Source organism: Mesorhizobium sp. M0830 (assembly GCF_040319965.1).
GTDB lineage: Bacteria > Pseudomonadota > Alphaproteobacteria > Rhizobiales > Rhizobiaceae > Mesorhizobium.
Genome location: NZ_JAMYOR010000060.1, coordinates 1 through 43,386, shown reverse-complemented (window position 1 = coordinate 43,386; position 43,386 = coordinate 1). Strand labels below are relative to the sequence as shown.

Genomic DNA, 43,386 nt, shown 5'->3' with positions numbered 1-43,386 from the left:
GCGAGTGACCCGCGGGGCGACATGGTCCGGAAAAAAGACAGGAAACGCTTGACCTCACCGACCCCAATCAGAGAAGCCTGCTAGTTCTTTTGACTTGTGAGCTTAACCAAGTAGTGGAATGGACCGAACGTCATATGACGTCGTAGCGTTTTATTTCGGCGCGGGGAGGTCATATGACGATACAATTAGAAATCAAAGACTTGTTAGAAATTGCGGCGTACCGGCGAACCATCAGGAAGCTCGACCACGCCTATGACATCGACCTGGCAAATGCTTGCACACCTGCGCAACGGGAAAAGTTCGAGTACCGACACTATTGGGAAACATTGATATACTATGAACAGATTGCGGAGATAAAGACCAGGCGACTAATCCGGAAGGCGGATTATCTCAATATGTCGATTGGTTACGCGGACGACAACAGCCCAATGTGGAGAAGATCGTCTCAGCTCAACAGCTGGGTATTGACGCCACTTGGTTGCTCTGAAGTCCAAAACATGATCGGTCAAGAACGCAAAGACCGCCGAGAGCGCGCCAGTACTACCTGGGCTAGCGCGATCACCGGTCCACTCACCCGGCTGGTAGCTGTTTGGCTGCTTGCGCGCGGGCACTAGCCGCAGAGGCGGTCCCGCATGCGTCCCGTTCACGATGAGCAATACCTGAGGCTTGTCGCCCAGTTCAAAAGACCCCGAGGCTCTTCGAACGGTGGACGGGCCGGGTTGTTTTATAACGGCCAAGCAATCGCGGCCAACCTTCACAGCCATCAGGACATTTTTGGTGGAACCGTTAATCCTTGCGCAATCTATGCAGTCTATTCTGGCTGGCAGATTGGCGAGGGAACATGAAACGCAAGCCGCTTCTGCTTTTTGCCTTCCCGTTTCTCATTCTTGCGATCCTGGCAGGGGAGCGCATGGCAACGTTCTTGCTGGGAGCCTATCCGGCCAGCCCCACCGCATGGTGGATATGGCTTGAACTGCGTCCGTTGGCGACGATGCTTTGGCAGCAGGTCGATCTTTATCTGGGTGGTTCGATGGCCGTTGACGCCGCCATCCTGGTCGCTGCATCGATCATCTTGTGGATGGCGTACCGCACGAGAAAGTCGACTGCATTCTTCTTCCTTGCCAATCATCTAGCGCTCATTTTCGTCGGGCTGATGATCGCCGCCAACAGCCATTCGGAAACGGCGAGCACGATTGCCTCGTTCACAGCACCCAGAGGCCTCCAATTCTCGCTGATGGTTGATTTCTCATGGCGGAACATCCTGGTGTTAGCTCTGGGCTTTGCAGCCTGCGCCAACTGTCATGTCGCGTTCCTTCGCGAAGCCCGACAGCGTGGAGAGGTACTGGCCGTGCGTCTCATGGCCTTGAAGCGGGATCTCTAATCAACGCGGCAGGCGCTTCCGGAAGGCGCCGATATCGCCTGCCTCCACGCCCGCGCTCGCTAATTGATCTTGCGATAATAGACCTTGCCGTCCGGCGTTTCCGTTCGCTGGTAGGCGGGGTTCGGGGCAGGCGGCGCGGTGGCAATCCTCCTCTTGGGCGGCCGTGGCGTATCGACATCAGTGGGTTCGGCCGCGACTTCGGTGTCGGAAGACGCTTCCGCCACGGTACTGGTGGTGACGCCGGGTTCCGCGCTTGAGATGCCGGCGTCGCCGGCTGATGGACGGCTTTGTTCCAACCGGGCAATGTTGCCGTTGATCTCGTTGAAGCTGCCTTGCAGCTGGCTGTCCAGCTTCTCGAACCGGCTCTGGAAGCCGTTGTTGACCGTGTCGAGCCGTGCCGCGATCCGCTGCTCGAACGCCCCAAGCTGCGCCAGCCGCGCCTCGACGAAACGCAGATCGCTGATGCCCCGATAGAGATAGATCGCGGCCGCCATGTTGACCGCGGTGATCAGCAAGGCCCCGCTGGCGATGAGAATGCCGATCGCCTTGGTTTTGCTGGGTCTCTCGATGGCGTCCTGTTCGCGCTGTTCATGGTTTCCGACGTCGATCGCCGGCATGTCCGGTTCGCTGATCGTCGTCATTGGACCACCACCTTTGCGCCGACCGCGACGCGCTTGAAAAGATCGATCACATCCGTGTTTGTAAGCCGAAAACAGCCCGATGTCCCGTCGAAGCCGACCCCTGAAGGATCGTTGGTGCCGTGGATGCGGTAGAGTGTGTCTCGCCCGTCCCGGGACAGATAGAGCGCCCTAGCGCCCAGCGGATTGTAGGGACCGGCGGGCACCATTTTGGGCAGCTCCGGCTGGCGGGCCCGCATGTCCTGTGGCGGGCGCCATTCCGGCCATTCGGTCTTGGCCCCCACCTTGACGACGCCCGTCCAGCCGAACCCGTCGCGCCCGACGCTGATCTGGTAGCGCAGCGCCTGGCCCTGGCGGGTCACCAGGTAAAGCGCCTTCTCGTCCTTGCGGATGATGATCGTTCCCGGCTGCTCGGTGGTTGCGAAGGCAACGGCCTTGCGCAGGCTGGGCCCCATCGCCGGCAGCGGCGGCCGCTCGACCGATCGCGCCTCGGCGAAGTCCTGGACGGACAGCGCCAGCGCCGCGCCGAGCACGCAGGCGCCGGCCAGCCGCCCAGCGATCCGGTATCTCGCGATCCGGTGTCTATCGGGCAGCGTCATCGAGCCGCTCTTTGAACATCCGCTTCAGGTCCTTGTTGAAGCGCGCCCGCCCATCCACTTCCAATGGCGGGATGGCCCTGTTCAGCGCGTCGGTCAGAAGCGCGTTGTCCAGCGCCACCGACTTGATGTGCGGCGCCTTGAATATCTTTTCGAGCTCGCTGCGCGAAAAATGGTTCCCGAACCATTTGCGCTTGTGCTTGTTGGCGACCAGCGTGATGTTGACTGCGTTGCCGCGCAGCTCGCGGATCTTCTTGTAGAGCCGCTTGCCTTGTCGCAGCGAGGCGACATTGAGTTCGAAGACGATAAAGATCTCGTCGCTCGTCGACAGCACGGAATCGTGCCAGGGCGTTTCGAGATTGGGCAGGTCGATGACGATGTCGTCGAAGCGGTAGGCGACGAGATCCAGCAGCCGGAAGACGAAATCGCTGCCGTGCGGCTCGAACGGCAGCTGCGGCCGCTCGAACGCATAGAGGGTGAGGCCGGACGGGCGCGAAAGCTTGATGACATCCATCAGCTCGACGTCGAGCCGCTCCGGCTGGCCGATGATGCCGGCAAGGTCGAACTGGTTGAACAGATTGAGATAGGCGCCGCAATTGGCGCTCTGGAAATCGAGATCGACCAGGCAGGTCGAAGCCGCGCGCTCGGCCGATTTGGAGGCCAGGAATTCGGCCGCCGACAGCGCCATCGTCGTGGCGCCCGCGCCGCCGCTGGCGCCGATGAAGGTGATGATGCGGCTTTTGGCTCCCTGGTTGCCGGTATCGTGGAAGGTCACCGCGTTGAGCAGCTCCTTGCCGTCGAGCGGCTTGTGCAGCCAGTCCGAGGCGTTCATGCGCACCAGCACGCGCGTCCGTTCCGACGTCAGCTCGTCGGAAACCGCGATCAGCGGCACAGTGGCCCACAGCGCGCGCGCCTCGACGATGCCGGGCCTGCCGAGCAGCTCGCCATTGCCGAGATCGAGGATGACGATGCCCGGGCGCGTATCCGCCGGCGGCCCCTTGAGAAAGTCGCCCATCTCGGAAACCTTGACATCATAGATCGCCAGCGCATCCAGCCGCGTCGCCACATCGCGCTTGAAATCAGCATCCGAAGAGAACAGCGCAACCTGCTTGCGCTTGGTCGGCGTAACCTTGGTGTTGATGGCATTCATGGCGCGGTACTCTTCAAATCTTCGCCCGTGACCGTGCTCAGCATGGTGGGCATGGTGAGATCTCCGAACCCGAGCAGTCCGCCCAGGAAGAAGAACTGGAACTTGATGTTCTTGAGGCTGACGGTGATTGTCGGCACGGGCCCGCCCAGCCTGGTCTGGTAGCCGAGGCCGGTGGCCGTATAGGTGACGACGACGTTGTCGCGCCGCAGACCCGGAAAGAAGTGACACATGCCGGGCCGCTGGCCGGTCGCTGGGTTCGGACAGGCATCGTCACCGGTGTTTGCGGTGTCGCCGCGAAAGATGCGGCTAAAATTCGCGGGGCTGAGTGCGCCGCTGTTGGTGCAGGAGCCGGCGGTTCCGGTGTAGCTGCAGACGAATGGACCGTAGGCCCCCGCGGCCACCGGGGCGCCAGGAGAAGAGATCGGTGCGGCGGTTGTAAGCGCCGTGGCAACCGGGTCGGAAATGGACGCCAGCCGCGCCCCGGCCTGAACGGCCTTGGTGGCCGCATTCCATTGATAGAAGGCATAGCCGAAATCGACGAAGCCGAGGGTAAGAGTAAGCAGCAGCGTCGCCGCGATGGCCATTTCGACCATCGTCGCTCCATCCTCCGATCTTAGGAAACGCCTCAGCATCATCAAAATCGGATTAACCGCTCCTGGTGGCTACTCCCGAGCGTGATTGGCCCGATGTTCAGCAACGACAGCATGCCGATGCTGTCGCGGTCACTGTAGGCGTAGGTGCCGGACGCAGTCACGATGCAGACCTGCGCGGTGGTCGAGAGGTAAAGAACGACGCCGTTGCTATCCACCGTGTTGTGACAGGTGGCGGGGTCGGCGATGGTGACATTCACGTTGGACTTCTGCCAGCCGGCGATACGCGCGGGTGCTGTCCCCGTCACGTTGCCGAACACAGCAATGTTGGTGGCGATGCCGGCGCAGTCGATCGCTGCCAGCCCGGCACTGGTATACAGCTGGCTGTTGCAACGTGCGGCGAAGCGAGCCGCATCGGAAAGTCCGGCTTCCATCAGCAGCTTGTCGTGGATGAGGTTGCCGAATTCGAAAACGCCCGCCGACAGGAACAGCATGAGCGGCGCTACCAGGCTCATCTCGATAAGCACCGTGCCGCGCTGGTCGGAGCGAAAGCGATTCAGGATGCGTGACAGCTCTCTCAACATCGCCGTCACCTGTAGAGCTGCGCTTCGTCGCGCAGGAAATTGTCCAGCGTTCCTTGTCCGCCACGCCCGTTTATGTCGACAAGTTCGACCCTGATGGTCTGGTCTGAGCCGCTTTCGACCGTTTCTGTGATTAAGAAGCTGCCGAAGGCCTCGACCGGCAGGGGTGGCGACGAGTTGCCTCCCGACATCAAGCCGGCCGCCGCCAATGCCTGGCAGTTCAAGATGGCGCCATAGAGGAGACGGCGGTCTGGATTACTCACTTTGTTAGCTGAGCAGCTTGGCGTGCCGATCTCGCCACCGTTCGAGGGATGGCCTACAATGCCCTGGGATATCTCGTAGCGATAGACGCTATAGCGGGTCGGCTGGTTGGTGTTACTGGCCGGGTTCACGCCGTCTGCTCCCATCGGCTTTGGCACTGTCACGGGGGCGGTAGTGGTATTGAAATTGGTATTCCAATATTGATCGAAGTCCCAGTTGCCATTTCCGATGCGTCCGTTGGTGTCTATTGTGCCGTTATCACGCGGGAAGGCTTCGAAATTGGTCGGCTCTGCCGGGCTTACGGCGTCGGCGTTGCATGCGTTGCCTTGGGTTTTGTAGCCCTTGCGCACGTTTTCGCCGGGTGCAAAGTTGGGGTCGTTCCTGTTGCTGTTCATCGGGCCGTTGTAGACGTCGAAGCGAACGTTCAGTGCATCTCGGGCCGTTGCGAGGAAGCCGGGACGCAGTAGCACCCCGCGTGAATTGTAGCATGCCTGCGATTTAACTTCGGCGATCATATCCCTGATGGCGTCTGCGCCGCTAGAGCTATCGGGCGGCTGCAGGAAGCCGTAGTTTCCAGGCGAATTCTGTGCCGAAGAACCGCCTTGCTGGCGCAATTCAATCAGGCGCCGGCGCTTCGCCGGATCGGCCGCGACGGTATAGAGGGTGTCTGTCGTATTCTCATATGGGTTGCAGATGTACACCGGCGTGAAATCGCAGGCGCTACGCGAGAAGCCTGCCACCGCCACCGCGCCGATGTTGTAGGAGTTGCTGGCGCTGGACGACAAAAAAGAGGCCGGGAAGATGGTGGAGAAGCCGACCGGCGTTACCCTGACCTCAACGAACTGCGCCAAATTGGCATCGGCCACCTCGTCCGGGACTACGTTCGCCGTGGCAATCGCGACGTCATCGGTAGCGGGGAGCGATCGGAGATAGCGCCTTGTGACGCCGGCCGCGGCAAGCGTCACAGGGCCATCGGCCGTTGAAAAATTGTAATTGTTGCTGACCAGTGTGGCCAGCGCACGGTCGGCCCTCGTGATGCTGTCTGATCGGCCGTCAAGCTCGGCGGCCGCGGCGAGCGCCAAGGCATCGGTGCCCTTCTGCAGGTCGTTGTGCAGGTTGTTCATCCTGCTCATGTCTATCGCCAGCAAGGAGAAGCCGATGATCGCCGGCAGCATGACGCTGACGAGGATCAGCGCTATTCCCCTCTGATCGTGCCAGAACGCGCGAATGGTCCGCAGCATGGCTCTACTCTCTACCCCTTAGCGTCAGGGCTCCTCGCTTGCCCGGCGCCCTCCGCATCCTTCCGTTCAGTTCACTGCGTCACACCCGACCCGCCGACATTGACCGTGATCGCCGGCGGCGGTGGTGGTGGCGGTGGAAATTTGTAGTTGTGCGCAACAAGTGCGGCGCGCGTGCCGTCGCCTTCGATGTGTGTGTTCCTGGAGGCCGGATTGAGCGGATCGACCGTCTGCAGCAGCGAATTGAATTTCTGTGTGTCGCCGGCAGCCAAGGTCACCGAATCATAGTGGTTCAGATAGTCCGCGGCACAGCCCGACAGGGCACCGGCGCACAGAATGAGGATCAAGGCGCTATTTCTTGACATAGAGCATCTTGTCCTTCGATTTGAAGTCGAGCATGTGGCCATAGGGGCCGGTGACGCCGTCGCCGGTTTCGTACTTCCGGATCATGTCCTTGTTCACTTCGAGCTGGCCGAGCAGGAACAGCTCGGGATCGTTGGCCGGCCGCGTCTTGTCGAAGGGTGTCGCCAACTGCTCGCCGGGCTTGACCGGCCGCACGAGATGCGGCGTCACGATGACGACCAGTTCGGTCTCTTCCTTCTGGTTACTCGAATTGCGAAAAAGCGCCCCGACAATCGGTACCTGGCCGAGCCACGGCACCTGGTTCTGCAGCTTAGTGGTCTTGCTGGACAGCAAGCCGCCGACCGCGAAGCTCTGGCCGTCGCGAAGCTCCACCACGGTCTCCAGCTTGCGGTTGGTGAAGATTGGGTCGCCGGCGCTGGTGAAGCCGGTTAGGTCGCTCACTTCCGGCGCCAGTCTCATATGGATCTTAGAGTCGTCGAGCACAACCGGCGTGAACAGCAAATTGACGCCGAATTGCTTGAACACGATGGTGACCTCGCCGTCCTTGGTGGTGGTGCGGATAGGCACTTCACCGCCGGCGTTGAAGCTGGCCGGCTCGCCGGAAAGCGTGGTGAGGTTGGGTTCGGCCAACGTGCGCACCACGCCTTTGGCCTCGAGTGCCTCGATGACCAGGTCGACCTTGATGTTGCTGTCGATGACGCGAGTGATGAGCGCCGCGAAAGGATTGGTGTTCGAGAGCAGGCCGCTGATAATGTTACCAGTTCCGGCGATCACACCGTCTTCGTCGATGGCGGCGTCGCCTGTCCCTGTCCGAGTTGTGGCGCTACTGTTCCGGCTTCTGATCGAAACACCAAGATCACGGCCGGCATTGCGCTTGGCCTCTAGGATACGCACTTCAAGATTGACCTGCTGGCTGTCGTCGACGATGACCGAATTGATGATGGCGTCGGGGCCGTACTGCTGCGCCACCTCCATGATAGATGCCAGCATGGCGCCATCCTTGACATGGCCGGCCAGCCTGATCTTGCCATTGATCGAGCCGATCTCGATGCGCGCCCTGGGCGCCACCTGGCGGATCGCCTGCGCCATGTCGCTGACATCGAGGCCCACCTCGACCTGAATCGTGCCAAGTGTGCGCTTGTCCTCGGAAAACAGATTGACGGTGGTGGTGCCAACGCTCTTGCCGATGACATAGAGGGTGCGGTCGGTCATCGGTTGGGCATCGGCGATCTTTTCGTCGCCCACCGCGATGTCGCCAAGAGTGGAGTTAACCTGGATCGTCACCGACTGCGACACGGGCACGAAGATGCGATGGATGGTTGGGTTCGACACGTCGATGAAGCGGTCGGCGGCGCGAGCCGAGGGGCTTGATAGCGCCGCAAGGCAGGCAAGCACGACTGCCGCAAGTGGTCCCCAGAACGTACGCATCTACGCTAACCCCCTTACCGGCTGATTCGGACTCCGTCTAATCCTAGTACGCCGGTGCTATTTTTGTCGCGGCACATCGTATGTTTCGAGCTTTATACCTCGAAAGACACCGATTGTCGCCCGCGCCGGCGGCTCCGGCTGCACATATTTGACCACTTCCTTGACAATTTCCTTTACTTCCGGCGCAGATGCCACGGCCGGGGCCGGCTTGACCTTGCTCAAGTCGTCGAGCCGGCTTCCGACCCGCTCCACGGCCCGGGTCAACCCGGCGAGCTTGTCGTCGGCGCGCTTGCGCTCGGCCGCGGCCTCAGCTTCGGCTGCCGCCTTCTTGCTGAGTTCCGCCTGCCTGGCGGCGACGTCGGCCGGCGTGTCGCCGGTCAGGTCGGAAAGCGTGACGCGCTCTGTCGTTTCGCCGTTGCTGGCAGCTGACTGGCGAAGCGCCAGCGACAACTGACCTGCGCCGGCGGCGAGCGTGAGCTTCTGCGCGTCCTTGGTGCTGGCCTCGAGCGTTACCGCTTTCACCACGGTCGGACTGTCCTGGCTCTCATCCGCAACCTGGTCGACGGCGAGCACCTTCATGCTCTGCAACAGCACATCGACAAAACTCTTGTCCGCGCCGTCGTCGCGCACCGTGCGCGTCAAAAGCACGTCGACCCTATCGCCGGGGAAGACAAAGCCGGCGACACCAAGCACGTCGTTGACGCGGATGGAAACAGCTTTCATGCCTTCACCCAGCACCGCCGAAAGCGTGGCGCGCTGCCCTGGCCCGGTGATCTTGCTGGCAAGGACGGGCTCGTTGGCGCTGATCGCCTGCAGCGCTTGCCTCGTACCATTGCCGGCCAAGGCATCTTTCGTTGTCTTGAAAGCGCCGGTCGGAACCGCGCCTGCTGGCCATGCTATTTCTTGAAGCTTGTCGGCGGTCAGTATGTCGCCGAACTTTAGCGGCACGGCCGCCACCACGACCGTGTCACGCTTGATCCCGTTCGCCTCCGCCATGGCGCTTCGTTGGTTGGCAAGCCAGATATTGGCGAGCACGACCGCCAGAACGCCGAAGATGCCGGCAAGAATGATCATGATGACAGTATTTGCACGCATGAGCCCAACCCCAAAAAAGGCCTGCAAAGATCGGCCGCGTCAGCCTACCGCGACTGGTATCAGGCCCGGTCCCGAAGACCCGGGCCTGATGGCGTAAGCTTCAGGTGCCGACGCCCGTTCCCTTGATACAGGTACCGAAAGTGCCAGCGACTCCAGTGGAGCCCTTGCCGTCAAGAATGTCGCACAACCCGCCAAAGCGTCCGCTGACCCAGAGCCCGATCGCAACAATTGCAAGAATTGCCGCGCCGGCGATGATGCCGACCAGGATGGAATATTCGACCATGGCGGCACCGTTCTCGTCGTCATAGAACTGCTTGGCGATACCAATGAGCTTCCCCATCAGAATTCTCCTCTTGCCAGAGTTGAAACCAACCAGTTCAGGCCCGGATTTTGTGACCCGGGCCTGACAAGGAATAGACGATCAGGTACCGACGCCCGTTCCCTTGACGCATGTGCCGAAAGTACCAGCGGTGCCAGTGGAGCCCTTGCCGTTGAGAATGTCGCAAAGGCCGCCAAAGCGTCCGCTGACCCAGAGGCCGATGGCGACGATCGCAAGGATCGCCGCTCCGGCGATGATGCCGACTAGGATGGAATATTCGACCATGGCAGCGCCGTTTTCGTCATCGCGGAACTGCCGGGTCATCGTCATGAGCTTCTTCATGATAATTTCTCCCTTTGGAGTTTGAACCCGACGAGACGAGCCAAGGATGAAATCCATACCTGAGCATCCCCCGTCATCTCGATCCTTGTCCCACGAAGAAGCAGAGTCAAATGGGATTAACGGTCCCTTAACCTTTCAATACCTGACAGCGCGAGCTCAGAGACCAACTCAATATCGACAAGAGCTTGATTCGACTAATTTTTCAAGCGTCCTTAACCATTCGTTCACAATTTTGCCACACCCGCGACGGTGGAATAGGTATATTAGCGATACTGCATAATCCTTTATATCTAATGGCTTACGACCGCTTATAGGCAGCCCGGCATTTGTTACGGTGCGAGAAGTTCCGTGAGGCTGGAAGCTCGCGTCGGCGTCCGACGAGGGGGGAGCGCAGCGTTGAAGCAAAAACGATATTTTTTGAGTCAGCTCTTTAACTATGTTGTAAGTATTACCTTGTCGCACTCACGTTCGCCGCTTGTGCCCCTCGTGGTTAACGCTTAGTTTGCGGTCCGGGGAATCGTCAAGGTTTGAATGCGATGTTGGGCCGCTTCATCAAGGGACCGAGTGAAACGCAGGCACTGCAGCCGGCACCCTCCGTGGCGGCGACCAATGGAGCGGCAATCGTCCCGGGCGCGGATGTCGAAGCGTATGGCGACGATTTCCTGACGCTGAAGGTGGAGCTTCACCGTCATCTAATAGACCGGTTCAACCTGTCCGCGCTCGAAACGGCCTCCAAGGACGAGATTCTGAACGAGATCAGGCCGATCGTGCGCGAGTTCGTGCGAAGCCGCAATGTGCCGTTGAATGCGCGCGAGCTCGATCAACTGACCAGCGATACGGCCGACGAGATGTTGGGGCTAGGGCCGATCGAGCCGCTGCTCAAGGATGATTCGATCGCCGACATCCTGATCAACACCCACAATCACGTCTTCATCGAGCGCCGCGGCGTACTCGAGGAAACCTCGATCCGCTTCCGCGATGAGGCGCATCTGCTGCGCGTCGTCAACAAAATCGTCTCGGCGATTGGCAGGCGCGTCGATGAATCGTCGCCGATGGTCGATGCGCGGCTGGCGGACGGCTCGCGCGTCAACATCGCGGTGCGGCCGATCTCCGTCGACGGGCCATTGGTGTCGATCCGCAAATTCTCCAAGAATCCCTATTCGCTCGAGCGGTTGGTGGCATTCAATTCGATCCGCCCGCCAATGGTCGACATGTTGCGGATCGCCGTGCAGGCGCGCAAATCGATCCTGGTTTCCGGCGGCACCGGCAGCGGCAAGACGACCTTGCTGAACGCGCTGTCGAGCTACATTCCGTCCACCGATCGTCTGATCACCATCGAGGACGCGGCGGAGTTGCAACTGCAGCAGCCGCATGTCGGCCGGCTGGAGACACGCCCGCCCAATGTCGAGGGCAAGGGCGAGGTCCGCCAGCGCGAGCTGGTCAAGAACGCGCTGCGCATGCGGCCGGACCGCATCATCGTCGGCGAAGTCCGCGGCGAGGAAGCCTTCGATATGCTGCAGGCGATGAACACCGGCCATGAAGGGTCGATGACCACCATCCATGCCAACACGCCACGCGACGCACTGTCGCGCCTCGAACAGATGGTCGGCATGGCAGGGATGCCGATGACACACGAATCCATCCGGGCCCAGATTGCCTCGGCCATCGACATCATTGTGCAGACGCAGCGGCTGTCGGACGGCAACAGGCGGGTGGTCTCGATATCGGAGTTGACCGGCATGGAGGGCAATGTCGTCCAGTTGCAGGAACTTTACCACTTTGTGCGCCGCGGCATCGCCGCTGATGGCCAGATCGTCGGAGAATTCCGCGCCACCGGCATCCGCCCGCGCTTTGCCCAGGAAGCGGCGACGCAGGGACATCATTTCGCCAAGGACGCCTTCAATCCGCAGGTTCCGCTCTGATGCTCACCGGTCAGACTTTGCTCTATTTCATCTATGTACTGGCGGCTGCATCCGTCATTCTGGCGGCCGAGGCGCTCTACGTCTCCTATGCCAAGGGCCGCTCGCGAGCCGGCACAATCAACCGGCGGCTCAAACGACTGGCGGACGAGGCTCCTGCCGAGCAGACGTTGCAAGGCCTGCTGCGCGAACGCGGGCTGACAGACTCCGGTGACTATATCTTTGGCGCCGTTGGGCTGAACAGGCTCTACACCCAATCCGGCATCACCGGAAATCCGCTGACATTTGCCGCCATCTTCATCTTGGCAGGACTGGTTGTGGCGCTGCTCCTGAAACTGCTGGTGGGATTTTCGGCAATCCCGGCCCTGATCGCCTTCATTATTGTGGGCTTCGTCCTGCCTATCCTCTACCTTCGCCGGTCCCGCGACAAGCGGATCATGAAATTCGCCAAGCAATTGCCCAACGCGCTCGACATGATCGTGCGTTCGCTGCGCGCAGGCCACCCCGTCTCGGTGGCGGTCGGGCTGGTCGCGCGCGAAATGCCTGACCCGCTCGGCACCGAATTCGGCATCGTTTCCGACGAAATCACCTTCGGGCTGAGCATCGAGCAGGCAGCTCGGAAACTGTCCGAACGGGTCGGCTTCGAAGGCCTTCATTTGCTTTCGGTGTCGCTTTCCATTCAGTCCAAGACCGGCGGCAACCTTACTGAGATTCTTGCCAATCTTTCGTCCGTGTTGCGCGAGCGGCAGAAACTGAGGATGAAGATCAGGGCGCTCTCGGCCGAGGGCCGCTTCTCGGCATGGTTCATCTCGCTCTTCCCGCTCGTCATGTTCGCGATCCTTTGGCTCTCTGCCCCGAGCTACTATGGAGCGGTCTGGGGGAACCCGCTCATCTTTCCGGTGTTCACCATCTTCGCCGCGTGGGCCCTGCTTGGTGACTTCATCATGTATCGTATGATCAACTTCGATTTCTGATTGGAGCGGGCTATCAACGTCCTTTTGAACATCCTGGGTTCCGAATTTCTCGTCTCGCTTTCGGTTTTCCTGGCAGCGACGACGATGTTCCTGTTCGGCGCGCTCGTCTTCCTGCCTGCCCTTCAGACCCGCAAGCTGGTCAGTGAAAGCCTGCTGTCCGAAGTAGGACTCAATCGGCGTTCGCTGGACGCGCAGCAGCAACTCGTCAAGCTTTCGGCGCAGCGACCGATCGACGCCTATTTCCGCACAGTAGAGAAGGAACGCGGCGAGCCAAATGCGCTCGAAGCGCGACTTTTTCGGGCGGGATTTTATCACTCCAGCGCACCAGTCCTCTACACCTTGTCGCGAATCGCTGCCGTCGCCATCGGTTTTCTCGGATGCTATGCCGGGCTGGCTGCTGCTGTCCCGCCGCAAATCCCAGGCTTCATAACGTTCGGCGGCGCCGCCCTGTTCGGGCTCGCTTGCCTGGTCATTCCGAGCATCGCGCTCGATCGTTTCGAGAACGCGCAGAAACAGACCTACCGCCGCGGCTTCCCCGATTTCATGGACATGATGATCACCTGCGCCGATGCCGGCATGAGCCTGGAGGCGGCGGTCGAGCGGGTGAGCCAGGAAATGGCAGGCACCCACAAATGGCTGGGCATCCAGCTTGCGATCATGAATCTGCAATTGCGCGCCGGCAAGCCGCTACGCGAAGCGCTGCGCGAACTGGCTGATCGTATCGGTCTCGAGGAAGCGCGCGCGCTCGCCGTGCTGTTTCGGCAGTCGGAAGAACTCGGTACCAGCCTGACCGAAGCGCTGCGCGTTTATAGCGACGAAATGCGGACCCAGAGAATCCTCTATGCCGAGGAGCGCGCCAACGCGCTACCGGTCAAAATGATGATCCCATTGGGCATCTGCATTTTTCCGGTAGTGCTCATGATCGTCCTGTTACCGGTAATCATTCGCATGAGAGGCATTTTCTTCTAGGTAACCATATGCTTTGGTTCTAAAAATAGAGTAGGGGATTCGTGGGAGACACAATGACTAGGCCAAAGCGCCTTGCAGCCGCGACCAGCCTGCTGCTTATCCTGCTTGCGGGCTGCCAGACAAATGGAGCGGACTTAACCGACGGTGTCGTTCGCACCAATGAGCCGTCGAAGGGCGACGTAACGTCCTTTGGCGATGCTTTCGACGGGCTGAAGACGGTCAGCGACGTCGAATATTACGCCTCGGACCAGGCTGTTGCCGAGGCGAAGAACCAGTTCCGTGCGGAAAACTACGGCAATGCGGGCGCTCTGTTCCTGAAGGCAACACGCCTGGCACCCAATGACGGTGGCGCCTGGATGGGGTTGGCCGCCTGCACCGACCGGATCCACCGCTTCGATCTGTCCGACCGAGCTTATGCCCGTGCGTCCAGGCTGGTCGGTGGGACGCCCGAATATTACAACAATGTCGGCTATTCCTACCTGCTGCGCGGCAAGCTGCAGGATGCACGCAGCAATTTCCTCAAGGCTTATGAACTGGCGCCCAACGATCCGACCGTTGCCAACAATCTGAAGCTGCTGTCGTCAAGCGTGCAGAATATCGAGCGCTAGCATGTTGCTCGTCGAAGCGCTGCTGCTGAAGGTCCTCGCCATCCCTCTGCTGGCAAGGATTGCCTGGCTCGACTTCACCACCCAGAGGATATCGAATCGCGACGTGCTGCTGCTGCTCTGCCTCGGAGCGGGGGGCCTGCTGCTGCTGTCGCTCCAATCCGGATCGTGGTGGGATATGGGGCTGAGCGCCACGGCCGGGCTTCTACTGTTCGTCGCGCTCTTCCCCTTCTGGGCCTTGCGCAAGATCGGCGCCGGAGACGTCAAGCTGATCGCTGTGGTGCCTTTTTTGATCGGCGGCAGCGATCTGGTTGTATTTTCGGTGCTGCTGTTGGTTTTCGCCCTCGCCACCGCTGCAATCGTGAAAAACCCGTTCATGCTGCCTGCCGGTGCTTTTCGGCTCATTGTCCAGCATTTGGATCGCAAGGGCGTGGTGCCGTTCGGCGTGCCGATCTCGATAGCCGCGATCTGTACGATAGCGTTCCTGATCTACAAAAGTCTGGTGCTGGCGAACAGTTCTGGAATCCTGAACCAGCTTAATTGAACCTCGCAGCCGCACAGCTGGATTCGCCGCGTAATGGGATCGGCCCGGCCGTGCGAGCCTTTCCCCCCACGCCGCCCGTTCTGGACCAGGGCTACGAACTCGGGTTGACGGGTTACTTCACTTCGCAGCCTTCGCCGCCGCGTCGGCTGACGGAAACGAAAAACCCGCCAGTACGGGCGGGTCACTGGCGCAAATCAGCACCATAGGCAAATATGTACCATAGCTGAGGTCATGAAGTCAAGGAAAAAATTCCTATCATGAACGGCGCCGCCGACACCGCCGGCTGTCGTCAGGTCTTTTGTCAGCCTGAGTTCGGAGCCCGGGGACCTTGCCGGGCAATCAGGGCGATGGCTAAATAAACGATCACAGGGAGAAGGCAGCATGGCACTTCACCTTTCGGCAGATGCCTCGGTTTCAGTCGCTCCGCAGAAATATCTCTTTGGTCCGTTCATCGACTTTTTCATGCTTGGCGGGAGCGCGCTCCTGATCCTGCCGGTGCTGTATTTCGTGCCGCTCAAATACGAAGGTCTGGTGGCGCTGACGGCGTTCCTGCTGTCGCATCTCATCAACCAGCCGCACTTTGCGCATTCCTACCAGATTTTCTATCGCAACTACGCGCGCAAGGTGCGCGGTGACGGATACGACAGGAGCCTCCAGCTTCGCTACATTTTCGCGGGCATTGTCGTCCCGCTGATCATGGCCGCCTTCTTCGCCTATGGCGCCGTAACCGGGAACGCTCGCCTGCTGGGATATGCGACCAATGCGATGGGCTTTTTCGTCGGCTGGCACTACGTCAAGCAAGGCTACGGCATGCTGATGGTGGACGCCGTCTTGAAGCGCAAATTCTTCAGCGATCAGGACAAGAAGGTGCTGCGGTTCAACGGCTATGCCGTGTGGCTGTTCGCCTGGCTTCAGACGAACGCGGTGATCACCGAACGGCAGTTCTGGGGCCTGGACTACTACACGTTCGCCGTCCCGCCATGGCTCCTCAACATCGCCGTCGCGGTCGCCGCCGCTTCCTCGGCGGCCACCGTCGTGATGTTCGCCAACCGCTGGCGCAAGCATGGTGGCGCGCTGCCCTATAACGGCGTCGTCGCTTATGTCGTCACGCTTTATGCCTGGATCCTGTTCGTGACGATAAATCCGCTCTGGCTGCTTGTGGTGCCGGCGCTCCATTCGCTGCAGTACCTGGCGGTGGTCTGGCGTTACCAGACCAATGTCGAGCGCGACCGCGCGGATGCCGCCAGGGATCCGGGATTCAAGGTCCTGTCCATTCTCGGGCCGCTGTACAGGCTGCGGGTGCTGATATTCATCGTCGCCGGCACAATTCTTGGCGCGCTTGGTTTCTGGCTCGTGCCGATGGCGCTGACCGCCTTGGTTCCCTACGACAAGCAGGTGCTCGGCTCGTCGCTTTTCCTGTTCATAGCGTGGATATTCATCAACGTGCACCACTACTTCCTGGACAACGTGATGTGGCGTCGCGGCAATCCGGAAGTGTCGAAATATCTGTTCCGCTAGCTGCTATTGGACGATGTCGCGCTCGAAAGACGGTCCGCACGACGCCTTGCGGGCAAAAACACCAGTTTTGAACATTATTTGCCGACAGGCCATAAGATGCAGCGCTGGCGTTCTTCCATTCGGACCAGATTGGCGTGCCCGTTGCTTTGATCGGCAGTCACCGCGTGCCACTTTTGGAGGCGCGATCCGTGCCCGGATCTCCTGCCTGTGGTCGCTTCTACTTCTCCCAGGCAAGGCAGAGAATGGAAGGAACCTGACCATGCCCAGAATTGTGCCGGTGCTTGATCTGAGCCGTCTCGAACAAGGTGCGTCCGAGCATCGCACCTTTCTCCTGGACCTGCGCACGGCGGCCCGGGACGTCGGCTTCTTCTATCTCAGCGGCCACGGAATGTCAGCCGCTGGGATCGACGACGTGCTCGATGCCTCGCGCCGCTTCTTCGCGTTGCCCGAAGCCGACAAGCTGGCCGTCGAAATGGTCAAGTCCCCGCAGTTTCGCGGCTACACCCGCGCCGGCGGCGAACTGACCAAGGGCACCGCCGACTGGCGCGAGCAGCTCGACATCGGTGTCGAGCGCCAGCCCATAGCGCAAGGGCCGGGAGTAGCACCCTGGACGCGGCTGCAAGGGCCGAATCAGTGGCCCCACGCGTTGCCGGAGCTCAAGCCGGCGCTGCTGGCATGGCAGACCGAGGCGACGGCGGTGGCGATCCGCCTGCTGAAGGCCTTCGCGCTGTCGCTCGATCAGCCCGAGGACGCCTTCGACGCGATCTACCGGGATTCGCCCAACCATCGCATGAAGATCGTGCGCTATCCCGGCCGTCAGGCGACCGGCACCGACCAGGGCGTCGGCGCGCACAAGGATGGCGGTTTCCTGACCTTGCTGCTGCAGGACGACAACAAGGGGCTGCAGGTCGAATATGACGGCAGCTGGGTGAATGTCGATCCGCTCCCCGGAACGCTGGTCGTCAACATCGGTGAACTGCTCGAACTGGCATCGAATGGCTATCTGCGCGCCACCGTGCACCGCGTCGTAACCCCGCCTGCCGGCGTCGAGCGGATTTCCGTGCCCTTCTTCTTCAGCGCGCGGCTGGATGCCACCATCCCGCTTCTCAGCCTTTCCGAGGAACTGGCGGCGCAGGCGCGCGGACCGGCAAGCGATCCCGACAACCCATTGTTCCGCGATGTCGGGACCAATGTGCTCAAAAGCCGGCTGCGTTCACATCCCGACGTGGCACGCCGCCACTATGCCGATCTGCTCGAGACCGGAGCCGCGGGCTCGTGAGGACTCTTGCCGAGCACGAATTTTTGCGAATTTGCACATTTTTTGGAATTTCATTCGTGGCCGAAGCCAAGAAATAAGCCCAGACTGGCAAAATCGTTCGGCGGTTTCCTCCCATTCCGCCGGACGGTGTTCCCCTCTGAAGGTTTGACCTTCTTTTGGCCGGGCCGCCTTCGCGCCCGGCCATTTTTCGTCCTGGTTTCGGACGGCCGAAACGGAATGCTGCAAAAGCCCGTCAAACACCCGTGTTGTGCTCATTTCCGCATCGAGGCAGTGTTGAGGCATCGGTTATTCAGCCAGCCGAGCCCCACACCGCATCCGGCACCACCACCAGCTTGCCGACGAAATCCTTGGCGACAAAATCCGCCTGCGCATGGTGGAAATCGGAGAGCTTGTAGACGCCGCCGACCAGCGGCCGGATTTTCTTCGCCTCGATGTACCCGACGATGCGGCGGAAATCCGCGCGCGTGCCCTGGCTCGAGCCGTGCAGCTGCAACTGCTTCAGGTACATGGTCCTAAGATCGAGCTGCACGACCGGACCGGCGATCGCGCCGGCGGTGGTATAGCGGCCTTCGGGCCGCAGGATACGCAACAGGTCATTGAAGATGGCGCCGCCAACGAGGTCGGCGACAACGTCGATCGGCTGGCCTCCGGTCGCCTCGTTCACGGCATGCGGCAGGTCGGCAACGCCACGCGTGATGACAGCCTCTGCGCCGATGTCGAGCACCGCCTGTTCCTTGCCCTTGCCGACGACGGCGTAGGGAATGGCGCCGCGCGCTCGCGCCAGCTGCACGATGCCGGAACCGACGCCGCCCGAGGCGCCGGTGACCAGCACGCGCTCGCCGGCCTTGAGCGCGGCGCGTTCCAGCATCTGTTCGCCGGTCAGATAGGCGCAGCAGAAGGTGGCGAGTTCGACATCTGTCATGTTCGTATCGACGACATGAGCATTCTCGGCCGGCACGGCCTGGTATTCGGCATAACCGCCGTCGCGGCCGTGGCCCATATAGTCGATGTCGGCGAGCGAATCGTCGTCGCGGTTGTAGATGGAGAAATCGACCATCACCCGTTCGCCGATACGGTCGGGCGAAACACCCTCGCCAACGGCGGCGATGGTGCCGACAGTGTCGGTGCCCTGAATGCGCGGGAAGCTCAGAGTGTTGCCCTGACGCCGCCAGGTCGACACCGCAGCCGCGTCCTCTTCCGTGCCATAGGCGCCCTGGCGCACCCAGACATCGGTATTGTTCATCCCGCAGGCGCTGACTTTCACCAGCACCTCACCAGGAGCAGGCAAGGGCACTTTGACATCGCCGCGGTAGACGAGTTTTTCCGGACCGCCGTGCCCGGTAAGCAGCACGGCAGCCATGGTGGCAGGGAGGGTCTTGGTCATGGCATTCATGGTCGATCTCAAAGATTGGCAAACACGCTCGTGACCGCATCGGCAGTCTTCGAAACGACGATATCGGCTTCCTCACGGGTCAGGCAGAGCGGCGGCGCGAAGCCCAGAATGTCGCCCTGCGGCATGGCGCGGCCGATGACGCCGCTTGCGGCAAGCGCTGTCGCCACTTGCGGTCCGATCTTGAGCGAAGCATCGAAGAACACCCTGTCGTCCTTGTCCGCGACGAACTCGACCGCCGCCAGCATGCCGTCGCCGCGCACCTCACCGACATGTTTGTGACCGCCGACCGCCTTCGCCAGCTCGGCGCGGAAATAGGCGCCGGTCTCGCGTGCATTGATCACAAGATCCATCTCGTCGATCAGTTCGAGATTGGCGACGCCGGCGGCAACACAGATCGGATGCGCCGAATAGGTCCAGCCATGGCCGAGCGAGCCGAGTTTGTCGGAGCCTTGCACCAGCACTTGCCACATCTTGTCGGCGACGATGACGCCTGACAGCGGCGCATAGGCCGAAGTCAGGCCCTTGGCGATGGTGATCAGGTCCGGCTTGATGCCGTAATGGTCGGAGCCGAACATGGTGCCCAGCCGGCCGAAGCCCGTGACCACCTCGTCGGCGACGAGCAGGACGTCGTACTTCTTCAGCACCGCCTGGATCTTTTCCCAGTAGCCCGCCGGCGGCGGCACGATGCCGCCGGTGCCGAGGATCGGCTCGCCGATGAAGGCGGCGACCGTTTCCGGCCCCTCAGCCAGGATCATCTCCTCGAGCTTGTCGGCGCAATGCTGCGAAAACTGCTCCTCGCTCATCGAACGGTCGGCGCGGCGGAAATAGTAGGGCGCCTCGGTGTGCAGGATCGGCGCGCGCGGCAGGTCGAAGGCGTTGTGGAACAGGTCGAGCCCGGTCAGCGATCCCGTCATCACGCCCGAGCCGTGATAGCCGCGCCAGCGCGAGATGATCTTCTTTTTCTCAGGCCGCCCGAGCACGTTGTTGTAGTACCAGATCAGCTTGATGTTGGTCTCGTTGGCATCCGAGCCCGAGAGGCCGAAATACACCCTCGACATGCCTTTCGGCGCGCGGTCGATGATCATCTTGGCGAGCGTGATCGAGGCCTCGGTGCCGTGCCCGACATAGGCATGGTAGTAGGCGAGGTTCTTAGCCTGGGCGGCGATGGCGTCGGCGATCTTCTGCCGGCCGTAGCCGACATTGACGCAATAGAGACCGGCGAAGGCATCGAGGCTCTTCTTGCCATTGTCGTCCCACACGGTGACGCCTTCACCGCCGGCCATGATGCGCGTCGGGCTCTCGCCGCGCGCATGCGTGCCCATATGGGTCGAGGGATGGAACAAGTGATCGCGATCCCAGGCGGCGAGTTCGTTGGACTGGTCGAGCATTTGTTGACTCCTTGAGGGATGGCCGGACGAATTACGAGATGTCCAGGCAGAGATACTTCAGATCGGTGAAGGCTTCGAGCCCGTGGCGCGAGCCTTCGCGGCCGATGCCGGATTGCTTGACGCCGCCGAAGGGTATCGGCGCGCCGGTGATCTTGACGCGGTTGATGGCGACCATGCCGTAGTCGAGCGCTCGGCCCATGCGCTGCTGGCGGGCGCCGTTCTCGGTCACGACATAAGCGACGAGGCCATATTCGGTGGCGTTGGCGCGGGCGATTACCTCGTCCTCGCTGTCGAACGGCGTCACGGCAGCAACCGGTCCAAACGTTTCCTCGCGCATGATCAGCGCCTCGTCCGCGACGTCTGCCAGCAGCGTCGGCTGGTAGAACAGTGGCCCGGTCTCATGGCGCTTGCCACCGGTGAGGCAGCGCGCGCCATGGGTCAGTGCGTCGGCGACCTGTTCCTCGACCTTCTTGACGGCGCGCTCATGCATCAGCGGCCCGATGTCGATTCCCTGAGCAAGGCCATTGCCGGTCCGCAACGTCTCGATGCGCCTGGCGAGGGCGGCGCAGAAGCGATCATAAATCGGACGCTGGACATAGATGCGGTTGGCGGCGAGGCAGTCCTGGCCCGATGTGGCGAATTTGGCGTCGATGGCGATGTTCACCGCCCTGTCGATATCAGCGTCGGCAAAGACGATCAGCGGCGCATGGCCGCCAAGCTCCATCACCAGCCGCTTCATGGTCGGCGCGCTCTGGGCGGCGATCAGCCTGCCGATTTCGGTCGACCCGGTGAAGCTCATGGCGCGAACGCGTGGGTCCTCGCACATCCGGCCAACGATGGTCGAAGCCTTGCCGGTGACGATGTTGAAGACACCTGCCGGCAAGCCGGCGCGCTCGCCAAGTTCGGCCAGCGCCAGCGCCGACAACGGTGTCTCCGAGGACGGATGCGCAACAATGGTGCAGCCGGCGGCAAGTGCTGCCGCTGCCTTGCGGGTCAGCATAGCCGCAGGAAAATTCCACGGCGTGACGACGCCGACGACACCGAGCGGTTCGCGCCGAACCATCATTTCGGCGTTCGGCAGATGGCTGGTGACGCTCTCGGCGTTCAGGCGTTTTGCTTCTTCCGCATACCATTCGACGAAGGACGCGGCATAGTCGATCTCGCCGAGCGACTCCTGCAGCGGCTTGCCCTGTTCCAGCGTCATCAGCAAAGCGAGGTCTTGCTTGGCGGCAATGATCAGCTCGAACCATTTTCGCAGGATTTTCGAGCGCTCCTGCGGCAACAGCGACCGCCAGGCCGGAAAGGCGTGCGCGGCGGCATCGATCGCCTTTGTCGTCTGCCGTGCATCTAGCGCGGCGACGAAAGCGACGGTCGTGCCGGTCGCCGGATCGGTGACCTCGAAGCTTTCAGCAGCCTCGCTTGCCGTCCAGTGGCCATCGACATAGGCGAGTTCACGCAGCAGCCGGCGGTCGGCGAGGCGATCGAGCGCTTCATGGCGATGCGAGCGGGCGAAATGCGCGGACATGGTCGAGGCCTCCCGGTTCGGACTGATGCGGGAAGACTATTCGTCCTGTGCAGACAGAGGGGCTGTTTGGATGCCCTGATGGAGAGAGTTTCTCTCTATTGTGCCGTCCCGGGAGACAATCTCTCCGAAACCGTCACTGCACCGGTAAGAGATCGGCCACCGGCAAAACGGTCTCGTCCTTCACCGTCTTGGTGACGATGTAGGTGAAGTAGCGGTCGATGCCGATCTCGCGGTCGAGCAAGCCATCCACCAGACGCTGATAGGCGTCGATGTCGCGCGCCATCACTTTCAGCACATAGTCTACGCCGCCGCCAACGGACCAGCAGGCGACGATCTCGGGAATGTCGCGGATGACGCGCTCGAAGCGGTCGAAATCGGCCTGGCGGTGGTTGGCCAGCGTCACCTCCATCAGCACGGTAGCGACGGGTGCGACGACGCGCATGGCGATCCTGGCGTGGTAGCCCGACACGATGCCGGCCTTTTCCAGCTTGCGCAGCCGCATCCAGCACGGAGTCGGCGACAGGCCGACCTGCTCGGCCAGTGCCAGCTTGGTGATGCGCCCGTCGCGCTGGATGGCGTCGAGGATTTTCAGGTCGATCGGGTCGAGTTTCGCGGCAGTCATCAGCATCCACTTTTCGTCGACTGCACCATGACGGCGCATTATTTCGATTGTCAATTGCACTGATTTCGATCTCTAATATGTCATGACATTGTGGCATCCCGATCCCAAGCTCATCCGGCGGCCAGCGTATCAGTCGCTTGCCGACCAGTTCGCGCGCGCCATTCATGACGGGCGCCTGGCCAATGGCGCGCGGCTGCCGACCCACCGCCGGCTGGCCGACGACCTCAAGCTTTCGGTGCAGACGGTCAGCCGCGCCTATGAGGAACTGATCCGGCGCGGTCTGATTTCGGGCGAGATCGGCCGCGGCAGCTTTGTCCAGACCCAGCGCCGCGAGCCGGAACCGCCCTATCTGCCGGAGCGGCTCGGCGAGGTCATCGATCTGTCGATCCTGAAGCCTGTCTGCGAGCCGATGCATCTGGAGCGGCTGAAGCAGGCCTTGGGTTGGCTGGCCGAGAATCTGCCGTCGAGTTCAGCACTTTCGTTCCGGCCCAACATGGTGTTTCCGCGCCACCGCGCGGTGGCGGTCGAATGGCTGAGATTGTGCGGGCTCGACACCTCCGCGCAGAACATCAGCCTGACCAACGGCGCCACCGCCGGCATGACCGTGGCGCTGATGAGCGTGGCGCCGCCCGGCTCGACGGTCGCCACCGAGGCGATCGGCCACCACACGCTGGTGCCCCTCGCCCGCTATCTCGGCTTCAACCTCGAAGGCCTGCCGATCGACGACAATGGCCTTATTCCGGAGGCGCTTGACGAGGCGTGCCGGCTTTCCGACATTCGGGCCGTCTTCGTGCAGCCCTCAGTGATCAATCCGACGGCGACGCTGATGGACGCGCGACGGCGCGAAGAAATCGCCGCCGTCGCGCGCAAGCACGACATCGCCATCATCGAGAACGATGTGCTCGGTCCCCTGGTAGAAGACCGGCCGCCGCCGGTTGCCGCCTTTGCGCCGGAGCGCACGCTTTACGTCACCTCCTTTACCAAGATCGTGGTGCCTGGCCTGCGCATCGGCTATCTCGCCGCGCCCGATCGCTATGTCGCCGCCGTCGCCAACCGGCATCTGGTCTCGAACTGGATGGCGACGCCGCTGGTGGCCGAGATCGCCACCAAATGGGTCACCGACGGCACCGCGATGGAGCTTGTCCACTGGCAGCGCGCGGCGCTGCGGCGGCGGCTGGATATAGCGGCGGAGGTGCTGGCCGGGGTCGACTATCGCGCCCGGCGCGATGGGCTGCATGTCTGGCTGCAACTGCCGGCCAACCGCGCCGAGGAGAGCTTTGTCGCCCAGGCCCGGCTGCAGGGCGTGGCGATTGCGCCGGGCACATCCTTCCGCATCTCGGATGCGCCCTGGCATCCGGCAGTGCGCATCTCGCTGGGCTCGACCACCGAAGGGGAACTGCGCGCCGGCCTGGGCGTTGTCATCAAGCTTTTGCTTGGCGATCCGGAACATCTGTTGCTCGCCATCTAGGCCGCAAGTGCTCGGAAATTGTGCGGAATTAGAATAATTGTCATGGTATTATTTTCCCAATTGACATGATTTGGCGCGTTCCGCATCGTTAAGAGCCTAGACCTCTCCAGGACGGGGAACCGCATTGCCCACGCCCATCATCAACATCGACGCCATTTCCAAAAGCTTCGGCACTTTCAAGGTGCTGGACGGCCTGTCGATGCAGGTCATGCCTGGCGAGAAGCTGGGGCTGATCGGCCCGTCGGGCTCGGGCAAGACAACGATCCTGCGCATCCTGATGACGTTGGAGCGCATCGATGGCGGTCATATCCAGATCGACGGCGAGCAGCTCTACCACGTGGAGCGCAACGGCCAGTTGCTGCCCGCCGATGAGCGGCACCTGACGAGGATGCGCCAGAAAATCGGCATGGTCTTTCAGCTGTTCAACCTGTTTCCGCACAAATGCGTCATGGACAATGTCACGTTGGCGCCGATGCTGACCAAGGGCACGCCGCGCGCCGCCGCCGAAAAGCGGGCGATGGAACTGCTCGAAATGGTCGGCATGGCCGACAAAGCCAAGAACATGCCGGCGCAGTTGTCCGGCGGACAGAAGCAACGCGTCGCGATCGCCCGGGCACTCGCGCTGTCGCCGAAGATCATGCTGTTCGACGAGGTGACGTCGGCTCTCGATCCGGAGCTGGTCGAGGAGGTGATGAACGTCATGCGCAAGCTCGCCGCCGAGACCGACATGACCATGCTGCTCGTCACCCACGAGATGGGTTTTGCCCATGATTTCGCCGACCGGGTGCTGTTCTTCGATCGCGGCAAGATTGTTGAGGAAGGCAAGCCCGACGAGATTTTCCGCAATCCCAAGCAGGAGCGTACGCAAGGCTTCCTGAAGAAGATCATCGCGGCCGGACATCGCGTCTGACCGCAATGCCAAGGGCGGCGTAGCCGTTCCTCAGGCGGCAACGCCGCCCGTACAAAAGCAGGACAAGGAACAAGGAGTTGGGAACAATGAAGAAATTTGGCATTCTGGCCGGCGTCGCCGGTCTTGCGCTAACCGCGGTGATGGCAGCCTCGACCACCGGTTCGGCCGACGACAGCAAGCTCGAGCAACTCAAGACGCAGGGTTTTGCCCGCGTCGCCATCGCCAACGAGCCGCCCTATACGGCCGTCGCTGCCGACGGCAAGGTCTCGGGCGCGGCGCCCGATGTGGCGCGCGAGATCTTCAAGCGCCTCGGCGTTGCCGACATCGTCGCCTCGATCTCGGAGTATGGCGCCATGATCCCCGGCTTGCAGGCCGGGCGCTTCGACGTCGTCACCGCTGGCCTGTTCATGAAACCGGAGCGCTGCGCCGCCGTTGCCTACTCTGAACCGGTGCTGTGCGACGCCGAAGCGATGCTGGTGAAGAAGGGCAATCCGAAGGGTTTCAAGAGCTACGAGGATGTTGCCAAGGACGCGACCGCCACCATCGGCGCGCCCGGCGGCGGCACAGAAGAGAAGCTGGCGCTCAATGCCGGCGTGCCACGCGAGCGTGTCATCGTCGTGCCTGACGGCCAGAGCGGCGTGAAGATGTTGCAGGATGGCCGTATCGACGTCTACTCGCTGCCTGTTCTGTCGATCAACGACCTGGTCAAAAAGGCCAATGATCCAAACCTCCAAGTCATCGCGCCAGTGCAGGGCGCGCCGGTCTATTGCGACGGTGCCGCCTTCAAGAAGGGCGACGAGGCGCTGCGCGATGCCTTCGACGTCGAACTGGCCAAGCTGAAGACATCGGGCGAGTTCGCCAAGATCATCGAGCCCTACGGATTCTCGGCGGCGGCCGCGATGTCGACGACACGCGACAAGCTCTGCGCGGCGAAATAGGCGCGCCTTTTTGCGCTTCTCCCCGTTTACGGGAGAAGGTGTCACGAAGTGACGGATGAGGCGCGGCGCCTACCTCTGAGAGTTCAGCGTCGCCCCTCATCTGCCTGCCGGCATCTTCTCCCCGTGAACGGGGAGAAGGAGCTAAACCTAACGTTGGAACCCTCGATGACCCAATGGTCCGGCTATTTCGGCCTGATATTGCAGGGAGCGCTTGTCACCATCGAGCTGACGCTGATGGGATCGGTGCTTGCCCTGTTCATGGCCTTTCTTGCCGGAATGGGACGGCTGTCGCGCTTCTTCATTCTGCGCGCGCTGGCCACCGCCTATATCGAATTCTTCCGCGGCACCTCGATTTTCGTGCAGTTGTTCTGGGCCTATTTCGTGCTGCCCTTCATCGGTATTTCGTTGACGCCGCTGCAGGCCGGCGTGCTGGCGCTTGGCCTCAATGTCGGTGCCTACGCCGCCGAAGTGGTGCGTGGCGCCATCCAGTCGATCGGCCGCGAACAGTACGAGGCCTGTACCGCGCTCAATCTTGGCCGCTGGCAAGGTATGCGTCACGTCATCCTGCCGCAGGCGCTGCTGGTGATGCTGCCGACCTTCGGCAACAACGCCATCGAATTGCTCAAGGCGACCGCCGTCGTGTCGCTGATCTCGCTTGCCGACCTGACCTTCCAGGCGCAGGTGGTGCGCTCGCAGACCGGTAACACCATGGTGCCGTTCACCACCATCCTGTTCATCTATTTCATTCTGGCGCTGCTCATCTCATGGGGCGTGCGCTCGCTGGAGCGCCGCATGGCGCGCGGCCTCGATGGGGTGCGCGTCTGATGGCCAATGCCCTTCTGATAAATTGGGCCTGCTGATGGAATGGGATTGGAATTTCGTCTGGCAAATCATGCCGACTCTGATCCAGGGGGTGAAGATCACCATCCTGGCGACGCTGCTCGGCTCGGTGCTGGCGGCGATCGTCGGGCTGGGCATCGCGCTGGCGCGCCGCTCGCCCAACAAGGCGTTGTCTCGCACGGTCGGCTTCCTGGCCGAGTTCATTCGCGGCACGCCGTTGCTGGTGCAGCTCTATTTCATCTTCTACGTGCTGCCCGATATCGGCATCCTGTTACCGCCGTTGGTGGCCGGTGTCATCGGGCTCGGGCTCCACTACGGCACCTACACGGCGGAAGTCTATCGCGCCGGCATCGACAATGTGCCGCGCGGCCAGTGGGAGGCCGCCAAGGCGTGCAATCTGAGCGCCGGGCAGACCTGGACCCACATCATCATTCCGCAGGCCATTCCGCCGATGATCCCGGCGCTGGCCAATTATTTCATCGCCATGTTCAAGGAAACGCCGCTGCTGTCGGCGATCACCGTGCTTGAGCTGATGAACCAGGCGAAAAGCGTCGCCAACACCTATTATCGCTATATCGAGCCAATCACGCTGGTCGGTGCCTTCTTCCTCGTCATCAGTCTGTTTTCGGTGGTGCTGTTGCGCTGGCTGGAACGCCGCTACGGCAAAATCGAGAGGTAGTTCGTGAAACTCCTGCCCGAGATCAAGGTCTATCAGAAGCGGCCAGCGCTGGATGCCCGCCCGCTTGAGCGGCGCGTCGGCCTGATTATCCTGGCCACCGATCACACCAGCGAGCCGGATTTTCGCCGCATGGTGGCGAGCGAACGGATCGGCGTCTATGTCGCGCGCATTCCCTACGCCAACCCGACGACACCGGAAAATCTGCGCAAGATGCAGCCGGCGCTGACGGCAGGCGCGGCCCTGATCCTGCCCGACGAACCGCTCGATGCGATCTGCTATTCCTGCACGTCGGCCTCGGTGGTGATCGGCGATGCCGAGATCGAGGCCGCGGTCCAGGCCGCCAAACCCGCCGTACCAGTCGTCACGCCGCCGATGGCCGGCGTACGAGGGCTGCGTGCGCTGGGTGCACGCAAGATCAGCATTCTCACGCCTTACACGGTCGAGACATCCAGGCCGATGGCCGCCTATTTCGCCGCGCAAGGGTTCGACATCGCCAGCTTCACCTGTCTCGGGTTCGAGGACGATCGCGAGATGGCGCGCATCGCCCCGGCAAAGCTTGTCGATCTCGCGCGTGAGGCGACGGAAGCCAGCGCCGATGCCCTGTTCGTGTCCTGCACGGCGCTGCGCGCTGCACTCGCCGTCACCGGCATGGAAAAGGCGATTGGCCGTCCCGTAGTGACCAGCAACCAGGCGACAGCCTGGAATTGTTTGCGGCTCTGCGGCGACGAGACAGCCCATCCCGAATTCGGCCGTCTGATGACGCTGCCACTCGGACAGTAAGACAATGACGCGCGCCATCGCCCTAGCGGACATCCGTATCGCCCGTGAGCGTATCGCCAACAAGATCGAGCGCACGCCAACAGTTTTGTCCCATAGCCTTTCGGAACGCTGCGGCGTGCCGGTTTACCTCAAGCTCGAACATCGCCAAACCACGGGCAGCTTCAAACTGCGTGGCGCATCCAATGCTGTCGCTTCGCTGAACGCTGACGAGAAGGCGCGGGGCGTGGTCGCGGCCTCGACCGGCAATCATGGTCGGGCGCTGGCGCACGCGGCAAAGCTCGAAGGCCTGCGTGCGGTGATCTGCATGTCGCGGCTGGTGCCGGGCAACAAGCTCGACGAAATCCGCCGGCTTGGCGCGGAGGTCCGCATTGTCGGCAACAGCCAGGACGATGCCCAGCAGGAGGTCGAGCGACTGGTCGCGCAGGAAGGGCTGGTCATGCTGCCCCCCTTCGACCATCCTTCCATCATTGCCGGGCAAGGCACGCTCGGGTTGGAGATGATCGAGCAGGTTCCGGATGCTGCTCTCGTTCTGGTCCAGCTCTCCGGCGGCGGGCTCGCCTCCGGCGTTGCCGCAGCCATCAAAGGCGTCAGCCCCGGGACAAAAATCATCGGTGTCTCGATGGCGCGTGGAGCGGCGATGAAGGCCAGCCTCGATGCCGGCCACCCGGTGCTGGTGGAAGAATTGCCAACGCTGGCGGATTCGCTCGGCGGCGGCATCGGCCTCGACAACCGGCTGACCTTCGCCATGTGCCGCGATCTGCTCGACGATGTCATCCTGCTAAGCGAGGACGAGATCGCCGCCGGCATCCGCCACGCCTATGCGCAGGAGCGCGAGATCGTCGAGGGCGCCGGCGCGGTCGGGATCGCCGCGCTGCTCGCGGGAAAGGTCGGAGCGAATGGACCGGTGGTCGTGCTTCTCTCCGGCCGCAATATCGACATGAATGCGCACCGCAGGATCGTCTGCGAGGCGCCATTGTTGAAGGAGGATGCCGTATGAGCCGGATGACGATCCTTACCGAAGCCGAATTGCGCTCGATCGTGACGCTGGATCACGATGCGGTCGCCTGCGTCGAAAATGCCTTCCGCGCGCTCGCCACTCTGCCGGTGGCGATGCCGCCGATCCTGCGGCTCGACATTCCCGAGCATCGTGGAGAGGTCGATGTGAAGACCGCCTATGTGCCAGGTATTGACGGCTTTGCCATCAAGATCAGCCCCGGCTTCTTCGACAACCCCAAGCTTGGCCTGCCCAGCGTCAACGGCATGATGGTGCTGCTGTCGTCGAAAACCGGTTTGGTCGAAGCGCTGCTGCTCGACAATGGCTATCTCACCGATGTCCGCACGGCTGCCGCCGGCGCGGTCGCGGCCAAACATCTGTCGCGGCCGGACTCCTCAGTGGCAGCGATCTTTGGCGCCGGTGTGCAGGCGGGCCTTCAACTCGAAGCACTCATGCTGGTGCGGCCGATCGCTGAGGCACGCATCTGGGCGCGGGATTCCGTCAAGGCTGAGACGACTGCTGGCGCGCTGCGCGAAAAGCTCGGCATCGCCGTGTACGTCGAACCCGATCCCGCAAACGCGGTTGCCGGCGCCGACATAATCGTCACCACCACGCCGTCGACCGAGCCGCTGATCAAGGCGGGGTTTGTTTCCGCGGGTCAGCACGTCACTGCGATGGGCTCTGACGCCGAGCACAAGAACGAGATTGCGCCGGCAATCCTGCGCATGGCCGATCTCTACGTCGCCGACAGCGCCAGCCAGACAAGGCGGCTGGGTGAACTGCATCATGCCATCGCGGCGGGTGTGTTGGCTGGAGACGCAGAGGTGACCGAACTCGGCCAGATCGTCGCCGGCGCAAAACACGGCCGGCGTTCGCCCGGCGACATCACCATTGCCGACCTGACCGGCACCGGCGTGCAGGATACGGCGATCGCCACGCTTGCGCGCGACCGCGCGAGGGCGGCCAAATCCGGAACCATTTTCGAAAGCTGATGCTGGCCGCAAGAGCATGATCCGAAGAGATCATGCTCAAACAAGAAAACTGACTGGAGCCAGATTCAACGAAGTTGAAGCGGGTTCCGAGGCCCAACAAACGAGGACCAAGAACAATGCAGCCGAACCTGAAATTCTCGCGAGGCGAATATGCGGATCGCCTCGCCAAGACGCGGAAAGCTATGGAGGCCAAGGGCGTCGATCTCCTGATCGTCAGCGATCCCTCCAACATGGCCTGGCTGACCGGCTATGATGGCTGGTCGTTCTATGTACACCAGGCCGTCATCGTGCCGCCCTCGGGCGAGCCCGTGTGGTACGGCCGCGGCCAGGACGCCAATGGCGCCAAGCGCACCGCCTATCTCGCGCATGACAACATCGTCGGCTATGCCGATCACTATGTGCAGTCGACAGAGCGCCACCCGATGGATTTTCTGTCCAGCGTGCTTGCCGATCGCGGCTGGGGCAAGCTCAACATCGGCGTCGAGATGGACAATTACTGGTTTTCGGCCGCCGCCTTCGCATCGCTGCAGAAGCATCTGCCTAACGCCCGCTTCGTCGATGCCACCGCGCTGGTCAACTGGCAGCGCGCGGTCAAGAGCCCGACCGAGATCGACTTGATGCGCAAGGCTGCCCGCATCGTCGAGGCGATGCATCAGCGCATCGTCGACAAGATCGAGGTCGGCATGCGCAAATGCGATCTCGTTGCCGAGATCTATGATGCCGGCACGCGCGGTGTCGACGGCCCAGAGGGGCGAATTGGCGGCGACTATCCGGCGATCGTGCCGTTGCTGCCGTCGGGCGCCGACGCTTCGGCGCCGCACCTGACCTGGGATGACAAGCCGATGCGGCGAGGCGAGGGCACCTTCTTCGAGATAGCGGGCTGCTACAACAGGTATCACTGCCCGCTGTCGCGCACCGTCTTCCTCGGCAAGCCGACACAGGAATTCCTCGATGCCGAGAAGGCGACGCTGGAAGGCATGGAAGCGGGTCTGGCGGCAGCCAAGCCCGGCAACACGTGTGAAGATATCGCCAATGGCTTCTTCAGCGTGCTGAAGAAATACGGCATCGTCAAGGATAACCGCACCGGCTACCCGATCGGTCTGTCCTATCCGCCGGACTGGGGCGAACGCACGATGAGCCTGCGTCCTGGCGACCGTACCGAGCTCAAGCCCGGCATGACCTTCCATTTCATGACCGGCCTGTGGTTGGAAACGATGGGACTGGAGATCACCGAGTCCATCCTGATCACCGAAACCGGTGTAGAGTGCCTGGCCAACGTGCCGCGCAAACTCGTGGTGAAGGATTGAACCCGATGTCGAGTCTACGCCCATCACCGATCGCGCCGACGGTGGATTTCGACCATGACGGCGTCCAGCATGGTTTCCTGCGCCTGCCCTACAGCCGAGACGACTCGGCCTGGGGCTCGGTGATGATCCCGATCTGCGTCATCCGCAACGGCAAGGGGCCGGCGGCACTGCTGACCGGCGGCAACCATGGCGATGAGTATGAGGGGCCGCTGGCGCTTTACGACCTCGCCCGCACGCTCGATCCCAAGCATGTCAGCGGCACCGTGATCATCGTGCCAGCGATGAATTATCCGGCCTTCCGCGCCGGCACGCGGACGTCGCCGATCGACAAGGGCAATATGAACCGCAGTTTCCCCGGCCGGCCGGACGGCACGGTGACCGAGAAGATCGCCGACTATTTTCAACGTGAGTTGCTGCCTCGCGCCGACATCGTGTTCGATTTCCATTCCGGCGGCAGGACGCTGGACTTCGTGCCGTTCTGCGCCGCGCATACTTTGCCGGACAAGGCACTGGAGCAGAAAGCCTTCGAGGCGGTTGCGGCATTTTCCGCGCCGTTTTCGATGCGCATGATCGAGATTGATTCAGTCGGCATGTACGACACGGCAGCCGAAGAGATGGGCAAGGTTTTTGTCAGCACCGAACTTGGTGGCGGCGGGACCTCGCGTGCGCAAACCGTACGGATCGCGCGGCGCGGTATTCTCAATGTGCTGCGTCATACCGGCATCGTGGCCGGAGCGGTCGAGAAGGGTCCGACGCAGTGGCTCGACATGCCGTCGGGCGATTGTTTTTCGTTCGCCGAGGAAGACGGCATGATCGAAACCATGGTCGATCTTGGCGAGCCGGTCGAAGAAGGCGCGGTGCTTGCCCGCATCCATTCCACCGGTCGCACCGGCATAGCCCCCCAGGAAATCCTGGCAAAAATGTCGGGCATGTTGGCGGCGCGGCATTTCCCCGGCCTGGTCAAGGCCGGCGACTGCGCGGCGGTCGTGGCTGTGCACGTCTGAAGCTTGAACCTGCGGCAAATGTTGTCCATCCTGGCTTGTTTCCGCCCTTCGGCGCGGCGGAAAGAAGCAGGATGGCGAGCGGAGTCGACATTGCCCGAGGATGCCACTATATAGCGGCGGCTTCGACCCGCGCGCCTGAGGGCAGCGACCTCGAAGCGACTGTAAATGTGTTGTGAGTTGCGCCATCTATTGTGACGAAAATCGGCTCGGAAACCGGAAAAAAGCAAATAGAAACAGTGGCGCAACGCTGGGCGTGACCCAGCCTCGGTACCGACCCCTCCAGAATCAGAAAATGTTCTTGACCCTTCGATTTCCTATGGCTCTGTGGACGTTGGACGGCATCGGCTTGCCGAGTGACCGCGACTCGGCTGGAATGGGGACATGCATCCTTTGCGGGGTGCCGACGTTTATGATTACCAACCGGCTTTGCCGCAAGGGAACAGCAGTATGAGTGAACATGCGATCGAGTTCTTGCAGGAATGGATCGGTGAGAAGGTCCACTGCCAGCCTTCCGAGGCCCGGATCGAGAAGCAGGCCGAGACACTGGCCAAGGAATGCGCCGCCAAGGCGGCCGAAGTCGGCATACCCCTGGAAGATATCCAGGAGGAAGTCGGCGACATCAAGGAACTCATCGCCTCCAGGCTCGAGGAAGCGGCCGAGGCCGACGAGCGCCAGCAGGCGTCCAGCAAAGCAGCGGAATGATCAAATAGGGGCGACCCCCCGCATGAAACACGCGGGCTTGCTTGGCCGCGTTTTCGTTTCAACGATCAATTTCAGCCAAATTTTTCTTTCAGCCACGCCTTCGGCAGCGCCGGCACGAAATTGCCGTCGCGTCCGCTCATGTCGTCATTGGCGACCAGCGCGTTGAGGATCGCTTCCTCCACGGCCTGGATCACCGCGTCGAAAAACGGATCGATGTCTGTGTCAGGGATGAAGTCGGCACTGGCGATGCTGCCTGACGGTGCCAGAGCCGCTGCGGGATTAGCGGTCGAGAAGGCGATAAAAATGTCGCCTGAACTGTGATAGCCGAAGCCGCCGGTCATGGCGACGCCGAGCGGCACGCGGCGTGCCAGTCGCTTCATCTGGTGCGGCAGGAACGGCGCATCGGTGGCGATGACGGCTATGATCGAGCCCTTTTCGGCGCGCGGCGCCCCTTCGCGGATCGCCGGTTCGACGAGTTCCAGCCCGGCACGCAGACCACGAATGGTAAAATTGTGTCGCTTGCCGAAATTCGACTGCACGAAGGCGCCGACGGCGTAGCCATGGCCTTGCCATTCGACGACGCGCGACGCGGTCCCTGAACCTGCCTTGAAGCCGAAGGTGATCATACCGGTGCCGCCGCCGACGCTGCCTTCCTCGATCGGTCCGCCGGTCGCACCGTCAAGAGCCTGGGCGACGTGCTCAAAAGTCAAATGGTGGCCGTTGATATCGTTGAGGAAGCCGTCATAGGTCTCCGCCGCTACCGGCAGGCCCCAGGCGCTGTCGAGCGCCGGCGGCAGCACGCTTTGCATCCAGCGCAGCGTGCCGTCGCGTGAGACACCGCAGGAATGCGTGTTGGTGATGGTGATCGGGAAGTTGAAAGCGCCGGTTTCCTCGACGATGTGCGAGCCGGTTAGTTCGCCATTGCCGTTCTGGCTGAAGATGCCGGCGAAGACCGGCGTGGCAAGATCGGCACGCGGCCTGGGCAGGATGGCGGTCACGCCGGTGCGCACCGGACCCTGGCCGACGACGAGCGCGCCGTCGCCGGAAATCAGCGTCGCGTAACCGACCGCTACGCCGGGCACATCGGTGATCGCGTTGAACGGGCCGGGCGTCCCGTCGAAGACGATGCCAAGACTTCGCGCGCGGGGTTTGCCTGAAGGCGTTGCCAGGTGGTTCGGATTGTCGGTCATGGCATCAGAACAGCGATCCCTGATTGCCTGATACTTTGGCCTTGGCTGCTGGTTTGGCCACCGCTTTCGGTTTTGCCGTGCCGCTGGTTGCAATCGCATCGGCGGTGCCGTCCGCGAACTCAAGCGAAAGCGCCATTCCCGACGCTACCTCAGATGCTTGCTTGATCACCGCTCCGTCGGCGTCCTTCACCAAGGCGAAGCCGCGCGCCAGAACCGCCTTGTGCGACAGCGTCGCCATCAGCCTTTCGGCTTGTACCACGCGGCCGCGCAGGCGCTCCAGCCTGAGCCCCACGGCTTGCGTACCGCGTCTTGTTAAAGCTGTCAGCAAATCCCTCTGCACGCGTTGCCGCCGCGCTGTGGGATCGATCGTGATGCGGCCTTGCAGCAAAGCCAGTTGCTGCCTGTGCCGCTGCAGCGATGCCCTGGCGCATTTCGGCAACTGGTCCGCCGCACGATTTAATTCCGCACGCCGGGCTCTTGCCAACGCACGTAGCGCCACTTGTGCCCGCAAAAGATTGCGCTCATTGGAGCGCCGCACCTCGGCAATGCGCTGGGACAGCATCGCCGGTGTCAGCTTTACAGCGAAGAACCGTGCCCGCTTTCGTTCGGTGGAGACCATCAGGCCGCGGCCGAGCCTAGATGTCGCATCATCGAGGCGCCGCCGCGGCAGCGCCAGCAATTGATCGGGCGAGGGGAGAGCACGGGCGGCCGCACGGGCGGCCTGCCGCTTGCGTTCGAAATTGCGCAGGACCGCAGCCTTGAGCCGCGCACCGAGGCTGGCAAGCGTGGCTTCAAGGTCCGCCTTAACCGGCACTGCAATCTCGGCCGCACCGGTCGGGGTCGGTGCCCGCACATCCGCGACGAGGTCGATCAGCGTCCAGTCGGTCTCGTGGCCGACAGCCGAAATAACCGGTATCGCGGAGGCGGCAACGGCACGGGCGAGCGCCTCGTCATTAAAGCCCCAGAGGTCTTCGAGGCTGCCGCCGCCGCGCGCCACGATCAGCAGATCGGGGCGCAGGATGGCGCCGTCCCATGCCAGCGCGTTGAAGCCGTTGACCGCCGCAGTCACTTCCGCGCCTGACGTTTCGCCCTGCACGCGCACCGGCCAGACCAGGATATGCAGCGGAAACCGGTCCTTGATACGGTGAATGATATCGCGGATGACGGACCCTGTCGGCGAGGTGACGACGCCGATGACGCGCGGCATGAACGGCAGCAACCGCTTGCGGCCGGTGTCGAACAGGCCCTCGGCCTGCAGCCGCCGTTTGCGCTCTTCCAGCAGCGCCATCAGCGCGCCCGCACCGGCCGGCTCCAGATTGTCGATGACGATCTGGTAATTGGACTTGCCGGGATAGGTGGTGAGCTTGCCGGTGGCGATCACCTCCATCCCCTCTTCGGGGCGGAACTTCAGCCGGCTCATCGTGCCCTTCCACACCACGGCGTCGAGCCGGGCGCGGTCGTCCTTCAGCGCGAAATAGGCATGACCGGAGGAATGCGGCCCGCGATAGCCCGAGATTTCGCCGCGCACACGCACATTGCCGAACACGTCCTCGACCGTGCGCTTCAGCGCGCCGGAAATCTCGCTCACCGTGTATTCGGTGGCGTTTGTGCGTGATTCGGATGATGCGTCGCTCATCGGCCGATTGGGGGACGGTTGGGCGCCCGCGTCAAGGTGGCCGCTCTCGGCCAGGCGTTCATAACCCGCATGCCTGACCCGCCTACCAGCCGGGCAGGATCTGGTTCGGCTTGCTTCGCCGCAGCTTCGTGAAGGCGAGCGCCGCGAAATCGAATGTCCCGGTGTCCTCGCTGAGCGGCACGGAAATATTGTCGAGGCTTTCCGAAATATGGCGGGCGAGCGCGTCGACGATCTCGGGTCGCGACGTCTGGCCGCGCATGATGCCGATGCGGCAATCGGGCAGGGCGCCGAAGCCGTCGGCCTCACCCAGTACTCGCATGCCGGGCCGCAGCGCGCATTCCGGCAGCACCGAGATTGCCAGGCCTGAAAGCACCGCGGCGGTGATGACGGTGGCCGAGAAGCTGGTGAACAGGATGCGATAATCGCGGTTCTGCTGGTCGAGCACATCGACTGCAGCGCGCCGCCAGATGCAGTTCGGCCGGCCAAAGGCCATCGGCAGCGTCTCCTGTTCATGCGTTGCATGGTTGGCCGAGGTGACCCACAGCAGCGGTTCGCGCCGCACCACCTCCGACTGGCCGCGAACGTCGTTGTGCGTCACCAGCGCCAGGTCGAGATTGCCGCGCTTGATATGCTCGACAAGCCCCGGTGTCGGCTCGCAGATGACAGTCAGTTCGACGCGCGGATTGGAGCGCGTGAACCGCGCCATGATTTCCGGAAGGAAACGGTCGGCATAATCGTCCGGCGTGCCGATGCGGATCGTGCCTTCGAGCCGCCGATCATCAAAAGCGGCGAGCGTCTCGCGGTTGAGATAGAGCAGCCGGCGCGCGTAGGACAGCAGCTTGTCGCCTTCCTCGGTCAGTCTGTTGGTGCGCCCGTCTTTCTCGAACAGCGGCTTGCCGATCCGCTCTTCCAGCCGGCGCATCTGCATCGACACCGCCGACTGCGTCCGATGCACCTCTTCGGCCGCTCTGGTGAAGCTGCCGGTGTCGGCAATCGAGATGAAGGTCTGCAACTGATCGAGATCGAGAGGCGATTTCATCGACATGATCCATCACTAGTGTTGATGCCTAAGATTAGAAACATTCGTTGGATTAATCAATCGCATCATGTCAAATTCGCATTGTCCACATGAAAGCATGTGAATTGGGACCGGAACCGCCGCTGTTGTCAGCGCCGATTGCTAGCCTTGCTCGTTCGAGTCTGAAGGAGACCGACATGACCACGTTTGATTTCGCCACCGAGACCTCGCGCACCACCTCGCGTCCGGCCGTTGCGACGCGCGTGGCAAACACCATTTCCAACGTCTACCGCGCCTGGAAAAACCGCCGCGCCTTCTATCGCCTGGGCGAGATGTCGGATGCCGAGCTCGCCGATATCGGCCTGACGCGCGCCGACCTGCATGTCGCCATCGACGTGCCGTTTGGCCGCGACCCGACGGCGATGTTGCGCGAAATCGCCAGCGATCGCATCGAGACGATCGAGGATTTCGCCCGCAAGGTCGCTTGATCGGCTGCTTGTTGTTCAGGTTGCTTTGAACCTTTTAGAGGTTCGGCGCGACTGAAAAGTATGCAGGCCCCACTCCCTGCCGGATCCCCGCCGGCCCGCCTGCACTCTGCCCGGTCCTCCCAGGACCGGGCTTTTCTTTTCTTGGTTTGGGATGGCGTTTGTTGTCGACCTACCGCCGGTCCATGTCGCGCTTGAACTGGTCGAAGATCGTTTCCACGCCCTTCTGGTAGTCGTCACGCTGCTGGGCGCCGGTCTCGAACATCTTGCCGAACAGGTCGTCGAACGGATTCCTTGGCCGGCCGCTCGGATTGGCCTGTGGTGGCGACGCCTGACGCTGCTGTGGGGGCGCTTGAGGCTGCTGCGGCGCCGGCTGGCCGCCCGGGATGCCGAAGCCGCCTCCGCCCTGCCGCAACATCTCCTCGAAGATTTTTCCCAGCGGGTTGTCGCCGTAGGGGCTTTGCGTCTGCTGCGGCTGCGCGCGGCTTTGCGGCTGAGGTGCGCCGCCGCCGAACATGTCCTGCAGCACCTTGCCAAGCGGATTGTCGCCATAGGGATTGGGTGCCGGCTGCGGCTGGCTCTGCGGCTGTGGCGCCCCGCCGCCGAACATGTCCTGCAAAACCTTGCCGAGCGGGTTATCCATCGGGTTCTGGGGCTGCGGCGCCGGGGCCTGCATGCCGCCACCTTGCCGCATCATCTGCTCGATTATCTCGCCGAGCGGATTGTTGCCGCCGCCGCCAAAACCGCCGGCGGCCCGCATCTGGTTTGTCGTCTGCTTGAACAACCCGCCCATGACCATCGAGGCGATCGCCGGCAGCATCTGCTGCAGGATCTGCTGACTGACGCCGCTCGCTTGCGCCGCCTGGCTGGCGACGGCGCGCGATAGATCCTTCGAGCCGAACAAATGTCCGAGAATGCCGTTGCCCTCATCGACGCCCTGCGGCGAGAAGGCTCTGGTTGCGTCCTCGAAATACTTGGCGTGCTGGCCGCTGGCCATCGCCGTCATGAAGGCGCCGAGCCCATAGGGGTCGGCGGTGTTGCGTTGCAGCCCCTGCGAAAAGGCCGGCAGCAATGCGGCAACCGCCGCTTGCGTCTGCTGCATCGAAAGCCCGTATTGCTGGGCAAGGGCCTGCATGCCGTTGCCGTTCTGGGCCTGCGTCAGCATGTCGAACAAGGTAGGCATCGGCGTCTCCTCCGGAAATCCTCGCCGAAGAAGCCTAGTTTGTTTCGACTTCCGATTGAAGCGGCTTTTGCCGATCGATCGGCTGCGTCATATCCGAGGCCTAATAGGCGTATTCCATGAAAACCGGCTCGATCGAGCCGCCCCAGCGCGTGTGATAGGCTGACAGCATCTCCTCGGCGCTGGTTGTGCCGCGGGCGACGACCTCGTCCAAAGTGTTGAGGAAGGAGGTCTCGTCATAGCCGTCGCGGTTCTTCTTGCCGCGGTTCTTCAGCCCCATGCGCGAGATGACCAGCACGTCGCGAGCGATTTCGCGCAGCGTGGCGTTGCGGAAGGGCGCGGAAATGCCTTGTTCCGGCACCGCGTTGCGCATCCCCAGCGTTTCTTCATAGGTCCAACTGGAAGTCAGCGCTTCGGCGGCGTCCAGCGCTGCCTCATCATAGAGAAGCCCCACCCAGAAGGCCGGCAATGCGCAGATGCGCCGCCACGGCCCGCCGTCGGCGCCGCGCATCTCGAGGAAGCGCTTCAGCCGCACGTCCGGAAACAGCGTCGACAGATGGTTTGCCCAGTCGCCCATTGTCGGCAGCCCGTCCGGCACTTCATTGCGCGCGGCCCCGGCCATGAACTGGCGGAAGGTGATGTGCGTCATGTCGTGATAGTGGTCGTCGCGGATGACGAAATACATCGGCACGTCGAGCGCCCATTCGACATAGTCGGCGAAACCGAAATCGGGTGAGAAGCAGAATTCGAGCAGGCCCGAGCGCTGGTTGTCGGTGTCGCGCCAGATGTCGCCGCGCCAGCTTTGCAAGCCGTTCGGGTGACTTTCGGTGAAAGGCGAATTGGCGAACAATGCCGTCGACAGCGGCTGCAGCTTCAGCGACACCTGCATCTTGCGGCGCATGTCTGCCTCGCTCTCGAAGTCGAGATTCACCTGGATCGTGCAGGTGCGGTACATCATGTCGAGGCCCTTGGTGCCGACTTTGGGCATGTAGCGCGTCATGATCTCGTAGCGCGATTTCGGCATTTTCGGCGTCTCGGCCAGCGACCATTTCGGGCTGCCGCCGAGGCCAAGAAAGCGGATGCCCATCGGCTCGGCGATCTCGCGCACCTGCGCCAGATGGGCATTGCCCTCGCGGCAGGTCTGGTGGATCGTCTCCAGCGGCGCGCCGGACAGCTCGAACTGGCCGCCGGGTTCCAGCGAAATCGCACCCTGGCCGGTCGGTTCGACAAGGCCGATGATGCGGCCATCATCGATGATCGGATCCCAGCCGAGTTTTGACTGCATGCCTTCGAGGATGGCGCGGATGCCGCGCTCGCCGCCATAGGGCACAGGCGCGTTGCCGTCGACATAGAAGGGGAATTTCTCGTGCTCGGTGCCGATGCGCCACTTGTCGCGCGGCTTGTTGCCTTCGGCCAGATGCTCGACGAGTTCGTCGACACCTTCGATCGGGCGGAAATCGGTTGTATCGCGCGCCATTTGTAAGCCCTCAGCACATGACCGCGAAAATCTGCTTTCGATTTTCGGAAGGACCATGAACCCAATGAAATGCTACAGCGTCCTTTGTGTGTCCGAAAGGACGCGTGGCGCTATAGGACGATCGGACGATCGCCGGCGCTAAATGGACGAAATGTCAGCAGACGAGCAAGCGAAAAATCCTGAGCCACAGGTGAACAGGAATTGAACGGTGACGACGGTTCTTCCTTCTCCCACAAGGGGGGAGAAGGGAAGGGGGTCGCTCACCAGTCTCCAACCGTCGCCTGCATCACCGCGAGTGCGGCCACTGCGGCCGTATCGGCGCGCAGGATGCGCGGTCCGAGTGGAATGGCGGTGACGAAGGGCAGGGCGCGCAGCATCTTGCGCTCGTCGTCGGAAAAACCGCCCTCCGGCCCGACCAGCAGGCCATGCTTCTTTTCCTTGACCGCCTGCAGCGCGGGCAGCGGATTGTTGGTCGAGGCATCCTCGTCGCAGAAGATCAGCCGCCGTTCCTTGTCCCAACCGGTCAGCAAACGCTCGAATTTTTCCGCTTCGAGCACTTGAGGCACCGCCAGGATGCCGCATTGTTCGGCGGCTTCGACGACATTGGCGCGCAGGCGATCGATCGAAGGCTTGGCCACTTGCGTGTGCTGGGTGATGACCGGCTGCAGGATGCCGGCGCCCATCTCGACCGCCTTCTGCACGAGATAGTCGAGGCGGCCCTGCTTCAGCGGCGCAAAGCAGTAGATAAGGTCGGGCAGCGGCGGCTGCGGCCGTTGCAGCACGGACACTTTCAGCCGCACCGCCCTTTTTGTCTTCGCCGCAATGGCCGCCGACCATTCGCCGTCGCGGCCGTTGAATACCAGGATTTCGGCACCTTCGCCGAGCCGCAGCACGTGCAGGAGATAATGGCTTTGCTGTTGACCGGCCTCAAATTCGATGTCTGGCCGCAGATCGTCGGGCACGAAGAGACGTTGCATCTTGTAGTTGGCGCGCATTGGCGAGGAATGAGCGAGCCGGCCGCCGGCGTCAAGCCTCTGCCGACGGATGCCACACGGGTCGAAAGCCTTGCCGCAGCACGGCAAGCGTCGTGGCCGGTGTCAGCCGCGAGAGCGTCTTGCCTTCGAGCAGGGCGAAATCGGCGGGTGGGCCATATCCGCCAAAAGACCAACGCAGTACCTTGCCGCCGCGCAAGGCATAAGCGTCGCCGCCATCCGCAACCAGGGCGCCGTCCGGCAGGCCGGCAAGCTCCTCAAAGGCCACCATCGCCAGCCGGCCGCCCGACGCCAGCCGCTCCTTGTGCAACCGCTTGTCGATCATCGGCGCGCGCGGCTCGGCAATGCCGAAAGCTTCGCCGTAGCGACCGACGAAATCTTTGGCCCGTTCGCGCTGGCAAAAGAAACAGGGGCGATGCCCGGCCGCCAGTGCCGTCACCTCGTCGAGGAAGAACAGCTCGGTCCACCCCGCTCTGCCGCCCTCCCGGTTGCGGCCCATCGGCTCGCGCCGCACATTGCGGAATTGGCAGACGCAGATGATCCAGGCCTGAAGCGCCCAGCGCTTCTTCAACAGCGTCTTCGTCTCGGGATCGTGGATGATGCCGCGATTGCCGGTGAACAGCCCGCGCTCGGGTACGGCGTGGATGACACCGAACGGATCGACCCGGTTCTGCAGTGGCATAGTTCTCTCCCGCAATACCCATCTTGGCTGCAATACAGACGGCATGATATCGCTCGTCGCATCATTTTCATGTCAGCAGGGTTTTGCGATGCGGGTGCTGGTGGTCCAGAACTACGACAATACCGGCCTTGGTCAGGTTGGCGCCGCGCTTGCGGAGGCGGGCGCCGATCTCGATCTGCGTCTCCCCTACAAGGGCGACACCCTTCCGGATGACGCGGCCGGGCATGATGCCATGGTGGTCCTCGGCGGTGGCCAGAATGCGCTGGCCGATGACGAGTACCCCTATTTCCCGGCACTGCTCCAACTGACCCGCGATTTCGCCGACAAGAATCGCGCCGTGCTCGGCATCTGCCTCGGCGGCCAGCTCGTTGCCCGTGCCTTCGGCGGCGAGAACCGCATCGGCGGCGCCAACGAGTTCGGCTGGCGCGGCGTGTCGCTGACGCTGGACGCCAAGGCCGATCCGGTGCTGGGCGCGCTGCCGGAACAATTCCCGATCTTCCAGTGGCATGACGACACCTTCGTGCTGCCGGAGAACGCCGTGCGGCTAGCCGGCAACGATGTCGCCGAGAACCAGGCGTTTCGAGTCGGCCGCGCGGTCTACGGCTTCCAGTTCCATTTCGAGGCCGACCGCCCCATGGTCAAGGACTGGAGCACGTCCTTTGCCCCGATCATCGCCGCGCGCCACCCCGATTGGGCCGGCACGCTCGACGGCGAAATGGCCCGCAACGGGCCTGATGCGGACGCTGCCGGCCTCGCCATCGCCCGCGCCTGGGTGGCGACGATCTGAGCATCCGTCCCTCAGGGCCTCGCCGCGTGACATAATTGGCACGCGGTGGCGAAACCGTTGGGGAAAACCGCTTTCATCCTTGGCTTGTGTCCGCCCGCTATCCTAGCCCGGATATCTCACACAGTCTTTCGGCGCGAGGCTGGCGGCAGCGATTTTGCAGGCGCTTGAGCTGCGGGCAAGGGATGTCGGCCGCTTGGAGCGGGTTGGTGTGGTTCGGCGCTGGTTCCTTGGCTGTTGGCGGGAGGGTGGATCGGGGCCGCTCAGGCGACGGCTGCTGATAATCGGGCATAGGTCAGGGCCCATTCGCGCTGGAAGGGACAGGCGGAGTTCATGGCCAGCTTGATGCGGCGCACCGAGACGCTGACCAGGGCGCCAATCTTGAACAACTTGAGACGGATGGTGGCGCAGCTTGCCCTGGCGAGCCGTGTGTCCACCAGGCCGATGCGGCGCAACGCGCAGATCAGCACATAGGCCATCGAGGCGAACCAGAGCCTGAGCTGGTTGGCGCGCAGGGTGGCGGCAGAGGTGCGGTCGGCAAACAGGTCGAGCTGGCATTCCTTGATGCGGTTCTCCATCTCGCCGCGGGCGCAGTAGAGGTCCTCGTAGA

At 62.3% G+C, this 43,386-nt stretch carries 45 protein-coding genes; 22 read left to right on the top strand and 23 right to left on the bottom strand.

From position 1 onward, the window contains the following. Positions 1-173: 173 nt before the first annotated feature. Both NKI20_RS27140 and NKI20_RS27135 read left to right on the top strand, forming a co-directional pair. Positions 174-614, top strand: a complete 441-nt coding sequence (locus NKI20_RS27140; protein WP_352836179.1) for a hypothetical protein — start codon at positions 174-176, stop codon at positions 612-614. Between the two features lie 227 nt (positions 615-841). After that, the gene (locus NKI20_RS27135; protein WP_352836177.1) at positions 842-1,381 is read left to right on the top strand and encodes a hypothetical protein; all 540 of its coding nucleotides are present in this window, start codon (positions 842-844) and stop codon (positions 1,379-1,381) included. Positions 1,382-1,440: 59 nt separating this feature from the next. Here NKI20_RS27135 and NKI20_RS27130 read toward each other — a convergent pair whose 3' ends face one another. The 11 genes from NKI20_RS27130 to NKI20_RS27080 all read right to left on the bottom strand — a co-directional run bounded on the left by NKI20_RS27130 (position 1,441) and on the right by NKI20_RS27080 (position 9,982). Next, a complete protein-coding gene (locus tag NKI20_RS27130) occupies positions 1,441-2,022 on the bottom strand; it encodes a hypothetical protein (RefSeq protein WP_352836175.1) in 582 nt (193 codons plus the stop codon). Then, positions 2,019-2,618 carry a L,D-transpeptidase gene (locus NKI20_RS27125; RefSeq protein WP_352836173.1) on the bottom strand — a complete coding sequence of 200 codons (600 nt, stop codon included), beginning with the start codon at positions 2,616-2,618 and terminating at the stop codon, positions 2,019-2,021. Before NKI20_RS27125 ends, NKI20_RS27130 begins: the two co-directional genes overlap by 4 nt. Beyond that, the gene (locus NKI20_RS27120) at positions 2,602-3,765 is read right to left on the bottom strand and encodes a CpaE/TadZ family protein (protein ID WP_352836171.1); all 1,164 of its coding nucleotides are present in this window, start codon (positions 3,763-3,765) and stop codon (positions 2,602-2,604) included. Before NKI20_RS27120 ends, NKI20_RS27125 begins: the two co-directional genes overlap by 17 nt. Beyond that, a complete protein-coding gene (locus NKI20_RS27115) occupies positions 3,762-4,358 on the bottom strand; it encodes a TadE/TadG family type IV pilus assembly protein (protein WP_352836170.1) in 597 nt (198 codons plus the stop codon). Before NKI20_RS27115 ends, NKI20_RS27120 begins: the two co-directional genes overlap by 4 nt. A gap of 41 nt (positions 4,359-4,399) precedes the next feature. Next, the gene (locus NKI20_RS27110) at positions 4,400-4,939 is read right to left on the bottom strand and encodes a TadE/TadG family type IV pilus assembly protein (protein WP_352836168.1); all 540 of its coding nucleotides are present in this window, start codon (positions 4,937-4,939) and stop codon (positions 4,400-4,402) included. 5 nt (positions 4,940-4,944) lie between these two features. Then, positions 4,945-6,438 (bottom strand): TadE/TadG family type IV pilus assembly protein, encoded by a 1,494-nt coding sequence (locus NKI20_RS27105; protein ID WP_352836166.1) that lies wholly within the window; start codon positions 6,436-6,438, stop codon positions 4,945-4,947. Positions 6,439-6,509: 71 nt separating this feature from the next. Further along, a complete protein-coding gene (locus tag NKI20_RS27100) occupies positions 6,510-6,800 on the bottom strand; it encodes a hypothetical protein (protein WP_352486839.1) in 291 nt (96 codons plus the stop codon). Beyond that, positions 6,787-8,226: a type II and III secretion system protein family protein gene (locus tag NKI20_RS27095; RefSeq protein WP_352836163.1), complete on the bottom strand. Its 1,440-nt coding sequence runs from the start codon at positions 8,224-8,226 to the stop codon at positions 6,787-6,789. The genes NKI20_RS27100 and NKI20_RS27095 overlap by 14 nt, the downstream gene beginning before the upstream one ends. A gap of 57 nt (positions 8,227-8,283) precedes the next feature. Next, positions 8,284-9,321, bottom strand: a complete 1,038-nt coding sequence (gene cpaB / locus NKI20_RS27090; RefSeq protein WP_352836160.1) for a Flp pilus assembly protein CpaB — start codon at positions 9,319-9,321, stop codon at positions 8,284-8,286. A gap of 100 nt (positions 9,322-9,421) precedes the next feature. Then, positions 9,422-9,661, bottom strand: coding sequence for a Flp family type IVb pilin (locus NKI20_RS27085; protein WP_352836157.1), 240 nt, complete (start codon positions 9,659-9,661; stop codon positions 9,422-9,424). 81 nt (positions 9,662-9,742) lie between these two features. After that, a complete protein-coding gene (locus tag NKI20_RS27080; protein WP_140648010.1) occupies positions 9,743-9,982 on the bottom strand; it encodes a Flp family type IVb pilin in 240 nt (79 codons plus the stop codon). Between the two features lie 536 nt (positions 9,983-10,518). On the opposite strand from NKI20_RS27080, the gene NKI20_RS27075 reads away from it, so the two are divergent. From NKI20_RS27075 to NKI20_RS27045, 7 genes are all read left to right on the top strand, one after another. Next, positions 10,519-11,904 carry a TadA family conjugal transfer-associated ATPase gene (locus NKI20_RS27075; RefSeq protein ID WP_352836154.1) on the top strand — a complete coding sequence of 462 codons (1,386 nt, stop codon included), beginning with the start codon at positions 10,519-10,521 and terminating at the stop codon, positions 11,902-11,904. Beyond that, entirely contained in the window at positions 11,904-12,875 is a 972-nt protein-coding gene (locus NKI20_RS27070) for a type II secretion system F family protein (RefSeq protein WP_352836151.1), read from the top strand. Before NKI20_RS27075 ends, NKI20_RS27070 begins: the two co-directional genes overlap by 1 nt. Positions 12,876-12,959: 84 nt before the next feature. Then, positions 12,960-13,844, top strand: coding sequence for a type II secretion system F family protein (locus tag NKI20_RS27065; protein ID WP_352836184.1), 885 nt, complete (start codon positions 12,960-12,962; stop codon positions 13,842-13,844). A gap of 53 nt (positions 13,845-13,897) precedes the next feature. Next, on the top strand, positions 13,898-14,452 hold the full coding sequence (locus NKI20_RS27060; RefSeq protein ID WP_352836148.1) for a tetratricopeptide repeat protein: 555 nt from the start codon (positions 13,898-13,900) through the stop codon (positions 14,450-14,452). Between the two features lies 1 nt (position 14,453). Next, positions 14,454-14,993: a prepilin peptidase gene (locus NKI20_RS27055; protein WP_352836145.1), complete on the top strand. Its 540-nt coding sequence runs from the start codon at positions 14,454-14,456 to the stop codon at positions 14,991-14,993. Positions 14,994-15,374: 381 nt separating this feature from the next. After that, positions 15,375-16,511, top strand: a complete 1,137-nt coding sequence (locus NKI20_RS27050; RefSeq protein WP_352836142.1) for a hypothetical protein — start codon at positions 15,375-15,377, stop codon at positions 16,509-16,511. 259 nt (positions 16,512-16,770) lie between these two features. After that, positions 16,771-17,790: an isopenicillin N synthase family dioxygenase gene (locus NKI20_RS27045; protein WP_352836139.1), complete on the top strand. Its 1,020-nt coding sequence runs from the start codon at positions 16,771-16,773 to the stop codon at positions 17,788-17,790. A 289-nt stretch (positions 17,791-18,079) separates the two neighbouring features. Here the strand turns inward: NKI20_RS27045 and NKI20_RS27040 are convergent, their stop codons facing one another. The 4 genes from NKI20_RS27040 to NKI20_RS27025 form a co-directional block, all read right to left on the bottom strand. Next, on the bottom strand, positions 18,080-19,183 hold the full coding sequence (locus NKI20_RS27040; RefSeq protein ID WP_352836136.1) for an alcohol dehydrogenase family protein: 1,104 nt from the start codon (positions 19,181-19,183) through the stop codon (positions 18,080-18,082). Positions 19,184-19,191: 8 nt separating this feature from the next. After that, the gene (locus NKI20_RS27035; RefSeq protein ID WP_352836133.1) at positions 19,192-20,571 is read right to left on the bottom strand and encodes an aspartate aminotransferase family protein; all 1,380 of its coding nucleotides are present in this window, start codon (positions 20,569-20,571) and stop codon (positions 19,192-19,194) included. Positions 20,572-20,602: 31 nt separating this feature from the next. After that, entirely contained in the window at positions 20,603-22,096 is a 1,494-nt protein-coding gene (locus tag NKI20_RS27030; protein WP_352836130.1) for an NAD-dependent succinate-semialdehyde dehydrogenase, read from the bottom strand. A gap of 133 nt (positions 22,097-22,229) precedes the next feature. After that, positions 22,230-22,718: an Lrp/AsnC family transcriptional regulator gene (locus NKI20_RS27025; RefSeq protein WP_352836182.1), complete on the bottom strand. Its 489-nt coding sequence runs from the start codon at positions 22,716-22,718 to the stop codon at positions 22,230-22,232. Positions 22,719-22,800: 82 nt separating this feature from the next. Between NKI20_RS27025 and ehuR the strand changes: the two genes are divergently transcribed. From ehuR to NKI20_RS26970, 11 genes are all read left to right on the top strand, one after another. Next, a complete protein-coding gene (gene ehuR / locus NKI20_RS27020; protein WP_352836127.1) occupies positions 22,801-24,186 on the top strand; it encodes a MocR-like ectoine utilization transcription factor EhuR in 1,386 nt (461 codons plus the stop codon). A gap of 124 nt (positions 24,187-24,310) precedes the next feature. Further along, complete coding sequence (gene ehuA, locus NKI20_RS27015) at positions 24,311-25,096, top strand: ectoine/hydroxyectoine ABC transporter ATP-binding protein EhuA (RefSeq protein WP_352836124.1); 786 nt, start codon at positions 24,311-24,313, stop codon at positions 25,094-25,096. A gap of 86 nt (positions 25,097-25,182) precedes the next feature. Beyond that, complete coding sequence (ehuB, locus tag NKI20_RS27010) at positions 25,183-26,034, top strand: ectoine/hydroxyectoine ABC transporter substrate-binding protein EhuB (RefSeq protein WP_352836121.1); 852 nt, start codon at positions 25,183-25,185, stop codon at positions 26,032-26,034. A 165-nt stretch (positions 26,035-26,199) separates the two neighbouring features. Beyond that, positions 26,200-26,859 (top strand): ectoine/hydroxyectoine ABC transporter permease subunit EhuC, encoded by a 660-nt coding sequence (gene ehuC, locus NKI20_RS27005; protein ID WP_023756847.1) that lies wholly within the window; start codon positions 26,200-26,202, stop codon positions 26,857-26,859. A 34-nt stretch (positions 26,860-26,893) separates the two neighbouring features. After that, positions 26,894-27,553, top strand: a complete 660-nt coding sequence (ehuD, locus tag NKI20_RS27000) for an ectoine/hydroxyectoine ABC transporter permease subunit EhuD (protein WP_023756846.1) — start codon at positions 26,894-26,896, stop codon at positions 27,551-27,553. A gap of 3 nt (positions 27,554-27,556) precedes the next feature. Then, positions 27,557-28,333: an ectoine utilization protein EutA gene (gene eutA, locus NKI20_RS26995; RefSeq protein WP_352836116.1), complete on the top strand. Its 777-nt coding sequence runs from the start codon at positions 27,557-27,559 to the stop codon at positions 28,331-28,333. Positions 28,334-28,337: 4 nt separating this feature from the next. Beyond that, a complete protein-coding gene (eutB, locus tag NKI20_RS26990) occupies positions 28,338-29,330 on the top strand; it encodes a hydroxyectoine utilization dehydratase EutB (RefSeq protein ID WP_352836114.1) in 993 nt (330 codons plus the stop codon). Further along, positions 29,327-30,319, top strand: coding sequence for an ectoine utilization protein EutC (eutC, locus tag NKI20_RS26985; protein WP_352836111.1), 993 nt, complete (start codon positions 29,327-29,329; stop codon positions 30,317-30,319). Before eutB ends, eutC begins: the two co-directional genes overlap by 4 nt. A 116-nt stretch (positions 30,320-30,435) precedes the next feature. Next, positions 30,436-31,626, top strand: coding sequence for an ectoine hydrolase DoeA (gene doeA / locus NKI20_RS26980; RefSeq protein ID WP_352836108.1), 1,191 nt, complete (start codon positions 30,436-30,438; stop codon positions 31,624-31,626). A gap of 5 nt (positions 31,627-31,631) precedes the next feature. Then, positions 31,632-32,630, top strand: a complete 999-nt coding sequence (gene doeB, locus NKI20_RS26975) for a N(2)-acetyl-L-2,4-diaminobutanoate deacetylase DoeB (RefSeq protein ID WP_352836106.1) — start codon at positions 31,632-31,634, stop codon at positions 32,628-32,630. A 447-nt stretch (positions 32,631-33,077) separates the two neighbouring features. Continuing rightward, positions 33,078-33,332 carry a hypothetical protein gene (locus tag NKI20_RS26970; protein ID WP_352836103.1) on the top strand — a complete coding sequence of 85 codons (255 nt, stop codon included), beginning with the start codon at positions 33,078-33,080 and terminating at the stop codon, positions 33,330-33,332. Positions 33,333-33,403: 71 nt separating this feature from the next. Here the strand turns inward: NKI20_RS26970 and NKI20_RS26965 are convergent, their stop codons facing one another. From NKI20_RS26965 to NKI20_RS26955, 3 genes are all read right to left on the bottom strand, one after another. Continuing rightward, complete coding sequence (locus NKI20_RS26965) at positions 33,404-34,522, bottom strand: DmpA family aminopeptidase (protein ID WP_352836100.1); 1,119 nt, start codon at positions 34,520-34,522, stop codon at positions 33,404-33,406. Positions 34,523-34,526: 4 nt separating this feature from the next. After that, positions 34,527-36,158, bottom strand: a complete 1,632-nt coding sequence (xseA, locus tag NKI20_RS26960) for an exodeoxyribonuclease VII large subunit (RefSeq protein WP_352836098.1) — start codon at positions 36,156-36,158, stop codon at positions 34,527-34,529. Positions 36,159-36,240: 82 nt separating this feature from the next. Next, positions 36,241-37,197 (bottom strand): LysR substrate-binding domain-containing protein, encoded by a 957-nt coding sequence (locus tag NKI20_RS26955; protein WP_023756837.1) that lies wholly within the window; start codon positions 37,195-37,197, stop codon positions 36,241-36,243. Positions 37,198-37,373: 176 nt separating this feature from the next. Between NKI20_RS26955 and NKI20_RS26950 the strand changes: the two genes are divergently transcribed. Continuing rightward, complete coding sequence (locus NKI20_RS26950; RefSeq protein ID WP_352836094.1) at positions 37,374-37,664, top strand: DUF1127 domain-containing protein; 291 nt, start codon at positions 37,374-37,376, stop codon at positions 37,662-37,664. Positions 37,665-37,833: 169 nt separating this feature from the next. On the opposite strand, the gene NKI20_RS26945 is transcribed toward NKI20_RS26950, so the two are convergent. From NKI20_RS26945 to NKI20_RS26930, 4 genes are all read right to left on the bottom strand, one after another. Continuing rightward, entirely contained in the window at positions 37,834-38,844 is a 1,011-nt protein-coding gene (locus NKI20_RS26945; RefSeq protein WP_352836091.1) for a DUF937 domain-containing protein, read from the bottom strand. Positions 38,845-38,944: 100 nt separating this feature from the next. Next, a complete protein-coding gene (locus NKI20_RS26940; RefSeq protein ID WP_352836088.1) occupies positions 38,945-40,318 on the bottom strand; it encodes a glutamate--cysteine ligase in 1,374 nt (457 codons plus the stop codon). 260 nt (positions 40,319-40,578) lie between these two features. Next, positions 40,579-41,313, bottom strand: coding sequence for a 16S rRNA (uracil(1498)-N(3))-methyltransferase (locus tag NKI20_RS26935; protein ID WP_023756832.1), 735 nt, complete (start codon positions 41,311-41,313; stop codon positions 40,579-40,581). Between the two features lie 31 nt (positions 41,314-41,344). Continuing rightward, a complete protein-coding gene (locus NKI20_RS26930) occupies positions 41,345-41,992 on the bottom strand; it encodes a hypothetical protein (protein WP_352836085.1) in 648 nt (215 codons plus the stop codon). A gap of 88 nt (positions 41,993-42,080) precedes the next feature. On the opposite strand from NKI20_RS26930, the gene NKI20_RS26925 reads away from it, so the two are divergent. Then, positions 42,081-42,779, top strand: a complete 699-nt coding sequence (locus NKI20_RS26925) for a type 1 glutamine amidotransferase (protein WP_352836083.1) — start codon at positions 42,081-42,083, stop codon at positions 42,777-42,779. Between the two features lie 260 nt (positions 42,780-43,039). Here NKI20_RS26925 and NKI20_RS26920 read toward each other — a convergent pair. Continuing rightward, a partial coding sequence (locus tag NKI20_RS26920; RefSeq protein ID WP_352836080.1) for a transposase occupies positions 43,040-43,386 on the bottom strand: 347 nt, incomplete at its 5' end.

Bases quoted from the DNA above. Each gene is read 5' to 3' on its own strand.
- NKI20_RS27140 (WP_352836179.1), top strand. From the start codon at position 174: ATGACGATACAATTAGAAATCAAAGACTTGTTAGAAATTGCGGCGTAC.
- NKI20_RS27135 (WP_352836177.1), top strand. From the start codon at position 842: ATGAAACGCAAGCCGCTTCTGCTTTTTGCCTTCCCGTTTCTCATTCTT.
- NKI20_RS27130 (WP_352836175.1), bottom strand. From the start codon at position 2,022: ATGACGACGATCAGCGAACCGGACATGCCGGCGATCGACGTCGGAAAC.
- NKI20_RS27125 (WP_352836173.1), bottom strand. From the start codon at position 2,618: ATGACGCTGCCCGATAGACACCGGATCGCGAGATACCGGATCGCTGGG.
- NKI20_RS27120 (WP_352836171.1), bottom strand. From the start codon at position 3,765: ATGAATGCCATCAACACCAAGGTTACGCCGACCAAGCGCAAGCAGGTT.
- NKI20_RS27115 (WP_352836170.1), bottom strand. From the start codon at position 4,358: ATGGTCGAAATGGCCATCGCGGCGACGCTGCTGCTTACTCTTACCCTC.
- NKI20_RS27110 (WP_352836168.1), bottom strand. From the start codon at position 4,939: ATGTTGAGAGAGCTGTCACGCATCCTGAATCGCTTTCGCTCCGACCAG.
- NKI20_RS27105 (WP_352836166.1), bottom strand. From the start codon at position 6,438: ATGCTGCGGACCATTCGCGCGTTCTGGCACGATCAGAGGGGAATAGCG.
- NKI20_RS27100 (WP_352486839.1), bottom strand. From the start codon at position 6,800: ATGTCAAGAAATAGCGCCTTGATCCTCATTCTGTGCGCCGGTGCCCTG.
- NKI20_RS27095 (WP_352836163.1), bottom strand. From the start codon at position 8,226: ATGCGTACGTTCTGGGGACCACTTGCGGCAGTCGTGCTTGCCTGCCTT.
- cpaB (WP_352836160.1), bottom strand. From the start codon at position 9,321: ATGCGTGCAAATACTGTCATCATGATCATTCTTGCCGGCATCTTCGGC.
- NKI20_RS27085 (WP_352836157.1), bottom strand. From the start codon at position 9,661: ATGGGGAAGCTCATTGGTATCGCCAAGCAGTTCTATGACGACGAGAAC.
- NKI20_RS27080 (WP_140648010.1), bottom strand. From the start codon at position 9,982: ATGAAGAAGCTCATGACGATGACCCGGCAGTTCCGCGATGACGAAAAC.
- NKI20_RS27075 (WP_352836154.1), top strand. From the start codon at position 10,519: ATGTTGGGCCGCTTCATCAAGGGACCGAGTGAAACGCAGGCACTGCAG.
- NKI20_RS27070 (WP_352836151.1), top strand. From the start codon at position 11,904: ATGCTCACCGGTCAGACTTTGCTCTATTTCATCTATGTACTGGCGGCT.
- NKI20_RS27065 (WP_352836184.1), top strand. From the start codon at position 12,960: ATGTTCCTGTTCGGCGCGCTCGTCTTCCTGCCTGCCCTTCAGACCCGC.
- NKI20_RS27060 (WP_352836148.1), top strand. From the start codon at position 13,898: ATGACTAGGCCAAAGCGCCTTGCAGCCGCGACCAGCCTGCTGCTTATC.
- NKI20_RS27055 (WP_352836145.1), top strand. From the start codon at position 14,454: ATGTTGCTCGTCGAAGCGCTGCTGCTGAAGGTCCTCGCCATCCCTCTG.
- NKI20_RS27050 (WP_352836142.1), top strand. From the start codon at position 15,375: ATGGCACTTCACCTTTCGGCAGATGCCTCGGTTTCAGTCGCTCCGCAG.
- NKI20_RS27045 (WP_352836139.1), top strand. From the start codon at position 16,771: ATGCCCAGAATTGTGCCGGTGCTTGATCTGAGCCGTCTCGAACAAGGT.
- NKI20_RS27040 (WP_352836136.1), bottom strand. From the start codon at position 19,183: ATGAATGCCATGACCAAGACCCTCCCTGCCACCATGGCTGCCGTGCTG.
- NKI20_RS27035 (WP_352836133.1), bottom strand. From the start codon at position 20,571: ATGCTCGACCAGTCCAACGAACTCGCCGCCTGGGATCGCGATCACTTG.
- NKI20_RS27030 (WP_352836130.1), bottom strand. From the start codon at position 22,096: ATGTCCGCGCATTTCGCCCGCTCGCATCGCCATGAAGCGCTCGATCGC.
- NKI20_RS27025 (WP_352836182.1), bottom strand. From the start codon at position 22,718: ATGACTGCCGCGAAACTCGACCCGATCGACCTGAAAATCCTCGACGCC.
- ehuR (WP_352836127.1), top strand. From the start codon at position 22,801: ATGACATTGTGGCATCCCGATCCCAAGCTCATCCGGCGGCCAGCGTAT.
- ehuB (WP_352836121.1), top strand. From the start codon at position 25,183: ATGAAGAAATTTGGCATTCTGGCCGGCGTCGCCGGTCTTGCGCTAACC.
- ehuC (WP_023756847.1), top strand. From the start codon at position 26,200: ATGACCCAATGGTCCGGCTATTTCGGCCTGATATTGCAGGGAGCGCTT.
- ehuD (WP_023756846.1), top strand. From the start codon at position 26,894: ATGGAATGGGATTGGAATTTCGTCTGGCAAATCATGCCGACTCTGATC.
- eutB (WP_352836114.1), top strand. From the start codon at position 28,338: ATGACGCGCGCCATCGCCCTAGCGGACATCCGTATCGCCCGTGAGCGT.
- eutC (WP_352836111.1), top strand. From the start codon at position 29,327: ATGAGCCGGATGACGATCCTTACCGAAGCCGAATTGCGCTCGATCGTG.
- doeA (WP_352836108.1), top strand. From the start codon at position 30,436: ATGCAGCCGAACCTGAAATTCTCGCGAGGCGAATATGCGGATCGCCTC.
- doeB (WP_352836106.1), top strand. From the start codon at position 31,632: ATGTCGAGTCTACGCCCATCACCGATCGCGCCGACGGTGGATTTCGAC.
- NKI20_RS26970 (WP_352836103.1), top strand. From the start codon at position 33,078: ATGAGTGAACATGCGATCGAGTTCTTGCAGGAATGGATCGGTGAGAAG.
- NKI20_RS26965 (WP_352836100.1), bottom strand. From the start codon at position 34,522: ATGACCGACAATCCGAACCACCTGGCAACGCCTTCAGGCAAACCCCGC.
- xseA (WP_352836098.1), bottom strand. From the start codon at position 36,158: ATGAGCGACGCATCATCCGAATCACGCACAAACGCCACCGAATACACG.
- NKI20_RS26955 (WP_023756837.1), bottom strand. From the start codon at position 37,197: ATGAAATCGCCTCTCGATCTCGATCAGTTGCAGACCTTCATCTCGATT.
- NKI20_RS26950 (WP_352836094.1), top strand. From the start codon at position 37,374: ATGACCACGTTTGATTTCGCCACCGAGACCTCGCGCACCACCTCGCGT.
- NKI20_RS26945 (WP_352836091.1), bottom strand. From the start codon at position 38,844: ATGCCTACCTTGTTCGACATGCTGACGCAGGCCCAGAACGGCAACGGC.
- NKI20_RS26940 (WP_352836088.1), bottom strand. From the start codon at position 40,318: ATGGCGCGCGATACAACCGATTTCCGCCCGATCGAAGGTGTCGACGAA.
- NKI20_RS26935 (WP_023756832.1), bottom strand. From the start codon at position 41,313: ATGCGCGCCAACTACAAGATGCAACGTCTCTTCGTGCCCGACGATCTG.
- NKI20_RS26930 (WP_352836085.1), bottom strand. From the start codon at position 41,992: ATGCCACTGCAGAACCGGGTCGATCCGTTCGGTGTCATCCACGCCGTA.
- NKI20_RS26925 (WP_352836083.1), top strand. From the start codon at position 42,081: ATGCGGGTGCTGGTGGTCCAGAACTACGACAATACCGGCCTTGGTCAG.